The sequence below is a fragment of the Kribbella yunnanensis genome (genome assembly GCF_039529655.1).
GTDB classification, from domain to species: domain Bacteria; phylum Actinomycetota; class Actinomycetes; order Propionibacteriales; family Kribbellaceae; genus Kribbella; species Kribbella yunnanensis.
Map to the genome: position 1 here is coordinate 172,378 of NZ_BAAANF010000017.1, position 56,460 is coordinate 228,837.

The 56,460-nt window shown below is 66.9% G+C and carries 52 protein-coding genes and 1 tRNA gene (2 of these 53 cut by a window edge); 28 read left to right on the forward strand and 25 right to left on the reverse strand.

The window, feature by feature from the left end; genetic code table 11:
- Both ABD231_RS24275 and ABD231_RS24280 read left to right on the forward strand, forming a co-directional pair.
- On the forward strand, positions 1-3,819 hold the 3' portion of the coding sequence (locus ABD231_RS24275) for a ThuA domain-containing protein (protein ID WP_344156266.1). Its footprint begins 132 nt before the window's first position; the window shows 3,819 of its 3,951 coding nt (coding positions 133-3,951); its start codon lies beyond the left edge, outside the window; the stop codon is at positions 3,817-3,819.
- Positions 3,819-5,456 carry an OmpL47-type beta-barrel domain-containing protein gene (locus ABD231_RS24280; RefSeq protein WP_344156269.1) on the forward strand — a complete coding sequence of 546 codons (1,638 nt, stop codon included), beginning with the start codon at positions 3,819-3,821 and terminating at the stop codon, positions 5,454-5,456. The genes ABD231_RS24275 and ABD231_RS24280 overlap by 1 nt, the downstream gene beginning before the upstream one ends.
- On the opposite strand, the gene ABD231_RS24285 is transcribed toward ABD231_RS24280, so the two are convergent.
- Complete coding sequence (locus ABD231_RS24285) at positions 5,372-6,250, reverse strand: LysR family transcriptional regulator (protein ID WP_344156271.1); 879 nt, start codon at positions 6,248-6,250, stop codon at positions 5,372-5,374. The two genes, ABD231_RS24280 and ABD231_RS24285, sit on opposite strands and share 85 nt — an antisense overlap.
- A gap of 75 nt (positions 6,251-6,325) precedes the next feature.
- On the opposite strand from ABD231_RS24285, the gene ABD231_RS24290 reads away from it, so the two are divergent.
- Positions 6,326-6,700, forward strand: a complete 375-nt coding sequence (locus ABD231_RS24290; RefSeq protein ID WP_344156274.1) for a hypothetical protein — start codon at positions 6,326-6,328, stop codon at positions 6,698-6,700.
- Entirely contained in the window at positions 6,693-8,273 is a 1,581-nt protein-coding gene (locus ABD231_RS24295) for a multicopper oxidase family protein (RefSeq protein WP_344156277.1), read from the forward strand. Before ABD231_RS24290 ends, ABD231_RS24295 begins: the two co-directional genes overlap by 8 nt.
- Before the next feature lie 6 nt (positions 8,274-8,279).
- On the opposite strand, the gene ABD231_RS24300 is transcribed toward ABD231_RS24295, so the two are convergent.
- Genes ABD231_RS24300 through ABD231_RS24325 form a run of 6 tightly spaced genes read right to left on the reverse strand, consistent with a single transcriptional unit; the run spans position 8,280 to position 14,278 of the window.
- On the reverse strand, positions 8,280-8,987 hold the full coding sequence (locus ABD231_RS24300) for an HNH endonuclease family protein (protein WP_344156280.1): 708 nt from the start codon (positions 8,985-8,987) through the stop codon (positions 8,280-8,282).
- A gap of 53 nt (positions 8,988-9,040) precedes the next feature.
- The gene (locus tag ABD231_RS24305) at positions 9,041-9,949 is read right to left on the reverse strand and encodes a phytanoyl-CoA dioxygenase family protein (RefSeq protein WP_344156283.1); all 909 of its coding nucleotides are present in this window, start codon (positions 9,947-9,949) and stop codon (positions 9,041-9,043) included.
- Positions 9,946-11,223, reverse strand: a complete 1,278-nt coding sequence (locus ABD231_RS24310) for an ABC transporter substrate-binding protein (protein WP_344156286.1) — start codon at positions 11,221-11,223, stop codon at positions 9,946-9,948. Before ABD231_RS24310 ends, ABD231_RS24305 begins: the two co-directional genes overlap by 4 nt.
- 8 nt (positions 11,224-11,231) lie before the next feature.
- Complete coding sequence (locus tag ABD231_RS24315; RefSeq protein WP_344156289.1) at positions 11,232-12,044, reverse strand: carbohydrate ABC transporter permease; 813 nt, start codon at positions 12,042-12,044, stop codon at positions 11,232-11,234.
- 10 nt (positions 12,045-12,054) lie between these two features.
- Positions 12,055-12,966, reverse strand: a complete 912-nt coding sequence (locus ABD231_RS24320) for a carbohydrate ABC transporter permease (RefSeq protein WP_344156292.1) — start codon at positions 12,964-12,966, stop codon at positions 12,055-12,057.
- Positions 12,959-14,278 carry a glycoside hydrolase family 36 protein gene (locus tag ABD231_RS24325; protein ID WP_344156295.1) on the reverse strand — a complete coding sequence of 440 codons (1,320 nt, stop codon included), beginning with the start codon at positions 14,276-14,278 and terminating at the stop codon, positions 12,959-12,961. Before ABD231_RS24325 ends, ABD231_RS24320 begins: the two co-directional genes overlap by 8 nt.
- Before the next feature lie 77 nt (positions 14,279-14,355).
- Between ABD231_RS24325 and ABD231_RS24330 the strand changes: the two genes are divergently transcribed.
- Positions 14,356-15,273 (forward strand): helix-turn-helix domain-containing protein, encoded by a 918-nt coding sequence (locus ABD231_RS24330; protein WP_344156298.1) that lies wholly within the window; start codon positions 14,356-14,358, stop codon positions 15,271-15,273.
- Here ABD231_RS24330 and ABD231_RS24335 read toward each other — a convergent pair.
- Positions 15,245-17,410 carry a discoidin domain-containing protein gene (locus ABD231_RS24335; protein WP_344156301.1) on the reverse strand — a complete coding sequence of 722 codons (2,166 nt, stop codon included), beginning with the start codon at positions 17,408-17,410 and terminating at the stop codon, positions 15,245-15,247. The two genes, ABD231_RS24330 and ABD231_RS24335, sit on opposite strands and share 29 nt — an antisense overlap.
- Before the next feature lie 177 nt (positions 17,411-17,587).
- Between ABD231_RS24335 and ABD231_RS24340 the strand changes: the two genes are divergently transcribed.
- A complete protein-coding gene (locus tag ABD231_RS24340) occupies positions 17,588-18,253 on the forward strand; it encodes a DUF4097 family beta strand repeat-containing protein (protein WP_344156303.1) in 666 nt (221 codons plus the stop codon).
- Between the two features lie 21 nt (positions 18,254-18,274).
- Here the strand turns inward: ABD231_RS24340 and ABD231_RS24345 are convergent, their stop codons facing one another.
- Genes ABD231_RS24345 through ABD231_RS24365 form a run of 5 tightly spaced genes read right to left on the reverse strand, consistent with a single transcriptional unit; the run spans position 18,275 to position 22,421 of the window.
- Entirely contained in the window at positions 18,275-19,042 is a 768-nt protein-coding gene (locus tag ABD231_RS24345) for a hypothetical protein (protein ID WP_344156306.1), read from the reverse strand.
- Positions 19,039-19,566 carry a SigE family RNA polymerase sigma factor gene (locus ABD231_RS24350; RefSeq protein WP_344156309.1) on the reverse strand — a complete coding sequence of 176 codons (528 nt, stop codon included), beginning with the start codon at positions 19,564-19,566 and terminating at the stop codon, positions 19,039-19,041. The genes ABD231_RS24345 and ABD231_RS24350 overlap by 4 nt, the downstream gene beginning before the upstream one ends.
- A 51-nt stretch (positions 19,567-19,617) precedes the next feature.
- Entirely contained in the window at positions 19,618-20,610 is a 993-nt protein-coding gene (locus ABD231_RS24355) for an expansin EXLX1 family cellulose-binding protein (protein WP_344156312.1), read from the reverse strand.
- 54 nt (positions 20,611-20,664) lie between these two features.
- Positions 20,665-21,273 carry a hypothetical protein gene (locus ABD231_RS24360; RefSeq protein WP_344156315.1) on the reverse strand — a complete coding sequence of 203 codons (609 nt, stop codon included), beginning with the start codon at positions 21,271-21,273 and terminating at the stop codon, positions 20,665-20,667.
- A 23-nt stretch (positions 21,274-21,296) separates the two neighbouring features.
- The gene (locus ABD231_RS24365; RefSeq protein WP_344156318.1) at positions 21,297-22,421 is read right to left on the reverse strand and encodes a cytochrome P450; all 1,125 of its coding nucleotides are present in this window, start codon (positions 22,419-22,421) and stop codon (positions 21,297-21,299) included.
- A 164-nt stretch (positions 22,422-22,585) separates the two neighbouring features.
- Between ABD231_RS24365 and ABD231_RS24370 the strand changes: the two genes are divergently transcribed.
- The 3 genes from ABD231_RS24370 to ABD231_RS24380 all read left to right on the forward strand — a co-directional run bounded on the left by ABD231_RS24370 (position 22,586) and on the right by ABD231_RS24380 (position 25,400).
- Positions 22,586-23,125, forward strand: a complete 540-nt coding sequence (locus tag ABD231_RS24370) for a hypothetical protein (protein ID WP_344156321.1) — start codon at positions 22,586-22,588, stop codon at positions 23,123-23,125.
- 277 nt (positions 23,126-23,402) lie between these two features.
- The gene (locus ABD231_RS24375; RefSeq protein ID WP_344156324.1) at positions 23,403-24,554 is read left to right on the forward strand and encodes a serine hydrolase domain-containing protein; all 1,152 of its coding nucleotides are present in this window, start codon (positions 23,403-23,405) and stop codon (positions 24,552-24,554) included.
- Between the two features lie 120 nt (positions 24,555-24,674).
- On the forward strand, positions 24,675-25,400 hold the full coding sequence (locus ABD231_RS24380; RefSeq protein WP_344156327.1) for a helix-turn-helix domain-containing protein: 726 nt from the start codon (positions 24,675-24,677) through the stop codon (positions 25,398-25,400).
- A gap of 9 nt (positions 25,401-25,409) precedes the next feature.
- Here ABD231_RS24380 and ABD231_RS24385 read toward each other — a convergent pair whose 3' ends face one another.
- Complete coding sequence (locus ABD231_RS24385; protein ID WP_344156330.1) at positions 25,410-25,835, reverse strand: hypothetical protein; 426 nt, start codon at positions 25,833-25,835, stop codon at positions 25,410-25,412.
- Positions 25,836-26,030: 195 nt separating this feature from the next.
- Here ABD231_RS24385 and ABD231_RS24390 point away from each other — a divergent pair, with 195 nt between their 5' ends.
- The gene (locus ABD231_RS24390) at positions 26,031-26,444 is read left to right on the forward strand and encodes a hypothetical protein (RefSeq protein WP_344156333.1); all 414 of its coding nucleotides are present in this window, start codon (positions 26,031-26,033) and stop codon (positions 26,442-26,444) included.
- A 44-nt stretch (positions 26,445-26,488) separates the two neighbouring features.
- Entirely contained in the window at positions 26,489-26,899 is a 411-nt protein-coding gene (locus tag ABD231_RS24395; RefSeq protein WP_344156336.1) for a hypothetical protein, read from the forward strand.
- Here the strand turns inward: ABD231_RS24395 and ABD231_RS24400 are convergent.
- A complete protein-coding gene (locus tag ABD231_RS24400; RefSeq protein WP_344156339.1) occupies positions 26,896-29,298 on the reverse strand; it encodes a tetratricopeptide repeat protein in 2,403 nt (800 codons plus the stop codon). The genes ABD231_RS24395 and ABD231_RS24400 overlap by 4 nt on opposite strands.
- A 268-nt stretch (positions 29,299-29,566) precedes the next feature.
- Here ABD231_RS24400 and ABD231_RS24405 point away from each other — a divergent pair, with 268 nt between their 5' ends.
- On the forward strand, positions 29,567-30,985 hold the full coding sequence (locus ABD231_RS24405) for a hypothetical protein (protein ID WP_344156342.1): 1,419 nt from the start codon (positions 29,567-29,569) through the stop codon (positions 30,983-30,985).
- A 220-nt stretch (positions 30,986-31,205) separates the two neighbouring features.
- On the opposite strand, the gene ABD231_RS24410 is transcribed toward ABD231_RS24405, so the two are convergent.
- From ABD231_RS24410 to ABD231_RS24425, 4 genes are all read right to left on the reverse strand, one after another.
- Positions 31,206-33,746 carry a S8 family peptidase gene (locus tag ABD231_RS24410; protein ID WP_344156345.1) on the reverse strand — a complete coding sequence of 847 codons (2,541 nt, stop codon included), beginning with the start codon at positions 33,744-33,746 and terminating at the stop codon, positions 31,206-31,208.
- 17 nt (positions 33,747-33,763) lie between these two features.
- Positions 33,764-34,744 carry an AAA family ATPase gene (locus ABD231_RS24415; protein ID WP_344156347.1) on the reverse strand — a complete coding sequence of 327 codons (981 nt, stop codon included), beginning with the start codon at positions 34,742-34,744 and terminating at the stop codon, positions 33,764-33,766.
- Between the two features lie 365 nt (positions 34,745-35,109).
- A tRNA-Thr gene (locus ABD231_RS24420) sits at positions 35,110-35,185 on the reverse strand.
- Positions 35,186-35,205: 20 nt separating this feature from the next.
- Positions 35,206-36,381 (reverse strand): MFS transporter, encoded by a 1,176-nt coding sequence (locus tag ABD231_RS24425; RefSeq protein ID WP_344156349.1) that lies wholly within the window; start codon positions 36,379-36,381, stop codon positions 35,206-35,208.
- Positions 36,382-36,441: 60 nt separating this feature from the next.
- Here ABD231_RS24425 and ABD231_RS24430 point away from each other — a divergent pair, with 60 nt between their 5' ends.
- From ABD231_RS24430 to ABD231_RS24480, 11 genes are all read left to right on the forward strand, one after another.
- Positions 36,442-37,812, forward strand: a complete 1,371-nt coding sequence (locus ABD231_RS24430) for a pyridoxal phosphate-dependent decarboxylase family protein (protein ID WP_344156351.1) — start codon at positions 36,442-36,444, stop codon at positions 37,810-37,812.
- A 36-nt stretch (positions 37,813-37,848) separates the two neighbouring features.
- Positions 37,849-38,142 carry a DUF4287 domain-containing protein gene (locus tag ABD231_RS24435; RefSeq protein ID WP_344156354.1) on the forward strand — a complete coding sequence of 98 codons (294 nt, stop codon included), beginning with the start codon at positions 37,849-37,851 and terminating at the stop codon, positions 38,140-38,142.
- Positions 38,143-38,151: 9 nt separating this feature from the next.
- Positions 38,152-38,892: a TrmH family RNA methyltransferase gene (locus ABD231_RS24440; RefSeq protein WP_344156357.1), complete on the forward strand. Its 741-nt coding sequence runs from the start codon at positions 38,152-38,154 to the stop codon at positions 38,890-38,892.
- A gap of 127 nt (positions 38,893-39,019) precedes the next feature.
- Entirely contained in the window at positions 39,020-39,862 is an 843-nt protein-coding gene (locus tag ABD231_RS24445; RefSeq protein WP_344156360.1) for a DUF11 domain-containing protein, read from the forward strand.
- Between the two features lie 155 nt (positions 39,863-40,017).
- Positions 40,018-41,643, forward strand: a complete 1,626-nt coding sequence (locus ABD231_RS24450; protein ID WP_344156362.1) for a type 2 periplasmic-binding domain-containing protein — start codon at positions 40,018-40,020, stop codon at positions 41,641-41,643.
- A gap of 32 nt (positions 41,644-41,675) precedes the next feature.
- Positions 41,676-42,557, forward strand: coding sequence for an ABC transporter permease (locus ABD231_RS24455; protein WP_344156365.1), 882 nt, complete (start codon positions 41,676-41,678; stop codon positions 42,555-42,557).
- Positions 42,554-43,429: a carbohydrate ABC transporter permease gene (locus ABD231_RS24460; RefSeq protein WP_344156368.1), complete on the forward strand. Its 876-nt coding sequence runs from the start codon at positions 42,554-42,556 to the stop codon at positions 43,427-43,429. Before ABD231_RS24455 ends, ABD231_RS24460 begins: the two co-directional genes overlap by 4 nt.
- 23 nt (positions 43,430-43,452) lie before the next feature.
- Positions 43,453-44,439 carry a LacI family DNA-binding transcriptional regulator gene (locus ABD231_RS24465; RefSeq protein WP_344156372.1) on the forward strand — a complete coding sequence of 329 codons (987 nt, stop codon included), beginning with the start codon at positions 43,453-43,455 and terminating at the stop codon, positions 44,437-44,439.
- Positions 44,403-45,182 (forward strand): phosphotransferase, encoded by a 780-nt coding sequence (locus ABD231_RS24470; protein ID WP_344156375.1) that lies wholly within the window; start codon positions 44,403-44,405, stop codon positions 45,180-45,182. The genes ABD231_RS24465 and ABD231_RS24470 overlap by 37 nt, the downstream gene beginning before the upstream one ends.
- The gene (locus tag ABD231_RS24475; RefSeq protein ID WP_344156378.1) at positions 45,179-45,679 is read left to right on the forward strand and encodes a molybdenum cofactor biosysynthesis protein; all 501 of its coding nucleotides are present in this window, start codon (positions 45,179-45,181) and stop codon (positions 45,677-45,679) included. Before ABD231_RS24470 ends, ABD231_RS24475 begins: the two co-directional genes overlap by 4 nt.
- A 41-nt stretch (positions 45,680-45,720) precedes the next feature.
- Positions 45,721-46,467 carry a sortase domain-containing protein gene (locus ABD231_RS24480; protein WP_344156381.1) on the forward strand — a complete coding sequence of 249 codons (747 nt, stop codon included), beginning with the start codon at positions 45,721-45,723 and terminating at the stop codon, positions 46,465-46,467.
- On the opposite strand, the gene ABD231_RS24485 is transcribed toward ABD231_RS24480, so the two are convergent.
- Positions 46,468-46,890 carry a hypothetical protein gene (locus tag ABD231_RS24485; protein ID WP_344156384.1) on the reverse strand — a complete coding sequence of 141 codons (423 nt, stop codon included), beginning with the start codon at positions 46,888-46,890 and terminating at the stop codon, positions 46,468-46,470. It lies immediately after the preceding gene.
- A 145-nt stretch (positions 46,891-47,035) separates the two neighbouring features.
- Here ABD231_RS24485 and ABD231_RS24490 point away from each other — a divergent pair, with 145 nt between their 5' ends.
- The 3 genes from ABD231_RS24490 to ABD231_RS24500 are packed head-to-tail and all read left to right on the forward strand — an operon-like array spanning position 47,036 to position 50,458.
- Positions 47,036-48,223, forward strand: coding sequence for a neutral zinc metallopeptidase (locus ABD231_RS24490; protein ID WP_344156387.1), 1,188 nt, complete (start codon positions 47,036-47,038; stop codon positions 48,221-48,223).
- A 28-nt stretch (positions 48,224-48,251) separates the two neighbouring features.
- A complete protein-coding gene (locus ABD231_RS24495; protein WP_344156390.1) occupies positions 48,252-49,556 on the forward strand; it encodes a neutral zinc metallopeptidase in 1,305 nt (434 codons plus the stop codon).
- The gene (locus ABD231_RS24500) at positions 49,556-50,458 is read left to right on the forward strand and encodes a neutral zinc metallopeptidase (protein ID WP_344156393.1); all 903 of its coding nucleotides are present in this window, start codon (positions 49,556-49,558) and stop codon (positions 50,456-50,458) included. The genes ABD231_RS24495 and ABD231_RS24500 overlap by 1 nt, the downstream gene beginning before the upstream one ends.
- On the opposite strand, the gene ABD231_RS24505 is transcribed toward ABD231_RS24500, so the two are convergent.
- A complete protein-coding gene (locus ABD231_RS24505) occupies positions 50,451-50,909 on the reverse strand; it encodes a GNAT family N-acetyltransferase (protein ID WP_344156396.1) in 459 nt (152 codons plus the stop codon). The genes ABD231_RS24500 and ABD231_RS24505 overlap by 8 nt on opposite strands.
- 177 nt (positions 50,910-51,086) lie before the next feature.
- Between ABD231_RS24505 and ABD231_RS24510 the strand changes: the two genes are divergently transcribed.
- On the forward strand, positions 51,087-51,887 hold the full coding sequence (locus tag ABD231_RS24510; protein ID WP_344156399.1) for a mechanosensitive ion channel family protein: 801 nt from the start codon (positions 51,087-51,089) through the stop codon (positions 51,885-51,887).
- A 54-nt stretch (positions 51,888-51,941) separates the two neighbouring features.
- On the opposite strand, the gene ABD231_RS24515 is transcribed toward ABD231_RS24510, so the two are convergent.
- Positions 51,942-52,469, reverse strand: coding sequence for a hypothetical protein (locus ABD231_RS24515; RefSeq protein WP_344156402.1), 528 nt, complete (start codon positions 52,467-52,469; stop codon positions 51,942-51,944).
- Between the two features lie 111 nt (positions 52,470-52,580).
- Between ABD231_RS24515 and ABD231_RS24520 the strand changes: the two genes are divergently transcribed.
- On the forward strand, positions 52,581-53,417 hold the full coding sequence (locus ABD231_RS24520; protein WP_344156405.1) for a hypothetical protein: 837 nt from the start codon (positions 52,581-52,583) through the stop codon (positions 53,415-53,417).
- 59 nt (positions 53,418-53,476) lie between these two features.
- Here ABD231_RS24520 and ABD231_RS24525 read toward each other — a convergent pair whose 3' ends face one another.
- The 3 genes in view from ABD231_RS24525 to ABD231_RS24535 are tightly spaced (each overlapping or abutting the next) and all read right to left on the reverse strand, a layout consistent with a single transcriptional unit that may run on beyond the window.
- Positions 53,477-54,484 carry an N-acetylglucosamine kinase gene (locus tag ABD231_RS24525; protein WP_344156408.1) on the reverse strand — a complete coding sequence of 336 codons (1,008 nt, stop codon included), beginning with the start codon at positions 54,482-54,484 and terminating at the stop codon, positions 53,477-53,479.
- The gene (locus ABD231_RS24530; RefSeq protein ID WP_344156411.1) at positions 54,481-55,737 is read right to left on the reverse strand and encodes a 6-phospho-beta-glucosidase; all 1,257 of its coding nucleotides are present in this window, start codon (positions 55,735-55,737) and stop codon (positions 54,481-54,483) included. The genes ABD231_RS24525 and ABD231_RS24530 overlap by 4 nt, the downstream gene beginning before the upstream one ends.
- On the reverse strand, positions 55,734-56,460 hold the 3' portion of the coding sequence (locus tag ABD231_RS24535; protein ID WP_344156415.1) for a carbohydrate ABC transporter permease. It continues 158 nt past the right edge of the window; 727 of the gene's 885 nt are visible here — the last part of the coding sequence; its start codon lies beyond the right edge, outside the window; its stop codon occupies positions 55,734-55,736. Before ABD231_RS24535 ends, ABD231_RS24530 begins: the two co-directional genes overlap by 4 nt.

Consider the following 56,460-nt stretch of genomic DNA (forward strand, 5'->3'; position numbering starts at 1 on the left):
GTGAACGTGCTGGTGTTCCGTGGTGAACCAGAGAACCAGCTGGATCCGGTCGAGCGGGCGACCGACGCGGTTGCCGGCCTAGGGCAGGCCAACGGGATGACCGTGCATGTCAGCTCGGATCCGGCCGTGTTCACCCCAGCGAAGCTGGCGACGTACCGCGCGGTCGTGTTCTTGTCGGCACAGGGCATCGCACTCAGCCGGGAGCAGGAGACCGCGCTGCAGAACTACATCAAGGCCGGCAACGGCTACCTCGGCATCGCTGATGCGTCGAAGTTCCAGCCGGACTCCGAGTGGTTCACCGGCCTGATCGGCGCGCGCCCGGTCGGCGCCCTGCTGCCGCCACCGCGGCCAGTGTCGGCGGTGACGGCCAGCGCGGAGAACCCTCCGAACGAGACCAAGGAGAAGCTGACCGACGGCAATCCGAACACCAAGTGGCTGGCCCGCGCGACAACCGGCTGGGTCGCGATGCAGTTGGCCGAGCCGGCTGCGGTGACCAGGTACTCGCTCACCTCCGCGAACGACTTCACCGGCCGGGATCCCAAGAACTGGACTCTGCAGGGCTCGAACGACGGCAGCACCTGGGTCGACGTGGACACCCGCAGCAACGAGGTCTTCGCCGAACGGCTCCAGCGGCGCGTGTTCACGGTCGCGAACACGACGGCGTACGGGCACTATCGGCTGAACATCACCGCGAACAGTGGTGAGCCGCTGCTGCAACTCGCCGACCTGCTCTTCTACACAGGTGACTCGACGCCGCCACCGGAGCCGACTCCGCAGCGCGCGGTAGTCAACCTGCTGGACCGACAGCACCCGGCGAACGCCGGCCTGCCGCTGAACCTGACCCGCACCGACAAGTGGCGCAACTGGGCGACCAACCCGATCGGCACCGTGCACACCGTCGCCCAGGTCGAGGAGCGGCACTACGACCCGGGCCCCGGCGCCAACGGCCCGTTCCATCCGATCTCCTGGTGCCGCGACTACGGCGGCGGCCGATCCTTCTACACCGGCATGGGCGGTACCGACGGCAGCTACGGCGAGTCCGCGTTCCGCAAGCACCTGCTCGGCGCGCTGAAGTGGACGACGGGAATGGTTCGCGCCGACTGCCAGGCGACGATCGCCGCCAACTACACGATCGAGCGGCTGACCCCGCCGAACCAGGCCGGCCAGCTCGACCAGATCGGTGAGCCGCACGGGATGACGATCGCGCCGACCGGCAAGATCTTCTACGTCGGCAAGGCGGCCTGCCCGACCGGCCCGGTGGTCGAGTGGGAGAACCCGAACGTCGGTCTCGGCTGCGGCACCATCCATCAGTGGGATCCTGTGACCAACAAGGCGAAACTGCTGACCACGCTGCCGGTGATGGGCAATCGCGGTTCCGGTGACGAGCTGATCAAGAACGAGGAGGGCCTGCTCGGCATCGTGCTGGACCCGAAGTTCGCCGAGAACGGCTGGTTCTACGTCTACTGGATGCCGCATGACACCGTCGACCGCGTCCGGCACACCGGCAAGCGGACGGTCTCGCGGCTGACGTACAACGCCACCAGCCAGACCATTGACCAGGCGACTCGCAAGGATCTGCTGCAGTGGGAGGTCCAGCAACACAGCTGCTGCCACGCCGGTGGCGGGATGGCGTTCGACTCCAAGGGCAACCTGTACGTCGGTTCTGGCGACAGCAACTCCTCTGGCGGCTCGAAGGGTTATTCCGGCAACAACTGGATCGAGGAGTTCGGCGGGTTGTCGTTCCAGGACGCCCGGCGTACTTCCGGCAACACCAACGACCTCAACGGGAAGATCATCCGGATCCATCCGGAGGCGGACGGCACCTACACGATCCCGACCGGCAACCTGTTCGCCCCCGGTACGGCGAAGACGCGCCCGGAGATCTACGTGATGGGCGTGCGGAACATCTCCCGGCTCGCGATCGATCCGGAAACCGACTGGTTGACCGCCGCCTGGGTCGGGCCGGACGCCGGTTCGCCGGACCCGGAGCTCGGGCCGGCGAAGTACGAGACCGCGACGATCATCACCGAGGCCGGTAACCACGGCTGGCCTTACTGCATGGGCAATCGGCAACCGTATCGCAATCGGAGCAACACCGACGCGTCGGTGCTGACCGGTTGGTACGACTGCGACAACCCGCTGAACACCTCGCCGCGAAACACCGGGCTGGTCGAGTTGCCGCCGGTGAAGGACAACATGATCTGGTACTCGCCGGGCGGTGGCGGCCCGGTGTTCCCGAAGCGCGCGGGGAGCTCGATCCCGACGTACAACGAAGCGGACGCGGTCTACACCCAGCCGTACTTCCGAGGCGGTGGTGGGCAGGCCGTGATGTCCGGGCCGACGTACCACTACGACCGGGTGAACACCAAGAGCGGTGTGGCCTGGCCGAAGTACTGGGACGACAAGTGGTTCATCGGCGACGAGTCGACCCCGACCCGGCGGAACGCGGTGACGGTCGACCCGGCCGGCGTACCGACGGCGCAGCCGCCTGCGTTCGGTGAGACGTTCGAGCGCATCGTGCCTGGGGGCAACGGGGCCAACCAGGTGCAGAGCTGGATGGACGCCCGGTTCGGTCCGGACGGTGCGCTCTATGTGCTCGACTACGGCGGCGGATTCTTCACGCTGCACCCGAATCAGAAGCTGGTGAAGGTCAGCTACAAGGGCGGCCCGCCGACGCCGCTGCCGAAGGCGTCCGCAGTCGCGGTGCAGAACAAGCCGCTGACCTATGCGTTCAACGGCACCAAGGCCGGCGGGGTCTCGTACGCATGGACGTTCGGCGACGGCGAGACCTCGACCGAGGCCAACCCGCGACACACGTATCTGGCTCCCGGCCTGCAGACCGCCAAGGTCACCATCACGTACGCCGACGGGACCACCGCGGTCGCGACGGTCGCGGTCAACGCCGGTTGTGTGATGGCGGACCAGGGCGCTCAGGTGACGATCGGAGACTCCGCCACGACGGTGCCGAACCGCAACGCGGGCGGCGGCTGCAAGGCGGACGACCTGATCGACGACGAGATCACCTGGGCCACCCATGCGCTGTTCGTCACGCACGTCCAGCAGGCCACTCGGCAGTTGCGGCAGCGCGGCATCATCACCGTCGCCGAACGGGACAGCCTGATCGCCGTCGCTCGCGCGTCGGACATCGGCAAGCCGGGGGTGACCGGCTACGAGCCACTGTTCGACGGTACGAGCGAGTCGTTCTACGACTGGGCGCAAGCGCCTTCGGGTGAGTTCACCGTCCAGCCGGACGGGTCGCTGAAACCGTCCGGCGGGCTCGGCATGCTCTGGTTCGCCAAGAAGCCGTACGGCGACTTCTCGTTGAAACTGCAGTTCCGCGATATCGCGCCGGACGCGGTTCGCGCGAACAGCGGCGTCTTCGTCCGATTCCCGGATCCACGCACACCGCTCGAGCAACGGCCGCTCGGCAGTTGCGGAACCGTCGGCTCGGCCCGCACTTCACAAGCCTGGGTGGCGATCTACTGCGGCCACGAGATCCAGCTGTACGACGGTGATTCGGGCGAACCGCAGAAGACCGGGTCGATCTACAACTTCGACCCGAACGGACTGGACGCGGCCCGGCCGACCCCGAAGGCGCAGTGGAACGAGTACGAGGTCAAGGTCGTCGGGCAGCACTACACGATCATCCGCAACGGCGTGGTGATCAACGAGTTCGAGAACGCGCCGGGACTGCAGTCGTCGCGAGCGGGCGATCCGCCGACCGACCTGCGGCAATTCGTCGAGGGCTACATCGGGCTGCAGAACCACGGCAACAGCGACCTGATGGAGTTCCGCAACATCCGGATCCGGAGTTTGTGATGAGACGCCTACTCGCCGGGCTCACCGCCGTACTGGTGATGCTGGTGCCCCAGTCGATGCCTGCACTGGGGTCGGAGCCGGATGCTGCTGCTCAGGTGCTGAGCTGGACTGCGGGCAACAGCACCGCCGCCTACACCACAGCGCCGACGCAGGCAGTCGCCGGCCCGACCACGATCGTGTTCGAGAACAGCGAGGCCACCGGCAACGACACCGACATGTCGCACACGCTGACGTTCGACCGGTCGACGCCGGGCTACAACCACGACGTCGACGTGAACATCCTCGCGTACCCGGACGACGGGAGTAATGGCAAGCATTCGGTCGACGTGACCCTCACGCCGGGAAAGTACCGGTACTTCTGCGCCATCCCGGGGCACCCCCTGATGGTCGGCGAGTTCATCGTCACCGACGACGGCGAGGACACCACTCCGCCGACCGTCACCGCCGCGGTCACCGGGCCGCAGAACTCGGACGGTCACTACCTCGGTCAGGCCACCGTCACGGTGACCGCCGCGGACGCCCAGTCCGGAGTGGCGTCAGTGGAATACGAGCTGGACGACACCGGATTCAAGCCGTACACCGCGCCCGTGGTGGTCAGCGCGATCGGCGATCACACGGTGCAGTACCGGGCCACCGACCACGACGGCAATGTGTCGCCGACCGGGTCGAAGGGATTCCGGGTGGTCGAGCGGCCGGAGGACACCACCGCGCCGACGGTCACCGCCGCGGTCACCGGCGAAAAAGATGCTGACGGCAACTACCTCGACACCGCGCGGGTGACGGTGGCTGCGACCGACGCCGAATCCGGTGTGAAGACCGTCGAGTACCAGCTCGACGGTGGCGCGTGGACGGCGTACACGGCGCCGGTGGACGTGAACACCCCGGGAATGCATATGCTGCATTACCGGGCCACAGATCACGCTGGCAACGTCTCGCCCGAGGGGATGGCGCACTTCACGGTGGTCGAGCAGGACGCCGTACCGCCGGTTGTGACTGCAGCTGTGTCCGGCACTCAGGATGCCAACGGCAACTATGTCGGCAAGGCGTCGGTGACTGTGACTGCTACTGATGCCGGGTCCGGGGTGGCCTCGGTGGAATATCAGCTCGACGGTGGCGCCTGGACGGCGTACACGGTCCCGGTTGAGGTGGCCACGAATGGCGCGCACACGGTGGCCTATCGGGCGACCGATGCCGCCGGCAACGTCTCGCCGGTGGGCACCAAGACGTTCACCGTCGTACCGTCCGATGGCGACCGCACGCCGCCGACGGTGTCGGGCTGGCTGACCGGGAACCAGAACGCCCGCTGGGAGTTCGTCGACCGGGCCACCTTGAACGCAACTGCTACCGACGCCGGCGGCATCCGGTCGATCGAGTACGCCCTGGACGGCGGCGCCTGGACGGCGTACACCGCACCGGTGCCGATCACCGCGCTGGGCGCACACACCGTCAAGGTCCGCGCCACCGACAACGCCGGCAACGTCTCACCCGAACTGTCCGGCGCCTTCACCATCGTGAAATCCACCTCGAAACAACTCAACACTTCTCGCCGTGATCAATGGCTGGTCCAGGCCCAGTCGGTGAGGGCCGAGCGCATCAGCAGCGCTGCGGGTGACAGGCGGCTGCCGGCGCCCCAGTAGAGAGTCGTCGTACGACGGCAGTCCGGGTGGTCGACGGGGATCCACACGCCGGGCGCGCGAATTGCCGTCCGGCGGGCGAGTCCGGGAACGAGTCCGATGCCGAGGCTGGCGCTGATGAGTTCGGCGATGGCGCTCGCCTCGTTGGTTTCGCAGACGATCCTCGGGGTGAGCCCGCTGCCGGCGAAGAGCCGATCGAGGAGCAGACGTAGCCAGTGTCCCTTGCTCGCGGTGATGAACTGTTCGTCGGCGAGCTCGTCGACAGCAACCGAGGAGCGGTCCGCCAAGTGATGGCCGAGCGGCATCCCGACCCCGACTGCTTCCTCGAACAACCGAGCCGTCTCCAGCCCGTCCCAGCGGAGCGGCTGTGAGGCAACGCAGAGGTCGAGGTCCTGAGACCGCAACTGGCGAGCCATGTCCTCGGCCGACAACTGATGGAGTTCGACCTCGACTGCTGGATGGGTCCGCTTGAACGCGGCCAGCGGTGCGGTCAGGGTGAGCAGGGTTTCCGAGGCCAGCCGCACAGTGCCGAAGCCTTCGCCGGCCGCGTCGGCGACAGCTCGACGGCCCGCGTCGAGCTCACCGAGACTGCGTTCGACGTAGTCGCGGAAAAGTCTGCCGGAGTCATTCAGTTGCAGCCGGCCGGCCCGGTCGAACAGTGGGGTGCCGAGCTCGCTCTCCAGTCGGCCGATCGTGCGGCTCAGCGACGGCTGGGCGACGCGGAGTTCGTCGGCGGCCCGGCTGAGATGCTCCAGCCGCGCCACGACGAGGAACTGCCGAAGCGTGTTCAGATCCACTATGCCTCCCCGGACATAACACTATAGCGATATTAGTCTTCGACAAGATAACGCACTGATCATAGCGTCGAGCTCATGATTCAGTGGGTGTTCAGGGCCGTGGTCACCGTGCACGTGGTGGCGATCTTCGGTCAGCCGGTGTTCGCCGGCGTTTATCTGAGCGGTGACTACGACGGCCTGCGCTGGCACTCGCTCGGCGCCGACACCGTCACGTTCATCGGCTATCTGCAATTGATCGTCGCGATCGTGGTCTGGGTCCGGCTGCGTCGGGCGTGGCCCTTCATCGGCACTGCCGCCCTGGTCGCGGCCGAGACGATCCAGTACTTCGCCGGTCTGGATGGCGCCTTGTGGTTGCACCTCCCGCTGGGCGTGCTGACGATCGCCGCGCTCGTCGTACTGTTCGTCGCCGTCTGGCGTCAGCCGCTGCGGAAGGCGCAGATCGATGCGTGAGCAACTGAGCCGCCGTCGCGTGCTGGCCATTGGCGGATCACTCGGCTTGCTGGGTGCGACCGGTTTGGCGACCTCGGCCGCGCTGTCTCGTCGCCCGGCGATGACAGGTGCCGTACTGCGAAGTGCGTTGCCTCTTCCGCCGGCGTTCCAGGTGCCGTTGCCGATTCCCGCGGTACTGAAGCCGGTGAGCACTGGGCGTTACGAGATCACTCAGCGCGAGGCCGTTCTCGAAGTGCTGCCTGGTTTTAAGACACCGATGTGGACGTACGACGGCACCTTTCCCGGGCCGACGATCGAGTCGCGACGCGGTCGGCCGATCACGGTGACGCATCGCAACGAACTGCCCGTGCCGACGGTCGTCCACTTGCACGGCGGCCGCAGTACGCCGGAATCCGACGGCTATCCGACCGACCTCGTCGTACCGGAGAACTGGGGCGCGATGCACCACGGCGGTGGGCACGGCGGTGAACATAGCGGGATGCAGGATCCGCGAGCGGTGGTGACGACGCTGACCAGGGACTACACGTTCCCGACCGACCAGCGCGCCGCCCTGCTCTGGTACCACGATCACCGGATGGACTTCACGGCTCCAGCCATCTGGCGTGGACTCGCCGGCCTGCATATCGTCCGCGACGATCTCGAAGACTCACTCGACCTGCCGTCCGGGCCGCGCGAGCTCCCGCTGTTGATCGCGGACCGCTCGTTCACCGCCGACGGAAGCCTCGACTACCCGTCTCTGGATCCAACTCTCCGTACGACGCCAGGTGTCCGCGAGCCTTATCTCGCCGGGGTTCTCGGTGACGTGATCCTGGTCAACGGCTCTCCGTGGCCGGTGCATGAGGTCGATGCTGCCCGGTACAGATTGCGCATCCTGAATGCCTCGAACGCCCGGCACTACGAGCTCGAGGCCGTCACCGACGACGGACGACGGCTCGACCTCGTGCAGGTAGGTGCGGACCAGGGGCTACTCGCGGCACCTGTCACCCACCAGCACCTTCCGATCGCACCGGCCGAACGCTATGACGTGATCCTCGACTTCGCGAGCGTGGAAGTCGGCGGCCGCGTCAGAATCCTCAACCGGCTGGGCGATGGGCGTACTCGCGATGTGATGGCGTTCCGCGTTGCCCGCACGGCCAAGGATGACAGCCGGGTCCCGGCCGTGCTTGCGAATGATCTGCCCACGTGGCAGCGATCGGACGCGATCAGGGTGCGCGACTTCTCGCTCCGTGCCGGTCAAATGAACGGCGGTCATGGTTGGGTGATCGGCGGGCGATCGTTCGATCCTGCTCGATCAGATGTGACCGTGCGACTCGGCGACGTCGAGGTATGGCGACTGATCGCCGACGTGCATCACCCGGTGCACCTGCATCTCGTCGGTTTCCAGGTGCTGTCGCGCGGCGGTGGTTCGCCGCTTCCGCACGACGCGGGTCTCAAGGACACCGTCTCGTTGCGGCCCGGTGAGTCGGCCGAAATCATCACCCGCTTCGACGGCTATCGCGGCCGCTACCTGTTCCACTGCCACAACGCGGAGCACGAGGACATGGGCATGATGGCCAACCTCGAAATCGTCTGACCGGGCCTAGGGGCAGAGGTGGCTGATGGACTTGATCGAGTTGCGGTCGGCGGTGGTGATGGGGAGCGACCACTTGTGGGCGACCTGCAGGTAGCGCAGCGCGTAGGTGCAGCGGTAGTCGCGGTTGATCGGAAACCACTCACCGGGACCGGAGTCGCCCTTCGATGCGTTGGCCGGCCCGTCGACGGCGATCAGGTTCATGGCCTCGTCGTTGGCGAAGTCGACACGACGTTGCTTCGGCCAGCTGGCGGCACCCATGTCCCAGGCGCGCGACAGTGGGTAGACGTGGTCGATCTGAATCTCGGCGGCCTTCGCCTTGCGGAATTCGAGGCGCCTCCCGGTGTACGGGTCGGAGACCAACGTGCCGGCGATCACGACACAACGGGACTTGCCGCGGTACGTCGGCTTTTGGAGTTGTGCGGCGAGTACGTCGTTGCGCGTGTCACAGCCGTTGTGACCGCCGAGCCCGGCGTGATCATCCGACCAAGCCTTGCCGAACTGATCACGCCGATACCCGGCGACCTCGGGCCGCTCCCCGAGCACCCGCACCTGAGGCAGCGCGGCCGCGATCGCCTTCCGCGTCCCCGGCGAACCACTCGAGGTCGGCGCCGGCTTCGACGTACTGGTCGTCGAGCCCGGATCGGCCCCGGCCAAGGTGCAGCCGGCGAGTACTGCGGGGATCAGGCATACGACGGCAAGCAGGCGGCGAGACACCGGCCGGACAGTACCCGCTCACACCGCTTGTGCATCCGAGGATCGCCGAGTAGCTAGTAGGCGAAGCGCGAGGGTGGGGTCGGTACGTCGTCCAGGCGGGGGTCGAAGCGGTCTACGTAGGTGACTTCGGCGGGGATGTCGATGCTCGCTGTCGAGGTCCAGCCGCGGGTGAGGGTTGGGAAGTCCGGCACGTCCGGGTGGTAGTGCGGCTTTCCGGTGCCGAGAGCGTCGACGGCCATCGGCGAGCTGACCGCCTGGTAGCGGAAGTCGGCGGACAGCCGCAGCTGCTTGGTCTTGTTGGGCATTGCGCCGTGCACGGTCAGGCTGCTGAACAGCAGCACGTCACCGGGCCGGTACGACGTGGTGCGCCACTCGGGATGATTCTCATCGGCCTCGGCCCGCATCATGCCCGGTCCGTCGGACACCTTCACCGGTAGTACGCCGAGTCGCGGCGAACCCGCGAATACCCGGAGCCCACCGATCTCCGGGGGAGCGGCGCTCAATGGCAACCAGGTGGTCAACGTGTCGATGCAACCCTGGATGAACCGGTAGTCCTGGTGGATCGGCGTCGGATTGGCTCCCGGCGACGGCGGCGCGATCCGGCAGATGTGCGCCGGATGAGCGAAGGCTGGCTCCCCGAGCAACCGCTCGGCCAGCGCCAGCAACTCCGGCCGCACCGCCAACGCGTGGAACGCCTCCGTGCTCTGGATCGCGGTGTAGGCGCCGAAGAATCCCGCCGACCCCTCCTCCACCGCACGACCCGAAGCGAGTAGTTCGTCGTGTGCGGACCCAGGAGCCAGCCAGTGACTGTCGGCGAGGATGCGGGCGATCTGTCCACGGACGTCATCGATCACCGCCGCCGGCAATAGGCCGCGAAAGAACAGATACCCGTCACCGGCCAGGCGCTCACGCAGTACCGAAGAATCATCGGCGACGGGAGTCGAGTCGAGCAGCTCTTTCATTTCTTGTTCCCGATCTTGTCCAGGGTGGTGGCGATGCCGGCCACGTCGGTCTTGTCCAGGTAGATGTCGTTCATCGCTTTGTTGATCTCGGCAACCTTCGCGGTCCAGCCTTCGGCGATCGGCATGTTCACCGTGCTCCCGGCGGCGGAGTCGAGGAACGGCTGCACGTCGATACCCTTCTGCTTCCAGTACGCCGCGTAGCCCGCGCCCGCGTCGTTGAGCGCGGGGATGACGTATCCCGCGTCGCCCATCAGCTTCTGCGCCTTCGCCGAACCGAGGAACGCGATCAGCTTCCCGGCCTCCTCGGGGTGCTTGGTCCTGGCGAACATCACCTCGGCCAGCCCGTTGATCACCACCGTGCGTCCGGACGGTCCGGCCGGCAGTGCGGCGACGCCGATCGGGAACTTCACCTCGGGTAACGCGAACGGCAGCAGCGCGTTGTTGGCCGGGAACATCGCCACCTCGCCGCGGTAGAACATCTCGGTGGCCTGCCCGGTCGGTGGGTTGGTCCGGGTGCCGTCGGGGGAGACCCGCCACTTGAAGATCAGGTCGCGGGCCCATTGCAGGGCCTCGACCGACTTCGGTCCGGCGAAGTCGAAGGTGCCGTACGGCTTGTCCATCGCCTTGCCGCCGTTGGACGCGATCCAGTTCAGCCATTGGGTCTGGCTGTGGTTCCAGGAACAGAACCCCCACTGTTTGTCGCCGACGGTCAGCTTGCGGGCGATCTCCAGGAAGTTGCCCGAGCCATCGGGGGCCCAGGTGAGTTGATCGGGCATGGTGATCCCGGCCTTGGCCACCAGCGTCTTGTTGTAGAGCAGGCCGACCACACCAAGGTCCTTCGGCAGACCGAGCTGCTTGTCCTCGAACTTGTACGACTGGACGACGTTCGGGTGGTACGAGTCGAGCTTGAGCCCGGCCTTGGCGATCACGTCGTCGAGTGGTGCGAGCACGCCCTTGCCGGCCAGGTCGGGGAAGTTCTCGACGGTCAGCCAGAAGACGTCGGGTGCCTTGCCGCCGGCCAGTTCGGTGGTGAGCTTGGTCCAGTACTGGTCCCAGGGCAGCACCTCCATCCGCACGGTGATGTCCGGATTCTCGGCGATGAACGCGGCGAAGACCGCTTTGTAGCCGACCTCCTGCTGCTCGTCCCAGAGGCGATAGACGAGCTCGGTCTTGCCGCCGCTGCTTGCCTTGTCGGTGGACGAGCCGCAGGCGGTCAGACCGGCCAGGCCGGCAGCGCCCAGCAGCAGGGTCCGTCGGGACAGGGGATTGGACATGATGCCTCCTACTTGAGCCCGGTGACGGCGACCGAGCGGACGATGAAGCGCTGGAAGAAGATGAACAGCACCAGCAGTGGCGCGAGGGCGATCAGGCTGCCGGCCATGACTGCGTTGTAGTCGACGCCGATCTCGCTCTTGAACAGGGCGATACCGACCGAGAGCAGCCGCTTGTCCTCGCTGCTGGTGATGATGAGCGGCCACAGGAAGCTGTTCCAGTTGGCGACCACGGCCAGCGTGGTGACGGTGACCAGGATCGGTTTGGACAGCGGCAGCACGATCGAGAGCAAGGTCCGCACCCGCCCGGCGCCGTCGATCCGGGCGGCGTCCTCCAGGTCCGCCGGGATGGTGCGAAAGAACTGGCGTAATAGGAAGATCGCGTACGGCGTCCCGAGCATGGTCGGCAATATCAGTCCGGCCCAGGTGTCCACCAGCCCGAGCCGCTGCATCATCAGGTAGAGCGGGATCATCGTCACCACCGGCGGCACCATCAAGGTTGACAGATAGACCCAGAACAGGACGTCTCGGCCCGGGAACGACAAGCGCGCAAAGGCATAGGCAGCCAGTACGGCGAACACCAGCTGCCCGACCGTGATGGCCACGGTGACCGCGACGGTGTTGACCAGATAACCGCCGAACCCCGATGCGAACAGTCGGTCGAAGGCCGCCGTACTCGGTGGCAGGCCCGGCTCCCAAGGCGCCGTACCGAATAATTGCCCGGGGCCCTTGAATGCGGTCAGCAGGGTCAGGTAGTAGGGGAAGATCGCGAAGACGCAGCCGGCCACGAGTACGCCGTACGGCAGGATCCGGTATCTCGACATCGAAACCACCTCAGGAGAAGTCGTACGTCGTACGACGCTCGAAGTAGACGAACTGGGAGATCGTGACGACCAGGATCACCACGAACAGCAGGACGGAGATCGTCGAGGCGTAGCCGAAGTCGAACTTGCGGAACGCCTCGTCGTAGATCAGGTACGTCGCCACCTCGGTGCTGTCGCCGGGGCCGCCTTCGGTCATCACGAAGATCGTGTCGAAGGCCTGGAACGACCCGATCACGTTGGTGATCAGCACGAACAACATGGTTGGCCGGAGCAACGGCAGGGTGACCGCGAAGAAGTGCGCGACCGGTGACGCGCCGTCCAGGGACGATGCCTCCCGCAACGATGCCGGGATGTTCTGCAGCCCGGCCAGGAGGAACAGCATGTTGTAGCCGGCGAACTGCCAGATGTGCACGGCCGCGACGCTCGGCATCGCCAGCAGCGGCGATGACAGCCAGGCCGGGCCGTCGAGTCCGAAGACGCCGAGGAACTGGTTCAGGGCACCTCGGCCGGGGTCGAAGATCCACGTCCAGACCAGGCCCATCGCGACCGGGGTCGCCATCCACGGGATCACCAGGAGCGCGCGGAAGTACTTCATCCCGCGGAGTTTGCGGTTGACGAGTAGCGCCAGCAGTAGCGACAGGACGGTGGTGCCGGGCACGCAGATCAGAACGTAGTACAGCGTGACGAGGAAGGAGTGCCAGACGTCGGTGTCGTTGAGCAGCTCGCGGTAGTTGGCGAGGCCGATGAACTCGGGGGTGGAGAGCAACTTCCAGTCGAAGAGACTGAGCACGATCACGATCAGTACCGGCGCGAGCAGGAAGCCGAGGACGCCGATCATGCTCGGTGCGAGCAACGCGTAGCCGGCCAGCGTCTGCTGCCGGCGCTGCACACGGCGGGCACGCCGGGGTGCGGGCCTAAGCATCGGGATTCCGCAGCGGATGCGGCCGGGGCGAGCTGGGCGTGAGCAGCTCCCGGGTGCGGGCGAGGCCCCACTGGTCGAGGTTGCCGATCGGGTCGCTGGACATCCTCAACCCGGGAGCGTTCTCGATGTGTGCGGCCCACTCCTCACGAGCTTGTACGTCGGGTCGCACGATCAGGCAGTCGGAATCGTTGGCCCACCAGCGGCCGTGCAGGAACTCGCGCGCGATCGAGGTGGAGCGGGCGCCGCGCTGGCCGGGTTGGGAGATGTCGCCGGACGGCGGGTCTACCAGCGGGTCGGTGTCGGGGGAGATCCGCATGCAGTCCACCAGGCCGAGACTGGGCAGGATCGGGGCGCCGCAGCCGTGCAGGATGCGGTTGGGGCCGACCGCTTCGCGGAGGAGACGGAGGCCGTGGCGGTACGCCGCGATGCCGTCGAGCTGCTCATGACGGTCGCCCTCAATGGCACCGGCGTACAGGAAGTCGAGTTTGAAGTGGTCGTAGCCCTGGCGGCACAGTTCGGTGAAGACGTCCTGAAGGTGCCGGGCCGCGCCGGGATGGGTGACATCGAGAACTAGTTGCTCTTGGCCCCAATTGGTACCGGCGGTGATGCCCGGGACCAACCACTCGGGATGCCGGCGGGCGGTCTCGCTCTTGCTTCCGACGAGGAAGGGAGCGACCCAGATACCGGCTCGGCGACCGCCGGAGCGGATGTCGGCGGCCAGCCGGACGGTGGAACCAAAGTCCTCGCGCGGGGTCAGCCAGTCGCCGATCTCCGTTTGGTAGCCCTCGTCGAGGAGCACGAGGTCGACGCTGAGATCCTGCGCGTCGAACTGCCGGACCTCGGCCATCACATCGCGCTCGGTGACCTTGCCCCAGTAGGCGTACCAGCTGCACCACGACGGGCCGAACACCCGTACGGCGTTGTCGACCGACGCCGAGAATCCGTCGGCCCAGTCGGCCAAGGCCTGATTCGCATTCTCGTACTCGCCTGACCTGACCTGCACATCGCCGTCGGCGGACACTGCCACGACGTCTCCCCGCACCTCACAGCGGATCGACGGCACCTGATCGGGTGAGAGTGCGCTGAACACGGTCACTTCGTTGCCGGTTGCAACAGCCAGCAGACCCTCGCCTTGGAAGCCCTGCGCATCGACGCCGGGCCGGTAGGCCATCACGTGGTGATTGGGAGCGGTCGGACGTGGCGGGCGCGCGTCCAGCGGGTACCAGCCGCTGGGGCTCCACGACTGCCAACCGTGTTCGAAGACGCGGGTGCCGGCGTCGTGGGCGAGCTCGGTGACGGGGACGAAACCCACGGGGATCCTCACTTCACTGGGGATACAGAATCTTGCTGCTGTGTGAGTAATCTAGGGATCCGTACGAAGGGCACACCATGACAGAGTCTGCTGACTTCGAGCACGATCTTGCTACTCAGATGCTGATCGAGCTCTACAGCGAGATCCCGCCGCCGAGCAAACTGGTGACCGGTCACTTCCACAGCGGCGGCGACTATCGCGTGGTTCGGCCGGACGGTGTCGGCAGTTGGTACCTGCTCTACACGGCCGGCGGCACCGGTCATTTCCAGATCGGTGGCGACAAGCTGACCCTCCGCCACGGCGACCTCGTTCTGGTCAGCCCCGGCACCGAGCACGACTACGGGACTGTCGGCACCTACTGGGAAACCTGGTGGGCGCACTTCCAGCCGCGCCGCGAGTGGCATGCCTGGTGGTCGTTGCCGCAGGCAATGCCTGGCCTGTCCTACGTCCGGCTGACCCGGCCGTCGGAGACCGACCGCCTGGTGTCCGCCTTCGCGCGCCTGCATCGCGACGCGCAGCGCGCGGGCCTGTCACCCACCGGCGACACCGAGCTGCACCTACTGGAGAAGAACCTCGCCGTCCAGTTGACGATGAACGGCATCGAGGAGGTGTTGCTGGTCGCCACGAGCAGCCTCCGCAGAGACACTCGCCACCTCGACTCACGAGTGCAACTGGTGCTGGACGCGGTCACCTCCGACCCCGCCCGTCCGTACACGCTGACCAGCCTTGCCGGCCTCGCGCAGGTGTCGGTCTCGAGACTCGCCCACCTGTTCAAGGAACAGGTGGGCGACTCGATCATGAACGTCGTGGTCGGGCTTCGGCTCCAGCGTGCCTCCGAGTTGCTCGGCGCGACCGACATGTCCGTCGCGCAGATCGCTCGTGCGGTGGGTTTCGAGTCACCGCACTACTTCAGCCGGCAGTTCGGACAGCGCTTCGGGATGCCGCCGACGACGTACCGGGACAAGGTCAGGAGCCCGGAGTTAGAGCAATATTGAGCTCCGTTGCCGCCGCATAGCCCGCGCCGCCTTCGAGACCGACGAGCCGGACGTAGCGGGCCGTCGTACCGGCCGGGAAGCGGGCGATCTTCGCCTGCAACGTGCCGTCCCAGTTGCCGGTGGCCACTGATTGGTAGTCGTTGCCATTGGCACTCACTTGTACGTCGTACTTGGAGATCCGGCCGTTTGGCGACGCGTCCTGGCGTGGCGTGTAGACGAGTGCGTTGAGCGAACGGGTTTGGCCGAGATCAAGCGTGATGTACTGCGGCAGCGGGGCATGCGGACTCCAGTTGGAGTGCCACATCGTCGTACAACTGCCGTCGAGTGCCGCCGCCGGACTGTTGGTCGCCGATCCCTGGCTGGTCGCCGTGGCCTGAATCTCCTTCTGGGGCAGGAGATTCAGCGGCCCGAACGGTCCGTCCACCGGAGCCGGCGTCCCCGAGATCGCCCTCACCCGGCCGAGTGCGGGCGCCTTGATCGCCTGCCGGATCCGCAAGTGGTTCAGGAACACCTCCTGGCCCATGCGTGGGGCGCGGCTCAGGTCTGTGAACTGCTGGAACCCCGGATACCCGTACTGCGCGCCGTGCAACGGCATCGCCGCGCTGGTCGCCACCCGGTAGGTCTTCCGGAGCTGCAGCCGCTGGCCGCGGATCAGCACCTTCGCCGGATCCACCCGATCACCCACCGGCTTGCCGAGATCGTAGGTGTATCGGACCTGATCGGAGACCGCGAGCGACGACAACCGCGAGCACCCGTACGCCGGCGGAATCCATTGCTGTTCGAGGATCTGCGCCACGACCGATCCCTTGAGCGCCAGCGTGGTGATCGGCGAGATCCCGGCCGCCGGCCAGGCGTCGCCGAAGGAGACCACCCCCGCCTTGAGTCCGGCCGCGATCACATCGATGCCGAGATCGGCCGGCACCAAGGCGAAGTCGGCGCCGCCATCCGCCGGGTGCGCAGCCTCCGAACGGTAGAGATCCGCGACCAGGTTGCCGGTCCGGCTCTCGGCAGTCTTGGAGAAGTCGAGGTCGCGATCGAGCTTGGCCAGCGGCTGCCGCTGCCGGACCGCCCACTTGTCCATCCAGTACTTGACGATCTTCTGGACCGCCGGGTCCGGTACGACGTCCTTCGTGACCGCGTGGTTCGCGGCGGTCGTCGCCGAGCGGATCACCTCGCCGTTCGCGGGATCGAGTGCCAGGTTGACCTCACCGAGCACCCGACCGTGATTGGATGCCTCGAGCACCGGCCGCGGCACGCCGTACGGGTCGGGAACCATGCAGTTGAACGCGGTGTGCCAGTGCCCGCCGAGGATCACGTCGATGTCGGGGGACATCGCCCGGGCGGCGTCGAAGATCGGGCCGACCGGGTTCTTGCAGTCGTTGAACAGTCCGCCCTGCTGGCCGCCCTCGTGCATGCTGACGACGATCGCGTTCACACCCTGCGCCTTGAGCTCGGCCGCGGCCCGGTTCGCCGCGTCGACGAGCCCCTGGAACTCCAGCCCCGACTGCTCGATCGACAACGTCTCGGTCGGCGTACCGGGGAACCCGAGTCCGATGAACCCGACCCGCGCCGTACCGGCCTGTGCGATCCAGTACGGCGGAAGCACCGGCCGCTGCGATTTGGCGGCGACGACGTTGGCCGCGTGGTACGCGTAGTCGGTGCCGTGGAACGCCCGACCCCGGGAGTCGGTGAAGCACGTGTCGAAACCCGGCTTGCCGTAACAGGCCCCCGAAACCATCCGCCGCAGGAACGGCAGCTCCCGGTCGAACTCGTGATTGCCAGCCACGTCGAAATCGAGCCCGAGCTCGTTCAGTACCTCGATCGTCGGCTCGTTCGCGAACCCCTGGGTGTAGTCGGGCCAGCCACTGAACTGGTCGCCGGACCCGATCAGGAAGCTGTTCGGCTTCCCGGCCCGGAGCTTGTCGAGATGCGCCTTCAGGTACGCCGCGCCGCCGACCGGAAGGGTTCCCGCGGGGCCGGCGATGGTCAGGTTCTCGGTCTCGGACAGGTAGCCGTGCAGGTCGGTGAGGCTGAGCACCTGCACCGGGATGGGCGCGGAAACCGCCTGAGTGGGTGCTGTGACAGAGGCGGTCAGCAGGGTGGTCGCCAAGGCGATGACGGCGCTGAGTCTGAACATGGCTGCAACCTAACGACGCAACGAAGACGGCCGACATCGCCGAGGTTGCTGAATCCCTGCACGATCCGGCTGCGGTGTCAGGCCGGTGTCTGCCCGGTGTCAGGACGTCGGCTCATCGTTCTTCTTGTGATCGCTTGCCGATCAATCCACTGCACTCAATAACTCTCAGGAGACACCATGTACCAGTTCGACACCCCCGCTCCGATCACCGTCGTCGTCGACATCCCGGCCGGTCAGGTCCGGTTCGTCGCCACCGACCGGGCCGACACCGTCGTCGACGTCCGGCCCTCGAACGCCTCGAAGGGTCGCGACGTCCAGGTCGCCGAGCAAACCACAGTCGAGTATGCCGAGGGCGTCGTACGGATCGAGGCCGTCGCCAAGAACCGGGTCTTCGGCGCTTCGGGTTCCATCGAGGTCACCGTTCAGCTTCCGGTTGATTCGACGGTCGAAGCCAAGGCTGCTGCCGCCGGCTTCCGCACCGACGGACGTCTCGGTGACATCACCTTCGACGGCGCGTACGGCGAGGTCATCGTCGACGAGGCGGCCGGCGTGCGGCTGACGGCACTCGCCGGTGACATCTCGGTCGGCCGTCTCAACGGCGCCTCGGAGATCACCACCAGCAAGGGCGACATCCGGATCGGCGAGGCGGTCCGCGGCCACATCGTCGTACAGACGCAGTCCGGTGATCTGTCGGTCCAGGCCGCCCACGGTGTCTCAGCCAGCCTCGACGCCGGCACCACCTACGGCCGGATCGAGAACTCGCTCAAGAACACCGACGGCACCCCGGAGCTCACCATCCACGCAACCACCGCACATGGCGACATCAGCGCCCGCAGCCTCTGACAGCAATGCCAGTAGCGGACGTCACCGGGGAGGGGTGAACCCTCCCCGGACGGTGCTGGAACCGCCCGAGCTCTGGGCGTGGACGTGGTAGCTGTCGCTCTTCCCGTTGCGGACGCCGGTCGCGTGGTTGTACTGCGCGGCGAACTGGTGCTGTCCGGCCGGAACAGTTCGGCCGGGCTTGAGGATCCAGCGGTAGCGCAGTACACCTCTGGATTCCTGAACGGTGACGGTGAAGTCGTCGCTCGGCAGGGTCTGCCAGTTTCCGGTCTTCTGTACGGCGCCGGTCTGGGCGATGCGCAGTTCCACGGTGAGCGCGGTGAGCGGCTGGGTGGTCTTGAGGATCAGGTTGTTCTGAGCCCAGTAGATGCTGCTGTGCGCGTCCATCTGCCCCTGGGACCACAAGGGTCCGTCCTGGTACCGGTTGTCGGGCGGCGCGGTTGGCCGCGGGGCGACGGTGGTGGCTGGGGGCGGACTGGTAGTGCTGGGGCGGGCCGATGGCCTCGTCGGGGTGGCGGTGACAATCGGGGACGGTACGGCGGTAGTGGGGGCGGGGGCCGGCCGCGACGGGACTCCGCCGATGGCGGCAACGGCGAGACCACCGGTCGCCAGCGTGGCTGCGGTGATGAGACCGACGATCGCCGCGCGGGGTCCTGACCTCGCGATCGAACGTGTGCGGTGCCGAACGGTGGGGTCAGCCAGGCCGCGCTCGACGCGCGCCAGGATGCGGGCGCGGTTGGGCTCGTGGGCCTCGGCAGCCTCTCGCAACCGTCGGTTGAGCTCCTCGTTCACTGGTTCCTCCTTCCTGCCGCCAGTTCGCCGACTGCTTCGGTGCCGAGCAGCCGTTCCAGCTCAGTCATGCCCTTCGAGGTCTGGCTTTTCACCGTGCCGACCGAGATCCCCAGCGCGGCCGCAGTGTCCTTCTCCGACAGGTCGAAGGCGTGCCGCAAGATCACGCACGCCCGCTTGCGGAACGGCAGCCGGATAAGTGCGGCCCGGACATCTAGCACGACCGCAACGTCCGGCCCGTCCACGCGTTCTGGACTACGTGACCAGAACAGATCTACTCGCCGTCGCTCGCGAACCGTGCTCCGGATCCGTTCCCGCGCCAGATTGGCGACAACACCGCGCGCGTAGGCGACCGGGTGCTGCGCTGCCCGCAACCGGTCCCAACGCTGCCACAGGGCGACCAGCGCATCGGCGGCGAGGTCGTCGGCCGCGTCCTTCTCGCCGGTGAGGAGGTGGGCGAGCCGAGCCAGTTCGGCGTGGTGGCGTTCGAAGAAGTCGTGGAACTCCGCGGACGCGTCGTGGAGCATCGACCTCTCCCTGCGGTGTGTTCGCGTTAACAATCGGCCTGAGCGTACCCGTCAATGCCGGGCGAACTGGACCCTGGTCGACTGCGCGACGTCCGGCTTGATGGCGATCCCGTCGATGCTCAGCCGCTGACCGTAGATGTCGGTGATCCTGATCGCTTTGCCGCATCCGCTGCCGTCGGGGGAGAGGAAGTAGTTGTAGTCGGTGCGCTGCAGTTTGCGCCAGCCCTTGGCGGTCCTGACCTCGAGCGTCGCCAACGGGTTGCGGTGACCGATCGCCTGAATGCCACACCAGTACTGACTGGACCCGACCTTGTACCGGATGGAGATCGGGCTCGACAGGGCGGGGCTCAGCAGCGTCCAGGTGATCGGGAGCCGGCCGACGGAGAGCTTGGCGAGCTTGGCGAAGGCCTGCTGGCTGAGGTCGAGCTGCCCAGGTGCGCAGGGCAACGGGCACTCGTTGACGATCCGTACCGTGATGGATTTCCCGTTGGCGGCGCGAACCAGGACGTACGCACCACATGCCTTGGCCGACTCGTAGTCGGTGTGGTTCATCGCCGCCACCATCAAGTTGGGGGCCGGACCGTAGAGGCAGGCACCATTACCGTCAGCTGCCTCGTAGGCGGTCGCGACGCCGCGATACCGGACGGCGGGCTTGATCCGTCCCGCCAGGGATCCCACGGCGGACGTCGTACGCGGGGGTGTGGAAGCCGTTCGCGGGCTGCGAGTCGGGGTGGTGGAAGCCGCCCGCGGGCTGCGCGTCGTTGCGGGCGTTTTGGTGGCGGCCTTCGCAGTACGGCGCGGTGTCGGCGGGGTTGTGACCGGCGGCGGCGTACTCGTCGGTGCGGTGGTGGCGGCCGTCACGCTCGGAGCGCTGGAGTCGGTCGGGGCACTCGCCTTGGCAGCCGTGACGGATACGTCGGCGGTGCTGCCCCTGCTCAGGAGGGCGGCGGCCAGACAGACCACCACGGCGACGGCCACCAGAGCCAGCGGGATGCCGACGGCCCGCCGATACTTTCGCGCCGTACCGTGCTTCGTTGTACTCATGCATGCCAGTTGCCACCAACGGCAAAATGGTTGCCGCCGACCAGATCGAGCCGATCAGTCTGCGATCAGGGCGTAGGCGAAAAGCAGCCGACGGTCCAGCCAGTCGGCTGTCACGGTCACGGACTTGCTGCCCTCGGAGAGCATGACGACCTCGTCGTCCGCACGCCACTCGAGGACCCGGTCCTTGGTGACCTGGTCTCCGCCTTCGGCGCCGGCGCTGAAGACCGCGTCCAGTACGCCGGTGAACAACCGCCCCGCCGCCTTCGCCGCGAGTTCCTTCGGCTGGCCGCTGAGCCACTCGGTGCGGCCGACGATCTCCGGACGGCCGGGCTGGTCGATTCGCCAGGTCGGCCGAAGCAATGGCTTGCCGGAGGGCACTCGGGTGATCGTCCCGATCAGTTCAGCGTTTTGGTCGCGCACCTCGAAGCTGTTCTCCGCCGTCTCGGCGACCGAGCACAGCACCTGCTCGTTCTCCGGATCCAGACTGAGTCGACCGTTGGAGGCGACGTACGCGCACGGCGTGAAGACCCGCTCGTGCTTGCCTCCCTGAGGCACCCGAATAGCCTTCGGTCCCCACTCGATCCGGTTCCGCTTGCGAGTGGCCGGCCGAGCGACCGTGCCCAGCGTGAACTCGCGAACCCGATCCCACTCGATCTCAGCCACTGCGCCACCTTAGACGCAAGGATTCATGAGACCTGCTCCACCGTGAATCTGGGTGGGCTGCAGAGGGGGCCCATGTCGGGATCGCGATCGATCAGACGCACCTGTACGCCGCCTTGCTCGGTGAGGGCTGACAGAAGTTTGGTGGACAACTCGGTGACGAACGTTGAGCCGACACAGGCCGCGGGGCCGATTCCGAACGGCAGATATCCTTCGCGATAACCATCCGGGGGATCGATCCAGCGCTCTGGCTGATACTGCAGCGGGTTCTTCCAGGTGGCTGGTGATCGGTGCATGAGGTAGGTACAGACGAACACATCCGCGCCCGGTTGCAGCTCATGCGCTCCGAGCGTGACAGGCCGCCGTACCTGGCGATGGAGAAGCCACGCGGTGGGCCAGAGCCGCAGCGACTCGCGGATTGGGTCACCCGGATCCGGTTCGGAGCCGAAACCGAGCCGATCGTGTACGTCGGTTGTGGGCGTCCAGCCCGCCTTGAGCAACACAGCCCACGCCATGGCGACCGAGGTGGCCCGGCAGGCCGCACCGATGAGGCCGTGCAGTGTCAACGCGACCTGGTCGTTGTCGGCGAGCGCGTCAGCGACCACCTGCTCGATGCCGACCGGTTCGTTGTTGTGCGACACGCGCCGGTACAAAGCCGCCATGGCTTGGCTGTGCGTCAAGCGCGCCTGCCATCGAGTACGGCGTCCAGCGGGGTGAGCGAGTGCCGCTGATCCGGCGAGCGCACGACTGAGTCGTACGACGAGCCGGCGCTCGGCCCCCGGCAAGAGCTGAGCCACAACCGCCTGCAGACACATCTCGCCAACCGCCGCAGGCCACACCCCACGCGGCTCGAGCAACTCCACCAGCCGGCCAGGATCGACATCGCGAGCAACGTTGTCCAGCAGCCGACCCATCGCCGCGGTGACCGGACGATTCTCGGCGCTACCCGGGTCCCACCCCGGAACCCGCCCGAAAGGCGCCGACTCGGCGTGGAACGGCTCGGACGTGCTCTTGAGAACCGTCCGCGCCAGCACCGGGTCACTGACCACGATGCCGCTCTCGCCGAGATCGCGGACACCGATCGGATCGGACTCCCACTCCCGCAGCACCTCGAGCGGCCGACTACTGAACATCGGGCCCACGCCGTCCATAGCACTCGCCTTCACTGGCGGCGGCCCGCCCACAAGCCCGACGAGCCGCCCCGTCGATCAGTAGTCCGCGTAGTAGATCACCCAGCGACGAGCCCGAAGGTTCTTGCCGCGGCGACTCGCCTGAAGGAAATAACGCAAAGTCCGCACAGTACTCACCTCCCCAGATGGTTGACGTCCGCGCCAGCATAAATAACGACAAGGTCACGCCCACCCCGATCGCGGCTCGGTGTGGCGAGGAATGGAAGTATGCGGCTGTGGGTCAGGAACACCGGCGCGCCGTTGTCGCGGCGCTGATTGAGCTTGCGGCCAGTGATGATTGGCAGGATCGGGCTGACGCTGGTCGTGCCTTGGCGAGTTTCGCCGAGATGCCGGAATCGCAGGAGCCGCTGCTTCACCTTGTGCTCGATGTTGACAACGTATTTGTCACCCGCGTGACCGCAGAGGCGTTGCTTGCACGGAAGGACTTGGCAGGATTCACGATTGTGGCTCAGGCGTTGGCCTCGGCGGACGATCAGCACGGCTACTACATCGACGATGCTGTCAACGCGGTCTTCATGATGTTCGCCTCGGAGAGGGATCAGGCGATGGAGGCCTGTGGCGCCCTCGCGCTCGATGCCAGCGCGCCAGTTCGTCAGGGGGCTGCCGAGCTGCGCGGGGTGCTCGCTGCGATCGAGCCGTTGCTCTATCCGCAAGATCCCGCCTGAGCGTTGGCGGGCAACGCGACGCCGGCCACGGGTGGTCGGGCGCGGGGCGGTAGCCCGCAGGTCCGGGCGGTAGCCCGGAGGGGAGTAAGGGTGGGCGGGTGCGCGCGTAGCTGGCGCGACGGAGGAGCGACTGCGTAGCACGCGGGGGAGGTCTTCTTACCCCTGGGGGGTGGGTGGTGGGAATGAGGGATCATCCCTCACGCGCGGGGGATGGAGGCGCTGCGACTGTTGTTTCACGGCCGCCGGAGGGGCGGGCGAGGGGACAAAGGAGCTGGTCATGAAGAAGGGGACGATGATTGCCGCGCTGGTTGCGGCGTTCGCGATTCTGGGGGCGGGGACGGCTGAGGCCAACGTCGGGACACCGACCCTGGACGTGGACACGACGAAGGTCGCGCAGAGCCTGGAGACGGCGCTGGGCGGGGGGAACACCGTGGGATACGCCTACGCGATTGCGGAGAACGGCGTACTGGCGAAGACCGGGGCGGGCGGCAAGGCCCGGCTGGACAAGGACATCGACTTCACGCCGTACACGCGGCTCGACATCATGAGCGCGACGAAGAACGTGGTCGCGGCGGCGCTGCTCAAGGTGACCGAGGCGGCCGGGCTCACGCCGGACCACCAGATCTGGCCGTACCTGCCGCCGGACATGCGGGCCGGCGCCGACCCGTCGTGGCAGCGGCTCCGGATCCGGGACCTGCTCGGTCACACCTCCGGGGTCGGCCAGATGGAGACCGACCCGGCCAACGAGGCCGACAAGCCGAAGATGAACCAGCTGTACGACGGCCTCAAGTTCATGATGACCAAGCCGGTCGGCGCGGGATCGTCGTACAAGTACGCGAACACGAACTACTCCTACGCCCGCGTGGTGCTGCCGCGGCTGTGGCATCTGACCGACCCGGGTCGCGGCGTACCGGAATGGATCGGCCCGAACTCGAGCCAGTGGACCCTGTACTACGTCAACGAGAAGCTGTTCACTCCGGCGGGCCTGCCGTGGATCACCTGCCTCGCGTCCAACCCGGACACCGCGGCGCTGTCCTACAACCTGGCGGACCCGGCTGCGGGCGGCTCGCTCTTCCAGCTGTCGGGCAAGAACTTCGAGGCCTGCCCGAGCTACCGCGGTCTGCACATGTCGGCGATGGACATGGTCCGCTGGCAGGTCTATCTGCGGCACGGCACGATCGTCTCGCCCACCGTGCGCTCGTGGATGGACTCGCTCGACCTCGGCTGGCGGCCGCACTCGGTCTACACCTTCCTGCCAGACGGTGCAGAGGCCCACGGCGGCGGCTACACCTCAGGCGGTCGCTCGACCGTCACCTGCCACGCCAAGTTCCCGGGCAACATCGAGGTCTCGCTGGTGGCGAACAGCCAGATCAAGTCCGGCACCCACCCCTGCGCCATCGCCGCAGCAGCGGTGAAGTCAGGTAGCTGAATCAGCGCCACGGGCCGCGAGGATCACAACGGTGATCCTCGCGGCTCTTCTGCTGACTCCCGGTCGGCGTTGGCCTTCGGCCATACTCGGCTCGGCCCGCTCGGACGGCAGACTGGGGAGGTGGACTTCTCCCAGGCTCTCAAGACCACTCGCCGTGCCCGGCGCATCAGCCAACTCGAGCTCGCGCTCCGCGCCGGGACCACCCAGCGACATGTCAGCTTCCTCGAGTCCGGCCGTTCGACCCCCGGCCGTGCTCTCGTCGTCCGCCTGGCCGAGGCGATGGAGCTGCCCTTGCGCGACCGCAACGACCTCCTGCACCTGGCCGGCTTCGCTCCTGTCTATCCACAGACGGCCATCGGCGACGCGGCTCTGCGGCCTGTCTGCTCGGCGCTCGATCACATCCTCACCGGGCACCTGCCGTACCCGGCCATCGTGGTCGACGCCAACCACGACCTGCTGCTCGCGAACGAGGCCTTCAGCCTGTTCACCGACGGAGTCGCCGGCAAGCTGCTCGAGCCGCCGATCAACGTCCTGCGCCTGTCGCTGCATCCCGACGGGGTCGCTCCGCGCATCGTCAACCTCTCGTCCTGGGCCCAGCACATCCTCGATCGGCTGCCGCCCGGCGATTTCCGCGACGAACTGGCCGCCTACGTCCCGTACGTCGAACCAGGGCCCGAGCATGTAGGTTTCGCAGCCCCCCTGCAGCTCCGCACGCCCAGGGGTGACCTGCATCTGACCACCACCATCACCACTTTCGCGACCGCTCTCGACGTCACCGTCGCCGAGCTCAAGCTGGAGGCCTTCCTGCCCGCTGACGAAGCCACGGCCGCCCTGCTCACCAGCTGAAGGCTCCGGTCAGCCCGGAAACTGGTAGTCCGCGACGATCCGCCCGTCAGCGTCCACCTGCAGCACTTCCAGGCCTTCGCCCACGACCTCACCGTTGGCGGTCGCCACCATCTCCCAGCTGAACTTGACGACATCATTCAGCCGTACGGCGTTGTCCCGCGCCCGGAACGCGTACTCCCCACCGGCCACGAACTCCTGGTAACTGCGCGCGACCCGGGCCTCCAACTCGTCGTACCCGGTCGCCTTCAGGGTGCTCGCCGCGAACCCGAACCCGAGCCCGCCGGCCACCGTCCGGAACTCCGCAGGCGGGTCGAGGTAATGCTTGCCGCCCTCGATCCACAGCTCCTCGATCGTCGTGCGCCGCTGCTCGGCGTCCGCTTCGCCCCAGATTCCGACGTACCGCGCGACCAGCTCGGCAGTCCTGCTGTCCGACATGATTTCTCCTTGCTCCACGGGACTTCTCGGCTGTGAAAGATCCTCTGGCATCCCGCCGTCCGGCCTCAATTCCCGCCGGGGAATAGCGGACGGGCGGCGTGGGCCGGAAGTGCTGTTCGACTTCGTTCGAAATCGGCCATCGGGCTGCCCGGAGCAGCCATTCTCGGGCCAGAACCCCTGCCGAAAGGACTGTCGATGCTCCGCTTCGCCGCTGCCGTCGTTACCTTCGCCCTGGTCACGCTCGGCGGTGCAGCCGTCACCGCGACTCCGGCCGCTGCCGCGATCAGCCCGCCGTCGGGCTGCCGGTACTTCATGACGTCGTTCGGGCAGACCTGCTACGAGTGGGAGGGCGACGATCAATGGGTGCGGGACCTGGACCCGAACGGCTGGACCACGATCGTCGAGGTCGAGACCAACTACGGCAAGTTCCGCGAGTGCGCCGCTCCGGCCGCCGCGGACGGCTGGCGGGAGTGCGGCTACGACCACGAGGAGAAGAAGTGCGTGCGCTTCCGGCTGGTGGAGCGCACGGGTGTCTCGACCAACCGAGTCTCCAACTGGTCGTTGTTCTACAGCACCTCCACCGGCAACGAATGTGGCTTCGACACGTGACTCCTGACTGCCTACCGACTCCCGTTCAGTGAAAGGTCCCCTCCATGACTTTGCTCTCCCGCACTCTCGGTGTCTTCGCCGGAGTTGCCCTGCTGATGGTCGGCGGCGCCACCGCGGCTTCGGCGTCGCCGATGGCGGACGAACCGCCGTACAGCCAGGTGAAGTGCCTGAACTCCGAATACGCTTCCACGTGCTTCCAGTGGGAAGGCGACGACCAGTGGATCATCGATCGCGAAGCCAACGGCTGGGCGGCGGTGGTGCACGTGCAGACGAACTACGGCAAGAACGTGGAATGCAAGGCGATGCCTGCCGCCGAAGGCTGGGCGCTCTGCTTGTTCGACCATCAGGAAGGCAAGTGCGTCCGGTTCAGGTTGTACGAACTCAAGGACGACGTGAAGCGCAAGTACACAGGGTGGTCGCCGTGGTACGGGACTGAGTACGGCTCGCTCTGTTAACTGTCGATCGCGGCGAGGGCTGCTGAGGCACGCTCCTGCTCATAACGGTCGTCGATGTTCTTGGCGTCCTGGAGAGCGATGCTGTGCTGCTCGATCGCCTCAGCAGTCCGGCCCGCAGCCCGGAGGGCGTGTCCGTAGTCGTTGCGGACCTCGATGACGACCGGTCTGCTGCCGAGGCGGACCGCGAGATCCAGCGCCTGCTGGTGGAACTCGATGGCCTGCTCGGCTCGGCCAGCCGCGACGTGCAGTCGGCCGAGCCCGTTCAGGCCGTCGCTCTCGCCGTTGGCGAAGCCGAGCCGCTGGGCGAGGGCGTGGGCCTGTCGGTAACCGGCCTCGGCCTCGGTCAGCCGACCGAGTGCCTCGTGTGCCGAGGCCACGTTGACGAGCGCGAACGATTCTTCGAAGGTCTCGGTACCGAGCTTGCGGCTGAGCTCCAGGCCAAGCTCGAAGCGTTCCAGTGCTTCCTCGGGGCGATCGAGGCGCAGCAGCGCCCAGCCCTGCCCGGCCAGCGCGGTGGTGGTGCCGTTGAGGTTGTTCTCGGCCTCGAACAGCTCCTGGGCCTGCCGCTGACACTCCAGCGCAGGCAGGTAGTCCCCGAGCCGGTAGTGGCCGAGGGCAACGTTCGTCAACCCGCTCGCTTCGCCGACCCGGTTACCGGCCCGGCGGGCGAACTCGAGGGCCTCCTGGTACGACGCCCGCCCGTCGGCGTACCGGCCGAGTCGCCAATAGACCGTGCCGAGGTTGTTGTACGAGCGACCGCGCTCGCGATCGTCGCTGGCACAGCGGATCGCGGTCAGGTACAGGATCTCCGCGCCGCCGAACAGGCTCGCCGTGACGAGGTAGTAGCTGAGCAGGCTCGACAACGCGACCGCGTAGTCACCCCGGTTGTGCTCGGCCGCGTAGAGCGCCGTCGCGATGAGGTTGTGGCGCTCGGCATCGAGCCAGTCGCGGCCCTCGTCCCGATCGCCGAACTGTCTTTCCGACTGGCCCGCCTGCTGGGTGAGCTCGACGCGTTCCCGGTCATGTGGCGCATACGCGACCGCGGCCGATGCGACCGTACGGCGGTAGTGGTCAAACAACCCGTCGAGCGCAGAACGCCGTACCGATGGTGGGTCTTCGTCGCGGGCCCGATCGTTGGCGAGCACCCGGACGAGATCGTGCAGCTCGTACCTGCCCACGCCACTGTTCTCGAGCAGGTGCATCTGGACCAGAAGCGTCATCAGCTCGATCGCCGTGCTCACCGGCACACCTGCGAGCGCTGCACCGGCATCCGCGTCGAAGTCACGTCCCGGGTGCAGTGCCAGCAGCCGGAGCATCCGACGGGCCGGAATCGGCAGTGCCTGATACGACAGATCCAGCGAGGCTGCTACCCCACTCTCGAGTCGCAGTCCGGCGCGGTGTTCGAGAAGGCGCTCCAGATGGTCCCGGAGTGTCCAACCGGGTTGTGATCTGATCCGGCCGGCCAGCACCGCCAGTGCCAGCGGCAGGTGCCCCAGCAACCCGGCAATGCGAGCCGCCGATGCCTCGTCCTCGTCCACGACCGCACCGGCCGCTTGCCGGAGATAGGCCAGCGACTCCTCAGCCCCGAAGACCTCCAGGCAGATTCGCCGGTCTCCGCTCAGCCTGCGACGGCTGGTCACCACCGTGACGCACGCAGGCCCGTCCGCGATCAACGGTTCGAGCTGGTCGTCGGACGCCGCATTGTCGAGCAGTACGACGGCCTTGCGGTTGCCGGTCAGCTCGCGGAACAACGCCGACCGGGCCGCCAGATCAAGCCCGTGGATCCGGCTACCCGGCACGCCGAGGCGACGCAGGAACCCTTCCAGCACAGCCGCCGGATCAGCCGGCGGCCGGTCCGGGTCATACCCGCGCAGGTTCACACAGAACTGCAGCTCGGCAGCAGGCAGTCGACGCAGCACCTGGCGAGCCAGCATCGTCTTACCAACCCCAGCCATCCCGTCGATCAACAGCACGCGACGACCGCCGTCCAGTGCGCTCAATGCTGTTGCGAGCGCAGCAGAACGGCCGATGAAGACGTCGCCCGCCTCGGGTTCGCCCAGGTCCTCGATCCGAACCACAGCAGCCTCAGCCGCCAACCCCGCCGCCACCTGATACGCCTGCCGCCACTCCGCGACCCGTGACTCGTCCCCGACCAGAGCACGAGCAATGTCGACCACCAGCTCGACATCGAGCCGGCGCCGTCCAGCCGCCAGGCACCGGTACACCGTGTTGAAAGCAGGCACCTCCGCAACCCCGCGCGCCTGCCTGGACAGCACCACCCGCCGATGGATCTCCCGGTACGACAAACCGGACCACCCCTGCAACGCCCGCAACCGAGAGCTGAGCTCGTCCAGCGTTCGCACACCGCCAGCCCCCGGCGGCTCCCCAAGGACGGCCACCACCGAATACTAGTCGGCCACTCCCGCCCCAGCGGCGGTCGAGCGAGCCCGCCGATTTCTCCAAGACTCACGGGTCCCCACCGACCAGGGTGGGAGCCATGATTGGTGCAACCAGGAACGAACTCAGGTTGACGATAGTATTGTTCGTCTGAGTATTCCTGGCTGGAGGATTGATGAGCCAGGGTGGCCGATCGGGGCTGAGTGAGGCGGGGAGTCTGGCTCGCGACCTGACCCGTTCGTAGCCCTTGTTGCTGCTACGTTCGCGGCCATGCGCGCGCTGGCCCGGATCGTTGTGGTGATGGCACTGCTCGTCGTCGGCAGTTGCAGCACGGGAGACGCGTCGTCCCCTGGGCCGAAGCGGTCTGTGGTGCCGCCGAATCCGGATCGCGATCTCGGCACGGTGCTGGCTGCGCTGAGTCGCATCGATGCCTGCATGCTCATCGACCCGGCGCGCGCCGAAGCGCCTGGCTTCGCGGCCGGCCAACCGTTCACGCAGCCATCGCCGTCGACCTGCGTGGTCCGGGACGACCGGGCGGGATCGGTGCAAGTCGACCTGCTGACTCCGTTTCTCGGGTACGAGCGGTGGCGGGGTCGCGAGCGGCTGGTCTTCGGCGGGGCGGTCGGCTACCTGCTGCAGAACGGAAACTGCGAACTGGTTGTCCCGGTCAGCTTCCAGTTCGCGATCAAGTTCGCAGATCGCGGTGCACAGCAGCCCACCAAGGTGAAGTGCGGTCAGGTCCGCGCCTTCGCCGCAGCCGCCATTCCGCTGCTCGAGAAACCGGCTGAAACCGGGCCGGGTCGATGGGATGCGTGTGGCCTGCTGGGACGAGCGCTCAGTATGGAGCGGTCGCCGTACCCTCAGGCGTTGGATCGGTGTGAGGCGATCGGTAAGGCTCGGCTTCAGTTGCAGTACGACGTGGTTGCGTTCGATCCCAAGGACTACCGCGAGCGGGTGACGATCGCAGACCGGACCGCTGGACTGAAGTCGTCGGGCGCTGAGTGCGTGCTCACGATGGATCAGGGGCCAACCGGACTGCAGCGACCCCGTCCGACCTTCCAACGCATCGTCCTGGCAGCTCCGACCTGCCCGGAAGCGACGAAGCTCGCCGCCACCGTGGCCGGTCTGCTCCGCACGCCGCGACCACCCAGCCGGGTCCAAGCGCCGCTGTACCTTCGTCCGAACGAGCCGGGGCAGGCCGCTCCTGGTGGATGTGCGTTTGTCGAGTTCCGTGTGGACTTCAAGGATTGCGAGCCGTACACCTCCGCAGCCAGACCGAAGGCTGCCGAGCTCCACTCCAAGGCGCAGTCCGACCCTCATGTGCTGTGCGCGATCGCAGCCGGTCCGGTGCGCGAGCGGTTCGGCGAGCGACTGAAGCCGGTGGTCGCCGGGCACCGCTGCCATTTCCTCGAGGGCGGCGAACGCCTGAAGCTGGTGATCAGCAGCTCAGGCGACACCTTCCAGGCCGAGCCGCAGCGGGCGCTCACCATCGCCGGACGCCCCGCCGAGCAGAGCCGCGGTTACGGTGACAGCCACGTCTTCCGGATCGGCCTGGGTGAGAAAAGTCAGCTCTCCATCGAGTACGACTTCTTCACGACCAAGGAAGGGCCGACACCAGCCCCCGAAGACGCAGCCGTACTGGCCAAGCTCGAATCATTGGTCCCAGCCATCGTCCAGCAGCTGAACTGAGGCGGAACATCGTGGCGCGACGCCGGCCCCGGGCTGTCGGTTGCGGGCGGTAGCCCGCAGATTCCGGGCGGTAGCCCGGAGGGGGTCTAAGGGCGGGCGGTGCGCGCATAGCTGGCGAGACGGAGGCATCCCAGGGTTTGAGGGTGTCAAGCGGTGAGCGGCTGCGTAGCACGCGGGGATGGTCTTTCCCTGTAGTTCTCTGAGCGGTAGCCGCTGTTGGTCAGATCGCGACCTCGGTCGGCACCCCGATCTGCTGGGCGACCGGTGACCAGATGTCAACGTCTTCCCGAGGGGTTTGGATCGACACGACCAAGGCGTACCGCGCGCCGTTGTCGCTGCGGTCACGCGTCGGGTTCTCCTTCCACCAGCCCGTGACCGGAAAGACTGCCAAGGCGCCGCGCTGAGCGAGGTCGGCTGCGTTACCTGTCCAGATGTCCGTGTGCAGTGACCCCGGCGCGCGCTGCTGGTCGCTGCCGAAGAACCATTCTCCTGACTCGCCGATCGAGGCGGGACGTCGTTCCTCCTCGGCCACGGCCTTCTGGTTGATCCGCTTCTCGAAGTCCGCGTTCGACTCGGCTGCTCGCCGTACGTCGAAGCGCAGACCGTGGGATGCGTAGCTGTAGCGCCGTTGCCATCCGCGCCGCCCGGGGTTCGGCTCGATGAAGTAGGACAGCGTGACCCTGAGACGGACCTGTGTTGAGCCGAGGTCCGCCAGGATGTCGCTGGGCCACGGCAGGTTGTGGAAGTGGATCTCGCGCATCTTGCCGCTCGTGAAGGGGTGAATGACGTCCTGTGTGATCAGCGTCAGCGCATCGCCTGCGCTGCGAGCCGCTCGGGCAAGACTCGGCACTCCCATGCCGTAACGTCGGAGCAGCGCCGCCCGGCCTCGCTTCCGGGACTCGCCCTGGAAACGGCTCAGCATGGCGGGGGTCCATTCGGCCGAGTGCACGACCAAGGCTCTGACCGCTTCAGGCCACAGGCTGGGGTAGTCGGACTGAACACCAACAGCGAGTGCTGCACCTTGCGCGGTTGCCGCGCTGGTGGCTGCGGTGACTGTGAGCAGCCGGTTTCCTCGAAGCGGAGCTGAAGTGGTCAGCAGTTGCAGGTTGGGTGGCGTGTCGAAGTCGGTACCGTCGGGGGACCGTGCGAGGTTGCCGCCCTCCAGTACCACGTCGGGCTTGACCGGCCACATCCGGCTGAAGGGCACAGACGTTCGACTGAACGGCGACAGCTCACCTCGCGCTGCGACGGGCGCCCAGCCGGCGAACCCTGGGGGTGCCTCGGCCATGGTGTCGAGCTCCGTGTAGGCGCCGACGGTGAGCGCGTTCCAGGCGTGCGCCGGGTCCTGCACCGGTGAGAGGTCGCTGCGCGTCAGGTGGTCTGACTCCCACCTGTGGATGTTGCCCGCAGATACCACGAACAGTCGGCGGGCATTGTCCGCGCCGTCATCGAGGAAGACGAGGCCCTTGTCGTCGGTGATGACGCTTCGACCCGCCGCGAGAGCATCCAGCGTCGCAGACCACGCGGTCGGCTGACCGAATGCTGCTTCTGGCGATTCAGGATCCTCGGTCGTCGGCGCTGTCACGGCAAGCGAGAACACACGTGACCGGAATGGCGCCTCGATCTCGACAGTGCTCGCTGCCGCCGCGGTCAGAGCGCCGTACAGGTCGGGTGCGTTCTCGCCAGGCGGCGGAGGAAGGAGCTTGGCCGACTCGAGCCGATGGCGCAGATGAATCTGCTGTTGGGAGGCCAGGGCTTCGCCCAGGTCGTCGTACAGCGCCAGACCGGCCATCTCCGTACCGTGCCCCCGATCGTCGTGAACTGGCCACGAGGCGTCGGCCGCGTGGCAGTCGCTCGGGCTCAAGGATCCCTCGATGAGCGGATGCTCGCGGAACACGCCACTGTCGACGATGCAGACCGCGGGCGCGTCCGCACCGGCGGGGTTCAACCGGCTCGCCAGCTCGGCCACCCACTCCTCCTGCTCTCGGGCATCACAGCCGGCGAGGAACTGCGCGGGTTGCGACGGGCACCGGAGCTCCGCGAGATCGTCGAGTACGTCGATCGCCAGGCTCAGCTGCTCTCGGGTCGCCTCCAGGAGCGCCACGGTGCGATCGCCGAAACCGAGGCTTTGACGACCCATCCTGAGGCCGGACGCAGCCGCGAACGCCTGTAGACGTTGAGCTTCTTGACCATCACGCTTGCGCAGCCATACCTCCCACCACACCCGCTCGCCCGGGCCGGGGAAGTCGGCGGGTGGGTCGGTCCACAAAGCTGCGATCGTAGCCGTTCTGACCGACTGGATCGGGTCGATGAGCTTCCGGTTCTTGGGGCTCGACTCGTCAGCTGTCTCGAGGTAGGAAGTCACTCGACGGAGGAAATAGTCGACAGTGCCCTGGGGTATGAACACGGTCGCTCGCTCGGTCGTCGAACCGTCCGCGGCCCGCGACTCCTGGACCGACATGAGCTCTGGGTGCGTGGTTCCCTGACGCGGGTCGAGGCTCTCCAGCGCGAGCCGGACGCCCGGAAAGCTCTCAAAGGTCGCGTAGACGCCTTCTACCGCTCCCTCGATCGAGATCGGGCGCTCCTGCCGATCCGCTGCTCGCTCGACCAGCTCAAGCTCGCCTCGCAGGCGGCTCCCGTGTCCCTGACGGTCCGCCGGAACTACGGGAGTGGCTGGTGACACCGCTCGGCTGGGCGGTTGGTACTCGGTCGACTGGGCAGAACGCTGGATGAGCAGGTGTGGCTTGTCGCGATCCAGCATCGAGTCCTCGGTCGAAGTCAGGTCATGGCATCGATACGGCGCTCCAGCAGGGCGTCGCGCAGGGTCGCGGTGGAGACCTGACCCTGATCGCCAAGGATAGCTTCCTTTGCCGCGACCTCTGTAGCAGCTGTGATTTCGCCGTGGCTCAGACCGGACGCTGCTTCGACGATCTTCGGCCAGGCCAGCCGGCCGGTGGAAACACCAGCCAGCCGGTTCTGGATCATGGTTCGGATGACGTCGTCGTTCGGCAGCGGATATTCGATGAGGGAATCGAAGCGCCGGAAGACAGCCCGGTCGAGTAGTTGCGGATGGTTCGTCGCGGCGACGATCAGACTGTCGGAGTCGTCCATCTCCAGGAACTGCAGGTACGAGTTCAGCACCCGGCGGATCTCGCCGACATCGTTGGCGGCTGCGCGTTCTCCGGCCAAGGCGTCGACCTCGTCGAACAGGTAGACGCCGCGGGTCTCCGACAGTGCGTCGAAAACCAGGCGCAGCTTGGCGGCCGTCTCGCCCATGAACTTCGTGATCAAGCCATCGAGACGGATGACGAAAAGCGGGAGCCGGAGCTCACCGGCCAGCATGTGGGCCGACATGGTCTTGCCGGTCCCCGGCGGTCCGACGAGCAGTAGCCGCCGAAGTGGAGAGAAACCGCGAGACCGCAGCCGGTCACCTTGACGTTGCTCCAACAGCACTCGTTGGAGGCGCGCCTGAACGCTCTCGTCCAAGGACAGGTCGGTGAGCAGGCTGTCCGGGTAGACCACGGTGAGCAGCTGAGAAAGCTCGCCGCGAGGTTGTGCCACCGGTACGACGCGCCCGGCAGGGCCTGAACCTTGCCGTGATCGCAGATCGTCCACCAGATCGCGGAGGTCCTGCGCGAAGCGATTCTGCCCGTTGCGAGCCGCGCCGGCGGCAACCTGGAGCGCGACGCTGTAAAACCTGGTGTCGTCACCATCGGCATGGCTCTTCACTAGCGCCTTGACCTGATCTGCCGTTGCCATGCGTCGTCACCTCCCTCGCGCGGACGCGGACATGCTTCCATGATTGACGATAGCCGTCTGGCGGGGCCTCCCCTACCCCTTCAGCGGCGGTTCCTCATCACACCCGGCTCACAAAGACGTCGTGCCCCGCGAAAACGGCCACTTCGGGCCGACCTGCTGCGGCAGTCGCAATCATTGCGCCGTGACGGCAGTACTTGGTCGAAGGACCCCAGCCCCGGGCTGTCGCTTGCGGGCGGTAGCCCGCAAGTCCGGGCGGTAGCCCGGAGGAAGTTAAGGGTGGGCGGGTGCGCGCGTAGCTGGCGCGACGGAGGAGTGACTGCGTAGCACGCGGGGAAGGTCTTTCCCTTTTGCCTTTTCTACTTCTTTGGAGCCGACGAGGGGACTCGAACCCCTAACCACCGCTTTACAAGAGCGGTGCGCTGCCAGTTGCGCCACGTCGGCGGGGTGGTGCGGGAGACAGTTTAGCGGGTGGTGGGGGCTGGGGTTTGCAGGTGGTGGCGGAGGGTGTGGGCGCCGGGGAGGGCGATCAGGGGGAGGAGGGCCAACAGCAAGAAGGCGGGGCGGGGGTGGTTTACGAGGAGGCCTACTGCGGTGGCGGCTAGGAGGCCGCCTAGGTTGCCGGAGAGCCAGATGAGGCCGGCTGCGGTGCCTTCGGCGTCTGTTGAGCGGCGTTCTACTAGTTCTAGGACTATGGGGAGGGCTGGGAGGAGGAGTAGGCCGATGAGGGTGATGGTGATCAGGGCTACGGGGGTGCTGGGGAGGAAGGCTAGGAAGAGGCAGGCGATGGCGGTGGTGGTCAGGCTGGTGACCAGGTAGGGGGACTCGGCGTGGTGGCGGGCGGCGTAGATGGGGAGGAGGGCGCTGCCTAGGACGCCGGCTATGACGTTGAGGAGCAGGATGAGGCTGGCGGTGGTGGAGGTTACGCCGGCGGGTTCCAGCAGGGGTTGGGCGAAGGTGCTTAGGGCAACGAAGACGCCGAAGGGGAAGACGGCCAGGACGCAGAGGCGGCGGATCAGGGGGTCTGACCAGGCTGTGCGTAGGGCGGTGAAGATGGCTTGGGGTACGGCGGGAGCCGCGGGGGCGTGGGGGCCTGGCGTGCGGAGGGTGGCGGCCAGGAACAGCGTCGACAGGACGCAGAAGGCTGCGGTGATTAGCAGCATGGTGTGCAAAGAGGCCGCGGTGGGGAAGACGGCTGACAGGAGGAAGGCCAGGACCATGCCGGCGAAGATGCTGGCGGTGCCGATGGCGATACCGGTGGGGCGATCCTTCTCCTCTAAGTAGCGGCCGGTGATGCCGGTGACGGCGTTGAGGACCAGGGGCTGGGCTATTGAGGCGATGAGTTGGCCGGCCAGGAGCCAGGCGAAGTGGTCGCCGCCGAGCCGCACCAAAGCGCCAAGCGCCGTCAACAAGGCGCCGGCGAGCAGGGCGGGGCGGAACCAGCGGTCCAGCGCGAGGCCGCAGGGGATGGAGAGGACGACGTACAGGAGGGGGAAGACCTGGGCCAGCCAGCCGATGGCGGTCTCGGAGACGTTGTAGTGGGTGGCGGCGACGGTGGTGACGCCGGCGAAGTTGAGCCAGACGAGTTGGGTGGCGGCGCCGACCAGTGAATAGCCGACGATGGCGGACCAGCGACTCATCCCGAGCTCCTCCCGAAACCGATGCGGCACTGTACGACGGAATCGGCGTAGAAAGGAGGAATGGAACCGGATTGGGAGGGGCCGCTCGGCGAGGCGTATGCGCGGGCGATGACATATCTCCAGAACCTGCCGGAGCGGCCGGTGGGGGCCTCGGCTGCGGCGAGCGAGTTGCGGCGGAGGCTGGGCGGTGAGTTGCCGCAGGGGCCGGGCAATCCGACCCAGATCATCGAGGCGCTGGCTGATGGGGTTGAGGGTGGGCTGGTTGCGACGGGGAGTGGGCGGTTCTTCGGGTTCGTGATCGGCGGGGCGACGCCGGCGTCGTTGGCGGCGGACTGGCTGGCGACGGTGTGGGATCAGAACGCGGGCCTGTACGCCGCTGCGCCCGCGGCGGCGGTGGTCGAAGAGATTGCGGCGGAGTGGCTGGTGGAGTTGTTCGGGCTGCCGGCGCAGACCTCGGTGGGGTTCGTGACCGGCGGGCAGATGGCGAACTTCACGGCGCTGGCGGCGGCGCGGTACGACGTACTGCGGAAGGCCGGGTGGGATGTCGAGGCGGACGGGCTGATCGGCGCTCCGGCAATCAGGGTGCTGGTGGGGGCTGAGCGGCACGACACTGTGGATCGGGCGCTGCGGTTCCTGGGGTTGGGGACGCGGTGCATGGTGCCGATCGCGGTGGACGGGCAGGGGCGGATGCGGCCGGATGCCCTGGCACCAGAGCTCGGACAAGGACCGACGATCGTTTGTGCGCAGGCGGGCAATGTGAACACCGGCGCGATCGATCCGCTCGACGACATCTGTGAGCTGGCGACGGACGCCTGGGTGCATGTGGACGGGGCGTTCGGGTTGTGGAGCACTGTCGGTACGCCGATACGAGGGATCGAAAAGGCGGACTCGTGGGCCACGGATGCGCACAAGTGGCTGAACGTGCCGTACGACTCGGGGCTCGTCTTCACCGCCCACCCAGAGGCGCATCGGGCCGCGATGTCGGTGCGGGCGTCGTACCTGATCCACGACGCGGAGAAGCGGGACCCGCTCGACTACAACCCCGAGTTCTCCCGCCGGGCGCGGGGGATTGCCGTGTACGCCGCGATCCGGGCGCTCGGGCGGAGCGGGATCGTGGAGCTGGTGGATCGGTGCTGTGCGATGGCGAGCCGGTTTGCAGAGCAGCTGCGCGAGGCCGGAGCGGACGTACTGAACGACGTCACCCTGAATCAGGTCCTCGTCCGTCTCGGGGATGACGACCTGACCCGGAGAGTGGTCACGGCGGTGCAGCAGGAGGGCACGGCCTGGGCGTCCGGTACGACGTGGCACGGGCGCGCGGCGATGCGGATCTCGGTGTCGAACTGGACGACGAGTGCGATCGATGTTGATCGATCGGTCGAAGCGATCACGAGATGTGTCGAAATCGAGCAGGCCCGGTCGACGCAGGGGTGAAAGCAACCAAGCAACCCCAACCGAAAGCAGACGAACATGTCGTTCCAGGCGTACTTGGACAAGATCGAAGAGAAGACCGGCCACACTCCGCGGGTCTTGGTCGAGCAGGCGAAGGCGAAGGGGTACGACGCGAAGGACGTGAAGGCCGGGGTGATCTGCGACTGGTTGAAGGCGGACTACGACCTCGGCCGTGGGCACGCGATGGCGCTGGTGCATGTGATCAAGAACGGTCCGCAGATCAGCGACAAGCACGTCGGTCGCTCCGGACCGCACGGTGACAAGTCGGCCACCCTCTGGCTGGATGGCAAGGCGACCAACCCGCTCCAGTAAGTTAGGCGGGTGGAGTCGAAGAAGTCGCCGCGGGACAAATGGATCACGATCTACGGGCGCAAGCCTGTGCTCGAGGCCCTGGACGACCCGAAGTTGTCAGTGGCGAAGGTTGTCATCGCCGACAACGCGACCGGTGGTTCGATGCAGGAGATCCTGCGCGCGGCGGACCGGACTGGTACGCCGGTCGAGCGGGCGACCGCGAACCGCGTGAAGTGGCTCGCGGGGAACGGGAAACACGACCAGGGCGTCGTCGCGGATGTGAACGCACCGCGGATGACGCCCCTGGAAGAGTTCGTCCGCGAACGCGGTAAGCGTCCGACCAACGTGTTCCTGCTGGACGGTGTCACGAACCCGGGCAACGTCGGGATGATCCTCCGTACGGCGACCGGTGCCGGTTTCGACGGCGTGATCCTGCCAAGAGCCGGTACGCCGCATGTCGGGCCGCTCGTGATCAAGGCGTCGGCCGGGATCGCGTTCCAGGCGCCGATCGTGAACACCTCGACCGCGAAGGCGGCTGTCGACGTACTGCGGACGGCGGGGTATCACGTGTACGGGCTGTCGGCGCGGTCGCGGGATTCGTTGTTCAAGACCGAGCTCGCGCCGCGTGCTGTCTACGTGCTCGGCGGCGAGACCAACGGCATCACCGTGAGCACCGATTCCGACCTGCAGATCCCGCTGCACGCGGGCGTCGAGTCGCTGAATGTCGCCGTCGCGGCCGCGATCGTGGCGTTCGAAGTCACCAACCGCTGACTGTGGGTGACCCGTAACAAACGGCTGATTCGAGCCGTTGTGCGTTGTGATCGGGGGCACCATACTCTTCTGCATCGCCGATGAGGCGGTGGGGGAAGTTCAGTCTAATTAAGTGGGGGGCTGTGCTATGCATGCCTGGAAGTTACTTCGTGCTGCGCTGGTAACGGCTGTTGCCGGTGCATCTCTGATCGCTCCGGCGACGGCAATGGCTGCCGACCCGCCGACCAGCGCCATCGAGGTCAGCAACACCTCGCCCGGCGTGGGGACCGAATTCACCATCACCCAGACGGTCCACAATGCCGCGTCGTTCACGATCGTCGGGGCCAAGGCCGCGTTGTTCGGCAAGACCGGCGTCTCGCTGCCGGGGATGATCGAGCTGGTCGGCTGCACAGGAGCGATCATCTGTTTCCCGTTGGACATCGAGTACCGGGCCGCGCTCGGTGATCTGCCCAGCGGTGAGACCCGGACGGTCGTCTACACGTTCAAGGTGCTGGAGACCGCACCGCCGTCGGTCACACTGCAGCATCAGCTGCTGGGTGACGAGTACTCGTTCGAGCTCTTGGAAGGGCCGACGCTGAACTTCACGGTGCCGAAGGCCGACATCGCGGTCGGGCTGACCGGTGCGGCATCGGGTGCGCGGATCAACTACACCGTGACAGTGAAGAACAACGGGCCGGCCACGGCGACCGGGATCAACGTCGCGGCGGCGTACCCGGCCGGTCTGAACTACGCGGGGACGAACGGCTGCACGCGAGTCGGTACGACGCGCAACCTCAACTGTGGTGTCGAATCGCTGGCCAGTGGGGCGTCGGTGACCAAGACGTTCAGCGCGTCCGCCGGGCTGCTGACCACGGGCTCGTTCACCGCGACCGCGCAGCGGACCGCCAGCTCGCCGGACGACTCGGCGGCGGGTAACGACAAGGCCAGCAAGACCTGCAGCATCCTGCTCGGACTGCTGATCCGCTGCTGACCTAGCACTGCACCAAGCCGAAGCCGGCGGTCGTGGGGATCCCCCGCGGCCGCCGGTTTGATTTGTCCCTTGCCATCAGGCGCCGCCGTCGTTTACGGTCCGGGTTAACGTTTAAGTGCTCGTTAATGAGCACTCTACTGTGGCTTGGAGCAGCAATGATCAGTCGGCGACGGTTTCTGCAGGTCTCCGGTGCAGCGGTGGTGGCAGGCTCCACCCTCGCCGGGTGTGGCGACGGCGGTACGGCGGGTGGCGGGGCGAAGGCGTCCGGCGATCTGAAACTGCCGACGTACAAGCCCTTTGCGGGGTTGCAGCCTGACCTGCCCGGCGCTGAGTCGGGGCTCGAACCCGGGTTCCTGCGGTTCCCGGCGGACGCGGCCGCGAGTGTGCAGGCGCCGCCGCTGAAGAACGCGGTGACCGCGCTGACCGAGACGTTCGCGACGCCTCCGCCGCCGATGGGCAGCAACGCGATGTGGCAGTCGCTGAACCAGGCGCTGGGCGCGGAGCTCAAGCTCACCATCGGCACTGACCCGGGTTACCCGGAGAAGTTCGCGACGCTGCTGGCCAGCGACTCGCTGCCGGACCTGATGTGGCTGCCGCCGAACCAGGGCATCCCGAACATCGGTCCGATGCTCGAGGCAAAGTTCCAGGACCTCACGAAGTACTTGTCCGGCGACGCGGTCCTCGAATACCCGAACCTGGCCGCGCTGAAGCCGGCGTCCTGGCGGACCGCGGTGGTGAACGGGAAGATCTGGGGTGCACCGATCCCGTCGACGCCGTTCGGCCAGGTGATGATGGGCAATCCGAAGACCTGGGAGAAGGTCGGCGGTCTGCAGAGCACGAGCGCGGACGAGTTCTTTGCCAAGTGCAAGGAGTTGAGCAACGGCACGAACTACGCGCTCGAGCCGGCGATCATCAACATGCTGCACATGTTCGGTGAATGGTTCGGTGCCCCGAACGGCTGGCGGGTCAACGCCGATCGCTCGCTCACGCACTTGTACGAGACCGAGAACTACCGGGCCGCGGTCGAGTACGCCGCGAAGTTGTGGGCCGCGAAGGTGTTCTACCCGGACCTCAATCTCGCCGACGCGACGCCTAAGACCGTGAATGGTCAGATCGCGGCGCAGGTCGTGGTCGGACCGCGGGCGACCGCGGACTTCCGGGCGCTCGACCCGTCGCTGTTCGTCGACACGCTGATCCCGTTCGGCCATGACGGTAAGGCGAAACCGGTCTACGACATGGGCTACGGCACGGTCGGATTCACGCCGTTCAAGAAGACCGACGAGGGCCGGATCCGCGAGCTGCTCGCGTTGATGGACTACCTGTCGGCGCCGTTCGGCACCAAGGAGTACCTGCAGAAGAACTTCGGCGTACAAGGTCAGCAGTACGAGTTGGACGCGCAGGGCAACCCGGTGCTGACGAAGGCCGGCACCCAGCAGGCGCCCGGTCTGGTGAGCGCGCTGACGATCATGAACTCGCCGGAGAGCGTGATCTTCAACCCGGCCTTCCCGGACGACACGAAGAAGATCCACGCGACCGAGCAGAAGCTGCTGGAGTTCGCTATGCGCAACCCGACCGCGGGCACGTACTCCGACACCAGCAGCAAGGTCGGTCCGAAGCTGACCGCGGCCTTCCGGGACACGATCGTCGACATCGTCACCGGGCGGCAGAAGATCGGTGCGTACGACGAGGCGTTGAAGCGCTGGAAGTCCGGTGGCGGTGACAAGATGCGTGGCGAGTTCGCCGCCGTACTGCCGGCGGGCGTGCCGGTCACCGGGTCGTGAGGTTCGCCGAGAGATGGCGCCGGGACTGGCAGATGGTGCTGCTGATGGTCCCGGGCGTCGTCTTCCTGCTGGTCTTCTTCTACCTGCCGGTGATCGGCAATGTCGTGGCCTTCCAGGACTTCCAGCCGTACCTCGGCATCATGCACAGCGAGTGGAACGGGTTCACGAACTTCGTCAACCTGTACGCGAACCCCGACTTCTGGGATGCGCTGCGGAACACGCTGATCCTGGCCGGCGTCCAGCTGCTGCTGTTCTTCCCGATCCCGATCGGCCTGGCGCTGATCGTGGATTCGCTGGTCAGCAACCGGGTACGGCGTTGGTTCCAGACCATCGCGTACTTGCCGCACTTCCTGTCGTGGGTGCTGGTGGTGACGTTGTTCCAGCAGTCGCTGGGTGGCGCGGGGTTCGTGAACAACCTGCTCCGGCAGGCCGGGCTGGACCCGATCCCGTTCATGACGAACCCCGACACCTTCCCGCTGCTGGTGGTCGCACAACTGGTCTGGAAGGACGCGGGCTGGGCGATGATCATCTTCCTGGCCGCGCTGACCACGGTCGACGTCTCGCTCTACGAGGCGGCGGCCGCGGACGGCGCCGGTCGCTGGCGGCGGCTCTGGCACATCACCCTGCCGTCGCTGCGGACGGTCATCGTGCTGCTGCTCATTCTGCGGATCGGCGACATCTTGAGCGTCGGGTTCGAGCAGTTCATCCTGCAGCGGGATTCGGTCGGGCCCGGAGCGGCCGAAGTACTGGACACCTTCACGTACTACGCGGGTGTGGTCGGCGGCGATTGGAGTAGCGGAGCCGCGGCCGGGCTGGCCAAGGGTGTGGTCGGCGCGTTGCTGCTCTGGGGCGCCAACTCGCTCGCCCATCGACTCGGCGAGCCGGGGATCTTCCAACGAAGGGGTGGCTCATGAGGCCCATTTGGAAGGAGAATCCGTCACCGGTCTACCAGGCGATCAAGGCGGTCGTCCTCGGTGGCTTCGCGCTGGCGATCATCGTACCGATTCTCGTTGTGGTGTCGACCTCGCTGGCCAGCGATCAGGACATCATCGAGGCCGGCGGGTATGTGTTGTGGCCGTCGCATCCGACGGTGAAGGCGTATCAAACGCTGTTCAGCGGCGGGTTGATGGGCCGGGCGATCATGGTCAGCGTCTTCGTTACTCTCGTCGGTACGGCGATCGCGCTCGCGGTGACGATCGCCTTGGCTTATGCGACCTCGCGGCCGGTGCTGTTCGGGCGGCCGGTGTTGCTGATGGTCCTGTTCACACTGTTGTTCGCGCCGGGGATCATCCCGATATTCCTGGTGGTGAAGCAGCTCGGGCTGTTGGACAGCCTGTGGTCGCTGATCCTGCCGGGTGCCCTGGGTGCCTTCAACTTCGTTGTCCTGCGCACCTTCTTCATGAACGTACCGGGTGAACTGCTGGAGAGCGCGCGGATCGACGGCGCGAGTGACTTCATGATTTTGCGCAAGATCGTGATGCCGCTGTCGAAGGCGGTGATCGCGGTGGTCGGGCTGTTCTACGCGGTCGGGTTCTGGAATGCGTTCTTCAACGCACTGCTCTACCTGAACGACACCTCGAAGTGGCCGGTCCAGGTGATCCTGCGGACCTACGTCCTGCAGGGGAAGTCGCTGTCAGCGGACCAACTCGGGGTGGAACCGCTGCCGCAACCGCAGTCGCTGCAGATGGCCGTCGTGGTCGTCGCGCTCGTCCCGATCGCTCTCGTTTACCCCTTCTTGCAGCGGCATTTCACCAAGGGCGTCATCACGGGTGCGGTCAAAGGCTAGGTCTGTCTGAGAGAATCATCCGTATGTCGGACCGGCCAACACTGCGCATGGTTGCGAAGGAGGCAGGCGTCTCGGTCGCGACCGTGTCCTACGTGCTGTCCGGACGGCATCGCAGTCACACCATCAAGGACTCCACGGCGGACCGGGTGCGCGAGGTCGCCAGCCGGCTCGGGTACCGGCGGAACGACGCCGCCCGGGCGATCCGGACCGGGAAGTCCGACTTGGTCCTGCTGTCACTGAACGTGCTCGCGGATCCGTGGTCCCAGGCGGTGGCGGATGCCGTCAGCGCGGCGGTTCGGCCCTTGAACAAGACGGCGCTGATCGTTGCCGATGGCGACTGGCGGGCCGTGCTGTCGAACCGGACGCCGGACGTGATCTTCATCGACGGCGTCAGTTCGGATCCGGCCGAGATCGCTGAGCTCGAGGCCTTTGCGGCGCAGGGTGTCCAGATTGTCGCGTTCAGCGAGACGCTCGAGCCGCGAGGTTTCGATGTGATCCGGTCTGGCGCCGAGCCGCGGTGTCACTTGGCTGTCGAACACCTGTTGGCGCAGCACGACCGCGTCGGCGCGCTGACTTCGCGGCGGTCGGGATTCAAACGGTTCGACGCCTACGTGAACACTCTGACGGCGGCCGGCAAGCCGATTCTCGACGAGGACATCGAGGTGTTCGAGCAGCACCCCGAGGGTGCCTACCGGGCCGCGATGACCTTGCTGAGCAAGCCTGATCGGCCATCCGCCGTTTACTGTACGACGGACTTCGCCGCGATCGCCGTCGTACGGGCTGCGCATCGGCTGCGGATCGACGTACCGCGGGACCTGGCCGTGGTCGGCGTCGGGAACACGCCCGAGGGTGAGCATCTGGACCCGTCGTTGTCGACGGTCGGACCGGTCGGTTTCAACGAGACATTGGCGCGCATCATGGTCGGCCGATTGACCGACCGGGAGGGTGCGCCGGGGGAGGTGTTCGATTTTCCATGGCAGCTGATCGTGCGCGAGTCGTCGCGAGCATGACGCCGGCGGGAGACGGTTGGGAAGCCGTCGACATCGGCGAATCCGACACGTCGGTGTACCGGCGTGGTGACGCGTTCGCCAAGTGCTGCGGTCCGGCGGGCGTGCCGGAGCTGGAGGCGGAACGCGATCGGATCGCGTGGCTGGCGTCGAGCGGGATGCCGGGCGCGACGGTGGTCGACTGGCAGGTGTCGGACGACGGCGCGTGTCTGGTGACGAGCGCCGTACCGGGGATCCCGGGGATCGACCTGCCGTCCTGGGCCTGGCTCGGCGCGATGGAGACGCTTGGGCGGACGCTGCGTGAGTTGCATTCGCTGCCGGACTGCCCATTCGAGCGTCCGCTGGCGTCGGTGATCGCTTCCGCGGAGGACGTCGTACGGCGGGGTGCGGTGAACCCGGACTTCCTGACCGACGAGTGGCGGTTGGTGACTCCGGAGTCGCTCCTCGAGCAAGTGGTTGCCGAGCGCCCCTATGTGGAGTCGGTGACCGAGCTCGCGGTGTGTCATGGGGATCCGTGTTTGCCGAACGTGTTCTTCGATCCGCTGACGTTGCGGGTGACGGGGTTCATCGACGTGGGGCGGCTCGGGGTTGCCGATCGGTACTCCGATCTCGCGTTGACCACGATCCAGTTGTACGACGAGTGGTCGGTCGACCCGGGGCCGTTCCTGACGGCGTACGGGGTGACCGAGCCGGATCGGCGGCGGCTCGAGTTCTTCCGGCTGCTGGATCCGTTGACCTGGGGATGAGTACGCCGGTCGAGATCGTGGCGCTCGTCGTGTCGTCCGTGCATGCGTTCGAGGGGCGACCGGCGGATGGGCCGCGGCCTGATCCGGTGCCGATTGCTCGTTCTGAGGTGGAGATTCGGGCAGGGTTCGGGATTGTCGGGGATCGGTACTTCGGGCAGACCGTTCATCGCAACGCGGCGGTCACTTTGCTGGATGCGGATTCGGTGGACGGGGATCCGACGGTGCTGCGGCGGAACATCGTGGTTCGTGGATATCCGATCGACACGCTTGCCGCTCGACCGGGTGCGGGTGCGGTTGGGCGGCGGTTCTCGCTCGACTCCGGGGGCGGGGCGGTGGAGTTTCAGGCTTATCGGCCGGCCAATCCGTGTGCGTGGATGGACGTGGTGGTGGGGCCGGGGGCGATGAAGGCGTTGCGCGGGCGGGGCGGCGTACGGGCGACTCCGTTGACGTCCGGGGTGCTGCGGGTCGGGGCTGCGGTGTTCGAGCTCCTGGACTGAGCTTTCGGAGGGTTTTCGGTCGCCCGGCCTACCTTCGTCAGGTGAGGCTGGCAGGAGTCGTGGTGATCGCGCTGGTGGCGTTGGCCGGCTGCTCCGACACGCCCAGTACGCCGCAAGCCGACGTACCGACGCCCTCGACAACTGCCAGCTCGCAGCCGAGCGCCACGACGCCTCCGGGCGCTACACCCACCCCGGGAGCCACGCCCCCGACCGGCGGGCCGACTCCGACCGGCGCGCCCACGCCGAGCGGGCGGCCGACACCTTCGCGCACGCCTGTTACTGGGCCGGTGACCATGAGCATTCCGTCGATCGGGGTGCGCGGGCTTCGGGTGGTCTCGTACCAGGGGACGGCTGACGATCGGCCGGGGACGACGATTCAGAACCGCGGGGTCGCCGCCAGTCCGCGTGGGTCGGCGGGTGGGGTCGGGGTTGGCGAGGTGGGGAACTTCATCATCACCGGGCATCGCGTGTCGCACGGGCGGCCGTTGGAGCGGGTGCCGGAGTTGGCGAATGGGGCGCACGTGCTGTTCACGGCTGGTGGGACTGTGTACGACTACGTGGTCTCGCAGACGATGACCATCTCGTTCCGGAAGTCCGCCGAGAAGGCTGCGCAGAACGCCGCCGTACCGGGTCGCCCCGGCGTCAAAGCGACGCAAGCGATGCTGACCATCTCCACCTGCGCGACCCCCGAGGACAACGCAGCCGGCAACCGCTGGCGCGACTCCCTCGGCAACCCCGAACACCGCATCAACAAGATCGCCCGCCTCGTCGCCACCCGCCCGGCCTGACTACTTGCGACCGAACTTCCACCACTTCGGCTTGTTGGCCTTGATCTCGTCGGGCGTGAGCGGTGGCGGGACCGGTGGGCGGGATTCTTCGGTGAGGAAGTTGCCGGATTCGGTGTCGTACGGCGTGACGCCGAGGCGGCGGCTGATTTCCATCACGATCGGGATCGAGCGCGGACCGTCGTTCAGGTAGAACGTGATGTCGCGGACCTGGACGCCCTTGCCGATCGTCATCTCGACGTCGTAGTCGTCGCTGCGCAACGTCAGCCAGGACGGTTTGGTCGTGTCCACGTCCGGCACCACCTCGCGGACGACGTCGATCACCTCGGTCGCCATCCCCACCGAGGGCGGTTCGTAGCCGTCCGGCATGTCCTCGAGACGCCGAACGCCTCCTGGTCCTCGCAACGCATACACAGCCCAGCTCATGCCCCCACAGTACGGGGGCCTTAACGTACTGGCGGGTAATGTCAATTGGTGCAATTTAGTGGGCTGATCGGGTGATTCAGGTTTAGGATCGTGCGCCGGTCTGGGGGTGGATCGGGGACTGCAGTGCTGGGGAGAGAAGAGAGACATGGCTGATCAGCCAGGGCCGAAGCCGGGGCATTTTCTGCCGGGTGGGGCCGGGGACAGCGGGACCGACGGCAAGGCGGCGGAGCGTGGGGCTGCGCCGTTGGCGGCGCCGACGCCGCGGTTGAGCAAGGCGGCGGAGGACGAGGCCGCGCCGCAGTTGCGGGGATCGCGGGTGGATGGGCCGGGGCAGTCGCGGCTGGGGTCGACATCGGCTCAGGATGCGGCGGCGGCAGCGGCGGCGTACCGGGCTGTTTATCACCCGGATCCGATCCCGTTCGATCCGAACAAGAAGCGGTCCAAGCTGCTGGTGGCGGGGATCGTGGCCGGGGTGCTGCTGGTGGTCGGCGGGATCGTGTACGCCGGTGTCACCGTGCTCTCGAAGAGTGATGGGCTGCTGGCGAACCCGTTGACCACGCCGTCGGTGCGGGACGAGGACGGCGCGCCCAAGCCGACTCGCAAGCCGACCGCGGATGCCGACGTACTGGGGAAGAACCCGATCTACGCCGCGGGGAAGCTGGCAGCGGTGAAGTGCAAGGAGCCGGCGTTCCGGCCGACCACGCTGGACAACGTGTGGTCGTACTACGAGGCGATGATCGTCTGCCTGGACAACGCGTGGAAGCCGGTCGTCACCAAGGCCGGGTTCGAGTTCCGGTCGCCGAAGCTCGTGATCTTCAACGAGGGGCAGGAGACGGCCTGCGGGATCCAGGCGAAGGTCGCGTCGTACTGCGCCGACGAGCACGGCGGCAGCGTCACGATGCCCTGGCAGGACCTGACCACCGACTACGCGAAGAACAAGGCCGCCACCCGGATCCACATGGCCCAGTCGATCGCCTTCGTGTACGGCGTTCACGTGCAGAGCCTGACCGGGATCTTCGAGTCCTCGCAGAACCTGCGCGACCAGGCCAAGGACAAGGCCGCCGAGCTGGAGCAGGACCGGCGGCAGGCGCTGCAGGCCAACTGTTTCGCCGCGGCCTTCGTCGGTGCGACCCGGGCGAGCTTCCCGATCAAGGGTGAGCTGGAGCGCCAGTGGACCTATCTGATGACCCACAGCGGCGACGAGAACAACAAGAAGGAACCTCGCGACCACGGATCGATCAAGAGCCACGCCCTCTGGATGGGCCAGGGCTTTGCGAAAACCGATCCCGGGACCTGCAACACTTTTGGAGCGCCAGCCGCCAAGGTCGGTTGAGTCATGTCACGAGCGATGGGGACGAGTAATGCCTGACGAACAGCCCGACGGCGGTGCGAACACGCCGCCCGGCGCCGGACACTACCTCCCCACCAGTGACAGCCTCACCGAGAGTGACCGTACGTCGCCCGCCGTGGCGAACCGGTCCCAGCCGATCGCCCTCGGCAAGGCGCGTGCCCTGTCCGACCCCGGCGAATCCGCCCTCCGCCGCAAGGCCCGGCCGCTCGCGGTCGACCCCGAGGCGGTCTCGGTCTACAGCGGACCGCCGCCCGCGCCACTCCCCGGTACGCCGCTCACGCCGCTGGCCGGCACTCGTCGTACCGGCGGTTCCCAGCGGGTCGGCTGGAACCGGCCGTCGTCGCGGGCGGGATCGCAGTACACCCAGGTAGGCCCGCCGCCTCCACCGCCTCGGCAGTACTCGAAGGCCGTCATCGCGAGTCTGTCGGCGCTCGTCCTCGTGGTCACCGCATCGGTCGGCGTCGCCTGCTTCAAAGCAATCAGCAGCTACGACAGCTCCGTCGACTCCCCGCTCTCGCGCCCGTCGGTCCGCACGACCCCAGCGCCGATCCCGACACTGCCCGACCCGACGGTGACAGTCACCGAGAAGCCGGTCCCGAACCTCACCCGCCTGCAGAAGAACGAGATCTACAAGGCCGGCAAACTGGCCGCGGCCGGCTGCAAGGAACCGTCGATCAAGCCGACCACGCAGTCCGCGATCCTCGAGTACTACCAGGCGATGGTGCCGTGCCTCGACAAGGCCTGGGCCCCGCTGATCAAGAAGGCGAAGTACGAGTTCCGCTCACCGAAGGTCGTGCTGAAGAGCAAGAAGGTGCCGGCGTCGTCCTGCACCGGCGACTCCGAGACGACGTACTACTGCCCCGCGGACGAGACGATCGCCATCGACTGGGAAGACGACCTCAAGGACTACAAGGAGTCGCCGCTCAACGCCCGGATGTGGATGATGAGCACGATGGCGCACGAGTACGGCCACCACATCCAGGAACTGACCGAGATGCTCACCGCCGCGTGGTCCGAGGAGGGCTGGGAGAAGAACCCCGCGAAGAAGCTCGAATGGAGCCGTCGTACCGAGCTCCAGGCCAGTTGTTTCGGTGCCGCCTTCCTCGGCGCGAACAAGGCGACGTTCGACATCACCGGCAACCGGCTGAAGATCTGGGAGTTCCAGAGCAAGCACAGCGGTGACGAGTACGACCCGAAGAAGGTCCGCGACCACGGTTCGCGCGCGAGCCAGTGGTTCTGGGAGGGACCAGCCTTCAAGTCCGGCAACCCCGCCTCCTGCAACACCTTCACCGCATCACCCAAGCGAGTCGGTTGATGCTCAGAGGGCTGGCTGTCGGGCTTTTGGTGGCGGCATCGGTCGCGGCTTGCGGCTCCAAGGACACGCCGGCTGCCGTCCGGCTCACTCCGACCGTCAGCCCGACTCCGACGCCGACGGTAACGACGCCGGTCGCCGTACCGAAGGTGACGCCTACCGCCGAGCCCACCGTGGATCGGGCGATACTCAAGCTTGTTGCCGAGAACGGGCTGTACGAGGCGGGGCAGGTGCCGGTGGTTCGGTGCGTGCTACCTCGGAAGATGCCGCGCACCAGCACCGAGTTCCGGGCGTACGGGCGGGTCATCGTCGGCTGTATGGATCGGGCCTGGGAGCCGGTGATCAGGCAAGCTCGCGGTCGGTTCACTCCGATCGAACTGGTGCAGTCCTACGACCTGCGCAAGCCTTCGGCATCGCCGGAGTGTGGCAAGCCGCCGACCAACATGGACGCGTTCTATCGCCGTGGCACGATCTGCTACGAATGGCCGGAGTTCCGCAACCCCGACGATCCGGTGCGGAACCTCGTCGACTTCCAGCAGTTGCTGGCCCATGAGTACGGGCACCACGTGCAGAGCATGGCGACCATCCTCGACCTGTACGACCGCGTCTACTGGAAGAAGCCGTCGAAGGCGGTGCTCCTGGAGAACGAACGCCGGCTCGAACTCCAGGCCAGCTGTCTCGGCGCTGCCTTCCTCGGCGCGAACCGAACCTCCTTCGGACTCACCGGCGAGCGCGAGCGGATCTGGACGAGCATCGTCCACCGCGTCGGCGATGAGAACAACACGCTCAAGATTCGCGACCACGGTTCCTACAAGAGTCATGCCTACTGGACCACGCGAGCCTTCGCCTCCACCAACCCCGCCACCTGCAACACCTTCACGGCAGCACCGAAACGAGTCAGCTGAGCTTGAGTTTGAAGCCCTCGTGGGATTGTTCGAAGCCTAGGTTGACGTAGAAGCGGTGGGCCTCGGTGCGGGATTTGTCCGAGGTGAGCTGGACGAGGGTGGCGCCGCGGTTGCGGGACTCTTCGATCGCCCAGTGGATGAGCGTCGTACCGAGACCGCTGCCGCGTGCGGGGGCGGCGACGCGGACGGCCTCGATGAGGCCGCGGCAGGAGCCTCGGCGGGACAGGCCGGGGATGATCGTGAGCTGCAGGGTGCCGACCGGTTCGTGGTTGCGCTCGGCAACTACCAGGAGCTGGTTCGGGTCGGCGTCGATGTCGGCGAAGGCCTTCAGGTACGGCGTCGGGTCGTCGAGGGACTCGCGGTTGGTACCCAGTTGGTCGTCGGCGAGCATGGTGACGATGGCGGGCACGTCGGCGGCGGTGGCGCGGCGGATGATCAGGTCGGCGGTCATGGCGCCAGTTTAGGCAAAGACTTTTCGTTGCAATACAAGGATTACACGGCTGTGATCACCGTTTGCCCTGAGCAACGAGGGGAACGGGTGATACTAGACACCACTGCATCCGCCCGTAGCCGGGGTCGTGTGCGGTGCTGCGCGACGGCGGATGCGGGCCAATCGGAAGGACATCCGATGAGTCCGTTAGCGATCGACTTCACAGGGCCGTTCGAGGACGCGTTCAGCAAGCTGCTCGGGTTCATTCCGAACCTGCTCGGCGGCCTGGTCATTCTGGTGATCGGGTACTTCGTAGCCAAAGTGCTCGGCAAACTGGTCGGGAAGCTGCTCGGCCGGGTCGGGTTCGACCAGTGGATGGAGCGGGCCGGGGTCTCCGGTGTGCTGCAGCGGTCCGGCACGGGGCTGACCGCTTCGGCGGTGCTCGGCAAGGTCGTGTTCTGGTTCGTGTTCCTGATCAGTTTCACGATGTTCGCCTCGGCACTGGGCGTGCCGGAGATCTCGGCGTTCATGAGCACGATGCTCGGTTACATCCCGCGGATCTTCGCCGCGATCGTGATCCTCTGTCTGGCCGCGCTGTTCGCGAACTTCCTGGCCGCGATCATCCGCGGTGCCACCGGCAACGAAACCCTGGCCAAGGTCGGCAAGTACGCGATCCTCGTGTACGCCGCCTTCGCCGCGCTCACGCAGTTGGGGATCGCGGTCCAGCTGACCGGCAACACGCTGCTGATCGTCCTGGCGGGCGCCGCGCTCGCACTCGGCCTCGCCTTCGGTCTCGGCGGCCGCGAGATGGCTGCTCGGGCGTTGGCCAGCATGTTCTCGAAGGACAACATCCAGAAGCCGGCAACGTCGGAGAACGGGATGAGCACGCCTCCGCAGTACCAGCCGCCGGCCGATCCGCAGTACCCGGCCGCTCATGGTGCACCGCAGAACGGTGGCTACTCCAACGGAACGCCGCCGCCGAACGGCAACTGGCAGTAGCAACGAGGTAAGGCGGGCGGCAATCCGACGCGGGTTGCCGCCCGTTTGCCATGACTACTCGGTCTTGTCCGGCCCGGCGCTGCGCACGTCCTCGACCTTGGTGAGGGCCTCGCGGAGATCGCCCAGCCAAGTGTCAGCGTGCTGCGACACCAGCTTCACGCACCAGCCCAGCGCATCGCTGCGCGACCGAGCCACGCCGGCGTCCACGAGCGTGTCGAGCACCTGCCGCTCGGGCTGCCGCAGCCGCGTCATCACCGGCGCGGACAGCGAGGTGAAGACCTTCCGGCTCCCACCGCAGTCGACACCCCACGCGACCTTGCGCCGGGTGGCGTGCTCGAGCTCGCGGGCGATCTCGATCCGGCGCTCGCGGGTGTCCTCGCGGAACTGCTTGATCCGGCCCTCTTCGGCGGCGGACCGTTCGGCGGCGCTCACGTCGTCGCCCTGCTCAGGAGCCTTCAGCCGCCCCACGATCAGGATCTCGTCCCGGTCGATGGTCAGCTCCGGCTCGCCCTCGAACCACTCCCCGGGCAGCCGGCCGGTGACCCAGCCGCGCACCCGTTCGGTATCAGTCTTTGTACTCATGTAATCATGATTACACCCTTACCCAAACCCATTTCAAGCAGAACCGGAGACCGATTTCCAGCACGCTGCAAAAGCTGGTGCGGTATGGCGAGCGCCCCGACCCTTGGGCGCATGACCTTCCCGCGCGCGCTCGCCGCAGCCGTCCTGATCGGCACCGCCCTCATCACCACCCAGCCCGCCCAGGCCGCCGTACCGGACCTGCAACTCGTCAGCAGGACAGTCGGCCCGGCGTCGACAGCGTCCCAGTCCACCATCGCCGACTGCCCGCTCGGTAACTCGATCCTCGGCGCCGGCGGCGAGGTCGTCGGCGGCCGCGGCCAGGTCGGGCTGTCGATGTACACGCAGATCGAGCGCGAATGGGGTTCGGCGCAAGGCGACGAGGACGCCGACGGTACGGCGAACTCGTGGAGCCTGACCGCCTATGCGATCTGCACCTCCGGCCCGATGCGGCAGTCCCTCTCGCAGTTCTCGACGTACGACTCACCCGCGGAGAAGGCGGTCACGGTGCGCTGCCCCGCCGGCACGGTCACCACCAGCGCCGGTTCCAGCGTCACCGACGGCGGCAATCTGATCCTCGACGACGCCGTACCCAGTGCTGACCTCACCAGCGTCACCGTCGACGTCTTCGAGTCCCAGACAGGCCGCACCGACAACTGGCACTCCGTCGCGAGCGCCCGGTGCGGTGTGCCGCTCCCGGGCATCCAGCGCGTCGCCGCGACCTCCGCCACCGACTCCGCTACCAACAAGTCCGTCACCGCCACCTGCCCGGCCGGCAAGAAGGTGGTCGGCACCGGCCACGAAATCGCCAACGGCAAAGGTCAGGTCCTCCTCGACGATGTAGTCCCGAGCGCCGACCTCACCTCTGTCCGCGCCGAGGCCTTCGAAGACCAGGACGGCACCGCCAACAACTGGTCGATCACCGCGTACGCGGTGTGCGCCACTGCCTGACCAAAGAAACAGGCGGTCAGGTCCGGTCACGGGGTCCGGGCCTGGCCGCCTGCGGGCGTCTACGCGGCAGGGGAAGTCGCGTAGGCGGATCTGAGGGTGAGGTGTGCGTCTGCGGGCGCATTGGTGTGGTCAAGGCCCAGCAGGGCAGCGCCAACGACAGGCGGTACGTCGATCACCCGGGCGACCGCCTTGGGCGCGGCCGCGTTGAGGAGGCGGATGACCGTCTCCATCAGCAGCGGGTGGCCAGCAGTCAGGACACCACCGCCGAGGATGACGTCGGTGGGCTCGTCGAGGATGTCGAGGCGACGCATGGCTACGACGGCCATGGTGACGATCTCTTCGGCCTGGCGCTGGACTACTTCGCGGGCGATCACGTCGCCCGCCGCCGCTACCTGGAAGAGGACGGGACCTGCTTCCAGACGGCGGTTGTAGGGGATGTCGCCGAGGTGCAGGGCCTCGATGAGGGCTGGCACGGACGGTACGCCGTAGTGCGCCGGGAGCGCGGTCATCAGAGCAGTGGCGGGACCGCGGCCGTCGTCGGCTCGGGCCGCAGCGGAGAAGGCTTCTTCGGCCAACTGCTGACCGCCTCCCCAGTCGCCGGAGATCTTGCCGACCGCCGGGAACCGGGCAGTGCGGCCGTCAGGAAGGAGCCCGGCGCAGTTGATGCCGGCTCCGCAGACGACCGCTACGCCGCGCGGCTCGTCCACGCCGGAGCGCAGGAGGGCGAAGGTGTCGTTGGTGACGTAGACCGACTCGGCCCAGCCGAAGCGCTCGAACGCTGCGCTCAGCCGCTCCTCCTCGATCGGCAGGTCGGCGTTGGCGAGGCAGGCGGAGATCTGCTGGACCAGTGGGCGGTCGCCGAAGTGCAGGCCGGCTGCGGCCGCTGCAGCCCGCACCAGCGGCTCCAGACCGGCCACGGCGGCGTCGGCGCCGATGACGTGCGGCTCGAAGCCGCCGCCGCGTGCTGTACCGAGCACGCGGCCGTCGGCCGACACCAGGGCGACGTCGGTCTTGCTGTTGCCGGCGTCGAAGGCCAGTACGCCGCCCGGCACCAAGGCGGCGCTCATCGGGCCCACGGCAGGTGCTGTTTGTTGTGGGCCAGCAGCTTGTCCGTCAGCTGGTCCGCCAAGGAGATCTGCCCGACCAGCGGGTGTGCCAGCAGTGCCTCGAAGACCCGCTCGCGGCCGCCCTTGATCGCGGCCTGCAGTGCCAGGTCCTCGTACGCCGTCACGTGCGCCACCAGACCGGCGTACAGGGGCTCTAGCGGGGCTAGTGCGACCGGCATGGTGCCGTCGGCACCGACTGTGGCCGGTACCTCGATCACTGCGTCGTCGGCGAGGAACGGGAACGTGCCGTCGTTCAGCGTGTTCACCACCTGCACGTCGCCGGTGTCGTTCAGCAGTGACGACGCCAGGTCCACAGCAGCCTCGGAGTAGTACGCACCGCCACGCTGCTCGAGCAGTGCGGGCTTCTCGTCGAGCTGGGGGTCGGCGTACATCTCCAGCAGTTGGGTCTCCAACGCGGCCACCTCCGCAGCGCGCGACGGCTTGGTAAGGAGCTCCTGCACCACATCGTCGTGCTGGTAGAAGTAGCGCAGGTAGTACGACGGTACGACACCCAGCTGCAGCAGCAACTCCGGCGGAAGCTTCAGGTCCGCGGCCAGCTCACCCACGTGCCCCTCGAGCAGCTTCGGCAGCATGTCCTCGCCGTCGACGCGCACTGCGCGCTCCCAGGTGAGGTGGTTCAGCCCGACGTGGTCGAGCTGCACCTGGTCCGGTGTGACTCCCAGTAGCTTGGCGAACCGGCGCTGGAACCCGATCGCCACGTTGCACAGCCCGACCGCCTTGTAACCGTGCGACAACAGCGCCCGGGTCACGATGCCGACCGGGTTCGTGAAGTCGATGATCCACGCGTCCGGGTTGGTACGACGTACTCGCTCGGCGATGTCTAGCACCACCGGCACCGTCCGCAGTGCCTTGGCGAGTCCGCCGGCGCCGGTCGTCTCCTGACCGACACAACCGCACTCCAGCGGCCAGGTCTCGTCCTCCTGACGAGCTGCCTGCCCGCCGACCCGCAACTGCAGCAGTACGGCGTCCGCACCGTCGATCCCGGCGTCGATGTCGGTGGTGGTGACGACGCGACCGGGGTGACCCTGCTTGGCGAAGATGCGCTCGGCCAGCCCGCCGACGAGTTCCAGGCGGTCCTTGGCCGGGTCGACCAGGACCAGCTCGGTCACCGGCAGCGTGTCACGCAGCCGGGCGAAACCGTCGACGAGTTCGGGAGTGTAGGTGGATCCGCCGCCTACGACTGTGAGTTTCAACCTTTGACCCCTGTGAGTGTGACGCCTTCGATGAAGGCTTTCTGCGCGAAGAAGAACAAGATGATCACCGGGGCCATCACCAGCAAGGTGGCGGCCATGGTGAGGTTCCAGTTGGTGTGGTGGGCGCCCTTGAAGGACTCCAGGCCGTAGCTCAGCGTCCAGGCCGCGGCGTTCTCGGAGGCGTAGATCTGCGGCCCGAAGTAGTCGTTCCAGCAGTAGAAGAACTGGAACAGCGCGACTGCGGCGATGGCCGGCTTGGCCATCGGGAGGACGATCCGGACCAGCGCCCGGAACTCTCCGCACCCGTCGACCTTCGCTGCGTCGACGTAGTCCTTGGGAATGGTCAGCAGGAACTGCCGCAGCAGGAACACCGAGAAGGCGTCGGTGAACGCCATCGGGATGATCAGCGGCCACAGCGTTCCCGAGAGGTGCAGTTGCTTGGCCCAGAACAGGTACATCGGCACGATGACCACCTGTGGCGGCAGCATCATCGTGGCGATGACGAGCATCAGGGCGAAGTTGCGGCCGCGGAACTTGAACCGGGCCAGCGCGTAGGCGACCGGGATACTCGACAACAGCGTGAGCGAGGTGCCAAGAACGGCGTACATCAAGGTGTTCTTCCACCACGTCAGGAAGCCCGGTGTCTCCCAGACGGTCTTCAGGTTCTCCCAGTGCCAGCTGTCCGGCCACAGGTCCCGGGTGAGGGCCTGCTGGTCGCTCATC

Excerpts from the sequence above, each read along its gene's own strand:
- ABD231_RS24280 (WP_344156269.1), top strand. The coding sequence starts at position 3,819 with ATGAGACGCCTACTCGCCGGGCTCACCGCCGTACTGGTGATGCTGGTG.
- ABD231_RS24290 (WP_344156274.1), top strand. The coding sequence starts at position 6,326 with ATGATTCAGTGGGTGTTCAGGGCCGTGGTCACCGTGCACGTGGTGGCG.
- ABD231_RS24295 (WP_344156277.1), top strand. The coding sequence starts at position 6,693 with ATGCGTGAGCAACTGAGCCGCCGTCGCGTGCTGGCCATTGGCGGATCA.
- ABD231_RS24305 (WP_344156283.1), bottom strand. The coding sequence starts at position 9,949 with ATGAAAGAGCTGCTCGACTCGACTCCCGTCGCCGATGATTCTTCGGTA.
- ABD231_RS24310 (WP_344156286.1), bottom strand. The coding sequence starts at position 11,223 with ATGTCCAATCCCCTGTCCCGACGGACCCTGCTGCTGGGCGCTGCCGGC.
- ABD231_RS24315 (WP_344156289.1), bottom strand. The coding sequence starts at position 12,044 with ATGTCGAGATACCGGATCCTGCCGTACGGCGTACTCGTGGCCGGCTGC.
- ABD231_RS24320 (WP_344156292.1), bottom strand. The coding sequence starts at position 12,966 with ATGCTTAGGCCCGCACCCCGGCGTGCCCGCCGTGTGCAGCGCCGGCAG.
- ABD231_RS24330 (WP_344156298.1), top strand. The coding sequence starts at position 14,356 with ATGACAGAGTCTGCTGACTTCGAGCACGATCTTGCTACTCAGATGCTG.
- ABD231_RS24335 (WP_344156301.1), bottom strand. The coding sequence starts at position 17,410 with ATGTTCAGACTCAGCGCCGTCATCGCCTTGGCGACCACCCTGCTGACC.
- ABD231_RS24340 (WP_344156303.1), top strand. The coding sequence starts at position 17,588 with ATGTACCAGTTCGACACCCCCGCTCCGATCACCGTCGTCGTCGACATC.
- ABD231_RS24350 (WP_344156309.1), bottom strand. The coding sequence starts at position 19,566 with ATGCTCCACGACGCGTCCGCGGAGTTCCACGACTTCTTCGAACGCCAC.
- ABD231_RS24355 (WP_344156312.1), bottom strand. The coding sequence starts at position 20,610 with ATGAGTACAACGAAGCACGGTACGGCGCGAAAGTATCGGCGGGCCGTC.
- ABD231_RS24365 (WP_344156318.1), bottom strand. The coding sequence starts at position 22,421 with ATGGACGGCGTGGGCCCGATGTTCAGTAGTCGGCCGCTCGAGGTGCTG.
- ABD231_RS24370 (WP_344156321.1), top strand. The coding sequence starts at position 22,586 with ATGGTTGACGTCCGCGCCAGCATAAATAACGACAAGGTCACGCCCACC.
- ABD231_RS24375 (WP_344156324.1), top strand. The coding sequence starts at position 23,403 with ATGAAGAAGGGGACGATGATTGCCGCGCTGGTTGCGGCGTTCGCGATT.
- ABD231_RS24385 (WP_344156330.1), bottom strand. The coding sequence starts at position 25,835 with ATGTCGGACAGCAGGACTGCCGAGCTGGTCGCGCGGTACGTCGGAATC.
- ABD231_RS24390 (WP_344156333.1), top strand. The coding sequence starts at position 26,031 with ATGCTCCGCTTCGCCGCTGCCGTCGTTACCTTCGCCCTGGTCACGCTC.
- ABD231_RS24395 (WP_344156336.1), top strand. The coding sequence starts at position 26,489 with ATGACTTTGCTCTCCCGCACTCTCGGTGTCTTCGCCGGAGTTGCCCTG.
- ABD231_RS24405 (WP_344156342.1), top strand. The coding sequence starts at position 29,567 with ATGCGCGCGCTGGCCCGGATCGTTGTGGTGATGGCACTGCTCGTCGTC.
- ABD231_RS24410 (WP_344156345.1), bottom strand. The coding sequence starts at position 33,746 with ATGCTGGATCGCGACAAGCCACACCTGCTCATCCAGCGTTCTGCCCAG.
- ABD231_RS24415 (WP_344156347.1), bottom strand. The coding sequence starts at position 34,744 with ATGGCAACGGCAGATCAGGTCAAGGCGCTAGTGAAGAGCCATGCCGAT.
- ABD231_RS24425 (WP_344156349.1), bottom strand. The coding sequence starts at position 36,381 with ATGAGTCGCTGGTCCGCCATCGTCGGCTATTCACTGGTCGGCGCCGCC.
- ABD231_RS24430 (WP_344156351.1), top strand. The coding sequence starts at position 36,442 with ATGGAACCGGATTGGGAGGGGCCGCTCGGCGAGGCGTATGCGCGGGCG.
- ABD231_RS24435 (WP_344156354.1), top strand. The coding sequence starts at position 37,849 with ATGTCGTTCCAGGCGTACTTGGACAAGATCGAAGAGAAGACCGGCCAC.
- ABD231_RS24445 (WP_344156360.1), top strand. The coding sequence starts at position 39,020 with ATGCATGCCTGGAAGTTACTTCGTGCTGCGCTGGTAACGGCTGTTGCC.
- ABD231_RS24450 (WP_344156362.1), top strand. The coding sequence starts at position 40,018 with ATGATCAGTCGGCGACGGTTTCTGCAGGTCTCCGGTGCAGCGGTGGTG.
- ABD231_RS24455 (WP_344156365.1), top strand. The coding sequence starts at position 41,676 with ATGGTGCTGCTGATGGTCCCGGGCGTCGTCTTCCTGCTGGTCTTCTTC.
- ABD231_RS24460 (WP_344156368.1), top strand. The coding sequence starts at position 42,554 with ATGAGGCCCATTTGGAAGGAGAATCCGTCACCGGTCTACCAGGCGATC.
- ABD231_RS24465 (WP_344156372.1), top strand. The coding sequence starts at position 43,453 with ATGTCGGACCGGCCAACACTGCGCATGGTTGCGAAGGAGGCAGGCGTC.
- ABD231_RS24470 (WP_344156375.1), top strand. The coding sequence starts at position 44,403 with ATGGCAGCTGATCGTGCGCGAGTCGTCGCGAGCATGACGCCGGCGGGA.
- ABD231_RS24475 (WP_344156378.1), top strand. The coding sequence starts at position 45,179 with ATGAGTACGCCGGTCGAGATCGTGGCGCTCGTCGTGTCGTCCGTGCAT.
- ABD231_RS24485 (WP_344156384.1), bottom strand. The coding sequence starts at position 46,890 with ATGAGCTGGGCTGTGTATGCGTTGCGAGGACCAGGAGGCGTTCGGCGT.
- ABD231_RS24490 (WP_344156387.1), top strand. The coding sequence starts at position 47,036 with ATGGCTGATCAGCCAGGGCCGAAGCCGGGGCATTTTCTGCCGGGTGGG.
- ABD231_RS24495 (WP_344156390.1), top strand. The coding sequence starts at position 48,252 with ATGCCTGACGAACAGCCCGACGGCGGTGCGAACACGCCGCCCGGCGCC.
- ABD231_RS24500 (WP_344156393.1), top strand. The coding sequence starts at position 49,556 with ATGCTCAGAGGGCTGGCTGTCGGGCTTTTGGTGGCGGCATCGGTCGCG.
- ABD231_RS24505 (WP_344156396.1), bottom strand. The coding sequence starts at position 50,909 with ATGACCGCCGACCTGATCATCCGCCGCGCCACCGCCGCCGACGTGCCC.
- ABD231_RS24510 (WP_344156399.1), top strand. The coding sequence starts at position 51,087 with ATGAGTCCGTTAGCGATCGACTTCACAGGGCCGTTCGAGGACGCGTTC.
- ABD231_RS24515 (WP_344156402.1), bottom strand. The coding sequence starts at position 52,469 with ATGAGTACAAAGACTGATACCGAACGGGTGCGCGGCTGGGTCACCGGC.
- ABD231_RS24520 (WP_344156405.1), top strand. The coding sequence starts at position 52,581 with ATGACCTTCCCGCGCGCGCTCGCCGCAGCCGTCCTGATCGGCACCGCC.
- ABD231_RS24525 (WP_344156408.1), bottom strand. The coding sequence starts at position 54,484 with ATGAGCGCCGCCTTGGTGCCGGGCGGCGTACTGGCCTTCGACGCCGGC.